Below are 55669 nucleotides of genomic sequence, written 5' to 3' on the forward strand. Positions count from 1 at the left end.
GAAACCGGCGAACAGCGGCGTCGCGAACATCAGCAGCATGATCGTGCCGTGCATCGTGAACGCCTGGTTGAACTGCTCGTTCGACATGAACTGCAAGCCCGGCCGGGCCAGCTCGGCGCGCATCAGCAGCGCCATCACGCCACCGATCAGGAAGAACGCGAACGCTGTGACCAGATACAGCGTGCCGATCGTCTTGTGATCGGTGCTGGTGAGCCACTGCACGGCTCTGGTGTTTCGGATCCTCTTCACGCCCCGCCTGTGTCCGCGCCCGGCCCGCGGGTCACACTCGGGGGACGCGAGGAACATCACGGAAGAAGGGTGTGACGATCCGGGCAGTGCCGGACACGAACCGAACATGAGCAACGACGAGATCTTCGCCGCTGCCTATCGCGAGCACTACTGGGCGGTCAGCCGTTATGTCGCCAGGCGGCTTCAGGGGCGGACCGACGAGGTGGAGGAAGTGGTGGCGGAGGTGTTCACGGTCGCCTGGCGACGCCGGGCCGACCTGCCGGCCGCGCCGCTGCCCTGGCTGTACGGGGTGGCCCGGAACTGCCTGGCCAACGCGGTACGCGGCTACGGGCGCCGGCGCCGGCTGGTGGACCGGCTGGGCAACGACGAGGCGGCGCACGGCCGGCACATCGAGGCGGGCCCCGACACGGAGGCGCCGGGCGCCTGGGTGCACGAGGCGCTGGACCGGCTGTCCCCGGCCGACCAGGAGATACTGCGCCTCGCCGCCTGGGAGGAACTCGGCGCCGAGGAGATCGCGGTCGCCCTCGGCTGCGGACGCCGCGCGGCAGCCATGCGCCTCCACCGCGCCCGCCGCCGCCTGCGCACGGAGATCGACCGCCTGAGCGCTGCGGCACCGCCGCCCGGGCCGCGCCCGAGCCCCGCGGCACCGTCGGTCGGGGCACCGGCCGAGGCGTCCTCCGGGGAACCGCCGCGCGAAGCGCTGCCAGCGGTGTGCCCCGGCGGACCGCTGCCCGACGGCGACGCCCGTCCCGGCCGGCGGGCCTCCCGTTCCGCGCCCACCACCGACGCGACGCTGCGCAAGGACCCCCGACATGCCTGACGAACTCGAACTCCTCCGACGCGCCAACCCCGTACCGGACGACGGGCCGTACTTCGGCGACGGGCCCCTGGACCAGCGCGCCGAGTGGCGGCTGGAGCGGCTGCTGGACCGGCCCCGCGTGCCGCGCCGCGCCCCCCGCGCCCGGCTGCTGTGGGGCCTCGCGGCCACGGGCGTCGTACTGGCGACCGCCCTCGCCGCGCTGGTCGGCGGGCCGAACACCCCGCCGGCCCTCGCCGCGCCCCGGCCGCTGGCCGTCCGCGCCGACTCGCCGCCCGTCCCGCTGACGCAGCTCGCCGACCTGGCCGCGACCGCCGCCGCCGACGGCTCGCCGCGCCTGCGCAAGGGCACGCACGTGCGGTCGTGGAGCCTGAGCATGGCCGACGGCAAGCCGCCCGTCACCCTGCCCGAGGAGAGGGTCGTGCGCTGGCGCGCGGACCACAGCCACACCGAGCTGGTCGTGGCGACCGACCCGCGCCGTCCGGGCCGCCCGGTCCTCACCGACGAGGGCGGGGACCCCCGCGTGGTGGCCGACGGCCACGTCCTCAGCCGGGCCACCTACCCGCCGAGCTGGAGCGACGCCCCGCCCGAGGCGCCACCGCCGCACACCCCGGCCGCCCTGCGCGCCTACCTCGCCGAGACCGTCCGTACCGACTCCCTGGACACCCCCCGGCTCCTCGACGCCGTCGCGACGCTGCTGGACCACTGGACGCTGGGCGCGCGCGAGTCCGCGGCACTGGTCAGGCTCCTCGCGGACGCCAAGGGGCTGCGGGCCGCGGGACAGGTGACCGACCGCCTCGGCCGCCCCGGGCAGGCCTACGTGTACGAGGGCGGGGGCGGCCGGCGGATGCTGATCCTCGACCCGCGCACCGGCACCGTCCTCGGCCTGGAGACCACCTTCACCCGCGACGCCCCCGAGTACGGCGTCAAGGCGGGGGACGTCATGGACTACAGCGCCTGGCTGCGCTGACCGGTGTCTGATACTGCCCGGCGATGCCCCACGGGCCACCGCCGGGCATCGCCGGACGATCCCGGGCGGCGGGTCGCCGGCAGGCCGCCGCGTCCGCCCGGTAGCGGAAGTCCGCCCCCGTGACCGTCACCGTGTGCCCGGAGGCCAGCGGCGGGGTCGCCTCCGCGCCCACCGACAGGGGCCGCACCTCCACCGAGGCCGTCCCGGTCCGGCCCGGGGTGTGCCGGACAGCCGGCGGGTCGGCGCCTGGCGCCTGCGGCCGCCCGGGTCGGCCCGGCCGTCTGGCGTGGGCGGGCGCCGGCTCTCGGTGGTCCTTGCCGTCCAGCGCGGCTCGGCCGCCGCCCGGTGCTGCTCGGCCCCGCCCACGGGCCGCCGCCGGGGCGTCGCCGGACGATCCCGGGGGGGCGGGTCGCTGGCAGGCGTTGCCGGGCAGCCGGCGGTGCCTCCTGCCGCCCGGGTCGGCCCGGCTGTCTGGCGTGGGCGGGCGCCGGCTCTCGGTGGTCCTTGCCGTCCAGCGCGGCTCGGCCGCCGCCCGGTGCTGCTCGGCCCCGCCCCCGGGCCACCGCCGGGCATCGCCGGACGACCCCGGGCGGTAGGTCACTGGCAGGCGTTGCCGGGCAGCCGGCGGTGCCTCCTGCCGCCCGGGTCGGCCCGGCCGTCTGGCGTCGGCGGGCGCCGCCTCTCGGTGGTCCCTGCCGTCCAGCGCGGCTCGGCCGCCGCCCGGTGCCGCCCCCCGGCAGGGATCCGTGCCGGCCCTACGCCCCCAGTTGCCGGGCGGCCGCCGTCACCGTTTGGTCCAGGAGCGTGGCGATCGTCATCGGGCCGACGCCGCCCGGTACCGGGGTGATCAGCGAGGCCCGTTCCACGGCCGAGTCGAAGTCGACGTCGCCGACGTTCCCCGGGTTGTAGCCCGCGTCGACGACGACCGCGCCCGGCTTGATGTCCTGCCCCCGGATCAGCCGCGGCCGGCCGACCGCGGCCACGACGATGTCGGCCTCGCGGACCACGGCCGAGAGCTCGCGGGTGCGCGAGTGGCAGTAGGTGACGGTCGCGTCCCGGGCGAGCAGCAGCATGCCCACCGGCTTGCCGAGGATCGCGCTGCGGCCGACCACCACGGCCCGCTTCCCGGCCGGGTCGACGCCGTACTCGTCGAGCAGCCGCAGGATGCCGCCCGGCGTGGCGGAGACGAAGCCCGGCAGCCCGAAGCTCATCGCGGCGAACGACGCGAAGGTGACACCGTCGACGTCCTTCTCGGGCGCGATCGCCTCGAACGCGGCCCGCTCGTCGACGTGGTCGCCCGCCGGGTGCTGGAGCAGGATGCCGTGCACCCCCGGATCGGCCGACAACTCCCGCAGCGTCGCGACGAGTTCACCGGTCGTGGTGGTCGCGGGCAGGGCGACGTGCCGGGACTCGATGCCGGCCTTGCGGCTGCGGTTCTGCTTCATCCGGACGTACGTCACGGACGCCGGGTCCTCGCCGACCAGTACGGTCGCCAGACACGGCCTGGTACCGGTGCGCTCGGTGAGAGCGGCGGCCCTCTGCGTGGTCTCCTCGACGATGCGGCGGGCGGGCGCGGTGCCGTCCATCAGACGGGCCTGGGTCATGCTGCACACTCCTGGGCTGGATCGGCTCTCCTCGCCCAGGCGCGCGGCAGCCAGTGCGGACCGCTCCCCGGTGGTACTCCACCTCAGCGCCAGTCACGGCCCGCGTACAGCGTAACCGAGGGTGCGTACGGCCTCCCGGCCCGCGACCCCGCTCGGCCTCCTTCCCGCTCCCGCCGTACCCGGCCGGGGCTACTCGTCCCAGGCCTGGATGATCAGCTGATCCGAGATCTTGCCGTCCCGCAGGGTGACCATCGACTCGGCGAGGACCCGGGTGCCGTCCCCATACTCGCAGGACTCGCAGTAGGCCGCGTGGTCGCCCTGGACGACGCACCGGTCCAGCCTGTGTGTCATGTCGCGGCTGTAGACGTCGTCCAGCAGTTCGGCGATCTGGCTTCGGCCGTGCAGGACCGTGGGGTGACTGGGCTGGTTGTTGCGGTCGACGATGCGGATCTCCGCGTCGTCCGCGTAGAGCGACAGAAGGTTGTTGCCGGTGTTGCCCTCGACGGCCCGGCGCAGTGTGTCGGTGTCGAAGGCGGACCCCGCCGAGGTACCCATGGTGACCTCCTTCACGTGCCCGTGTGGTCCAGGCGCCGTGCGGTCCGGCCAGGAGCGGGCCGCACGGGCCCACCTCCGAGACTCCTCCGCCCGGACGGCCCCGGCAAGCCCGGCCGCGCGCTCCACCTCACGGGTGAGCGCGGCCCGCCGCCCGTGTCCGCCCGGGGCCCGGCGCCGTTGCTGAGGGCATGATCTCAACACGACGTATCGCCGCCGCCGTCGGTCTGGCCGCCGGGATCGCCGGCCTCGCCGTACCCCAGGCGAACGCGGCAGGAACGGGCGCACCGCTCGTCGGGAAGCTCGGCGCGCTGAGCACGCTCGACTCGCTCGCCGTCAGTGACCTCCCGGCGGAGCAGCGGGGCCGGGTGCCGCGGGTCACCGAACAGGTGCAGGAGCTGAAGCACCTCCAGGAGCTGAACCAGCTCAGCCAGGTGGAGCAGGCCCTCGCGCCCGCCGCGCCGCTGCTCGGTCTGGCCGGCGCCATCCACTGATCCCGCCCGCCGGCACGAGGGCCGTCCCGCCGGGGCGGCCCTCGCCGCTGCCCGGGCCCGCCGGGCGATGCCCGCGCGCCGGTCCGGGAAGATCCAACAACCTCCTCGTGGTCCGCCCCGCTACCGGCCCGCTACCGATCGGTCCCGCGTAGTGTCGGTGGCGAAGGCAAACGAAGGAAGGAACCAGACCATGGCGCAGGAAGTCCGCGGCGTGATCGCACCGGGCAAGGACGAGGCCGTACGGGTCGAGACGATCGTGGTGCCGGACCCGGGGCCCGGCGAGGCCGTCGTACGCGTCCAGGCCTGCGGGGTCTGCCATACCGACCTGCACTACAAGCAGGGCGGCATCTCGGACGACTTCCCCTTCCTGCTCGGCCACGAGGCCGCCGGGGTCGTGGAGTCGGTCGGCGAGGGCGTCACCGACGTCGCCCCAGGCGACTTCGTGATCCTCAACTGGCGCGCGGTGTGCGGGCAGTGCCGGGCCTGTCTGCGCGGCCGGCCCTGGTACTGCTTCAACACCCACAACGCGCGGCAGAAGATGACCCTCGCGGCCACCGGCCAGGAGCTGTCCCCGGCCCTGGGGATCGGCGCCTTCGCCGAGAAGACACTCGTCGCGGCCGGCCAGTGCACCAAGGTCGACCCGGCCGTCTCCCCGGCGGTCGCGGGCCTCCTCGGCTGCGGGGTGATGGCCGGTATCGGCGCGGCGATCAACACCGGCAACGTCGGCCGGGGCGACTCGGTCGCCGTCATCGGCTGCGGCGGTGTCGGCGACGCGGCGATCGCCGGGTCGAACCTGGCCGGAGCGGCGAAGATCATCGCCGTGGACATCGACGACCGCAAGCTGGAGAAGGCCCGCACGCTGGGCGCCACCCACACGGTCAACTCCAGGGAGAGCGACCCGGTCGAGGCGATCCGCGAGCTGACCGGAGGCTTCGGCGCCGACGTCGTCATCGAGGCCGTCGGCCGCCCGGAGACGTACCGGCAGGCCTTCTACGCCCGTGACCTGGCCGGCACCGTCGTCCTCGTCGGCGTCCCCACCCCCGAGATGAAGCTCGAACTGCCCCTGCTGGACGTCTTCGGCCGCGGCGGCGCGCTGAAGTCCTCCTGGTACGGCGACTGCCTGCCCAGCCGGGACTTCCCCATGCTGATCGACCTCCACCTGCAGGGCCGCCTGCCGCTCGACGCGTTCGTCACCGAGACGATCCAACTGGACCAGGTGGAGCAGGCGTTCGAGCGGATGCACCACGGTGACGTGCTGCGTTCGGTGGTGGTGCTGTGATGGCCGCGCGCATCGAACGCCTCGTCACCTCCGGTCAGTTCACCCTCGACGGCGGCACCTGGGACGTGGAGAACAACGTCTGGATCGTCGGCGACGAGCGCGAGGTGATCGTCATCGACGCCGCCCACGACGCGGAGGCCATCGCCCGCGCCGTCGGCGACCGCCGGCTGACCGCGATCGTGTGCACGCACGCCCACAACGATCACGTCAACGCGGCGCCGGAACTCGCCGACCGCACCGGCGCGACGATCTGGCTGCACCCGGACGACCTGGCGCTGTGGAAGCAGACCCACCCGCACCGCGACCCCGACCGGCACCTCCTCGACGGCCAGGTCATCGAGGCCGCCGGCGCCGACCTCACCGTCCTGCACACCCCGGGGCACGCACCCGGCGCCGTCTGCCTGTACGACCCGGGCCTGGGCACCGTGTTCACGGGCGACACCCTCTTCAAGGGCGGCCCCGGGGCCACCGGGCGCTCCTACTCGCACTTCCCGACCATCATCGACTCCCTCCGCGACCGCCTCCTCACCCTCCCGCCGGAGACCAAGGTCCTCACCGGGCACGGGGACGGCACCACCATCGGCGACGAGGCCCCCCACCTGGAGGAGTGGATCGCCCGCGGCCACTGACCCCGGCCGCCACCGCGGCCCCGCCGCCGGATCCGGTGGCGGCACATCGCGGGGCTCGGCGTAAAAGCCGACAGAAGATGTCCGGCTTCCCGGCGACAGTGGGCGACGACAGCAGTCGCAGCGCAGTCGTACCGCACGGGAGGCCGGACATGTCAGGACCGCTGGAAGGCAAGGTGGCGCTGGTCGCCGGGGCGACCCGGGGCGCCGGGCGGGGCATCGCCGTCGAACTCGGCGCGGCCGGCGCCACCGTCTACGTCACCGGCCGCAGCACCCGCGCCCGCCGCTCGGAGTACGACCGCCCCGAGACCGTCGAGGACACCGCCGACCTCGTCACCGCGGCCGGCGGGCAGGGCATCGCCGTGGCCGTCGACCACCTCGACCAGACCGCCGTACGCGCCCTGGTGGACCGCGTCGCGGCCGAGCGGGGCCGCCTCGACGTCCTCGTCAACGACATCTGGGGCGGCGAGAACCTCTTCGAGTGGGACACCCCGGTGTGGGAGCACGACCTCGACCACGGGCTCCGCCTGCTCCGCCTCGCGGTCGAGACCCACGCCGTCACGAGCCACTACGCCCTGCCGCTGCTGCTGCGGCACCCCGGCGGCCTGGTCGTGGAGGTCACCGACGGCACCGCCGAGTACAACCGGGACACCTACCGGGTGAACTTCTTCTACGACCTCGCCAAGACCTCCGTCCTGCGCATGGCCTTCGCCCTCGGCCACGAACTCGGCCCGCGCGGCGCCACCGCCGTCGCCCTCACCCCGGGCTGGATGCGCTCCGAGATCATGCTCGACGCGTTCGGCGTCCGCGAGGAGAACTGGCGGGACGCCCTGGCGCGCGAACCCCACTTCGCCATCTCCGAGACCCCGCGGTTCACCGGCCGGGCCGTCGCGGCCCTGGCCGCCGATCCGGACGTGTCCCGGTTCAACGGGCGGTCGCTCTCCAGCGGCGGCCTCGCCCGGGTGTACGGCTTCACCGACCTCGACGGCAGCCGGCCGGACGCCTGGCGGTACCTGGTCGAGGTGCAGGACGCGGGCAAGCCGGCGGACGTCACCGGCTACCGGTGAAACCGGGTGCCGGACCGGTGAAAGCGCGCCCGGGTGGCCGTACCGTCGGCCCATGACTGATCCGACTCGCTTCGCAGGACACGGAGTTCTCGTCACGGGCGGCGCCCGGGGCATCGGTGCGGCCGTCGCCCGGCGGCTCGCCGAGGAGGGCGGCCGGGTGCTGGTCACCGACCGGGACCCGGCCGCGGCGGAAGGAACCGCCTCCGCGCTGCGCCGACAGGGCCTCGCCGCCGAGGCGTTCGCCTGTGACGTGGCCGACCGCGCCCGCGTCGAGGCGGCCGTCGCCCACGCCGTCGCCGCGTTCGGCTCGCTCGACGTGCTGGTCAACAGCGCCGCCCACTGCACCGCGGACACACCGCTGTTCGAGGACGGCCCCGACGAGGCGTGGGCGCGCGACCTCGACATCACCCTCACCGGCGCCTACCGCTGCTGCCGCGCCGCCCTGCCGCACCTCGCCGCCACCGGACGCGGCGCGATCGTCAGCATCGGCTCCGTCAACGGCGCGCAGGACTTCGGCAACCACGGCTACAGCGCCGCCAAGGCCGGCCTCGGCTCGCTCACCCGCACCCTCGCCGGGCACGCGGCGCCCCGGGGCGTGCGGGTCAACCTGGTCGTGCCGGGCACGGTCCGCACCTCGGCGTGGGAAGGCCGCGACGACGAACTCGACGCGGTCCGCCCCCTGTACCCGCTCGGCCGGGTCGGCGAGCCGGAGGACATCGCCGCCGCCGTCGCCTTCCTCGCCTCGCGCGACGCCGGCTGGATCACCGGGACCTCCCTCGTCGTCGACGGCGGGCTCACCGCCGTCAACACCGGCTTCCGCGCGGCCGTCCGGCACACCTCCTGACCCTCAGCCCGAGGCCGCGGCGAGCACCGAGAGCACCCGGTCCGTGTCGGCCTCGGTGGTCCGCCAGTTGCTGAACGCGGCGCGCAGCCCGGGCACCCTGCCATACACCGTCGGCGTCACGTACGCCTCCCCGGACGCGGCGACCGCCCGGGCCAGCGCCGCCACCCGTTCCGCGGACGGGTCCGTGGCGAGGGTGAAGCACACGACGTTGAGCCGGACCGGTGCCAGCAGGGTGAGGCCCGGCAGCGCGTCGACGCCCGCGCCGAGCCGGCGGGCCAGCGCCACGTTCCGCTCCACGACCTCCCGGTGCCCGTCCCGCCCGTACGCCACCAGCGAGAACCAGGCCGGCAGGGCGCGCAGCCGGCGCGAGTTCTCCGGCGTCAGGTGCAGGAAGTCGGGGTCGGTGCCGGGCAGGCCGAGGTACGGCGAGGCGTTGTGGAACACCGCCACCTGCAGATCGCGCCGCCGGGTGAACTGGACGGCCGCGTCATAGGGGACGTTCAGCCATTTGTGCAGGTCCACGCAGACCGAGTCGGCCGCGTCGAGCCCGTCGACCAGCGCGGCGTGTTCCGGGGACAGCGCGGCGAAGGCGCCGAACGCCGCGTCCACGTGCAGCCAGAAGTCGTACCGCTCCTTCAGCGCCGCGATGGCCCGCAGATCGTCGAAGTCGACGGTGTTCACGGTGCCCGCGTTCGCGACGACCAGCACCGGCCGGCCACCGGCCCCGGCCAGCGCCGTCCTGAGCGCGGACACGTCGACGGCCTCCCGGCCACCGGGCAGCAGCGGCACCGGCCGCAGCCGGTCCCGGCCCAGGCCCAGCACCGACATCGCCTTCCCGATGCTGGAGTGCGGGCTGCCGGAGAGCACGTCGAGCGGCCCCAGCGCGGCGGCGCCCGCCCGGGAGACGTCCACGCCCAGCCGCTCGCCGGCCCACTCCCGGCCGATCGCGAGACCGACCGTGTTCGCCATGGTCGCGCCCGTCACGAACGCCCCGCTGTGCGCCTCGCCGAGCCCGAACAGCTCGCGCAGCCACGCCACCGTCTCCCGCTCCAGCTCCTGCGCCCAGGAACCGCCCGCCCCCGACAGGTTCTGGTCGAGGGCGGAGGTCAGCCAGTCACCGGCGACCGCCGCGGGAGTGGCGCCGCCGGTGACGAAGCCGAGGTAGCGCGGACCGGCGGAACCGGAGAAACCGGGCGCCCACCGTTCGGCGAACCGGGCGAGGGCGCCGTCACCGCCCACGCCCGCGGCCGGGAGCGGGTCTAGCCCGGGTACCGGCCCGGGCGCGGCGACCGGCCGCCCGGCGAGCCCCGCCACCTCCCGGACGGCGAGATCACGGGCGGCCTGGAGCAGTTCGGGGAGCCGGGCGAGGTCGTCGGCGAGAACAGGGTCCATGCGGCGCAGCGTAGAGGGTCACCGCGCACCGGCCGGGGCGCCGTACGGCCGGAAGTTCACCGTTTCGTCACAGCCTGACCGGAACCACAACCATCCCCGGCCGGTCCGGGTCTAGTAGTCCGACATCGCGGGAATCGCGCTGGAGAGCACCGGGGGAGGCCCGGGCGAACGAAACGGGCAAAGGGGAAGGGGAGAGGCCGACATGGGGGTCATACGCAGACGAGGCGCGGTCGCGCTGGGCGTCACGGGACTGGTGGCGCCGCTGGCGCTCGCGTTCACAGCGACGCCGGCCCAGGCCGCGAGCTGCACCACGCGGACGGGGCCGTACCAGAAGCAGGTGGAGAAGTTCCTGGGCCGGCCGGTGGACGGCAAGCAGTCCGCCACCGACTGCAAGGCCGTCCAGGCCTTCCAGAACAAGCACGGCATCACGCCGAACATCGGCTACGCCGGTCCCGTCACCTGGGGCGTGATGGACCTGATGAACAAGCAGAAGGCCGTCGGGAACAAGCCGAACAAGGACGGCAAGTGCCCGGTGAACAAGGGCCGCATCGCCTGCGTGAACCTCACGCTCCAGCTCAGCTGGATCCAGGACGGCAACCGGCTCGTCTACGGCCCGGTGCCGGTGCGCACCGGGCGCGACGGCTACGAGACCCGCACCGGCCTGAAGAAGATCTACTGGCGGGACATCGACCACGTCTCCACCCTCTACAACGTGCCGATGCCCTACAGCCAGTTCTTCGACGGCGGCCAGGCCTTCCACTCGGTGGGTCTGAGCATGTGGAACCCGCCCGGTTCGCACGGCTGCGTCAACATGACCACCGCGACGGCCAAGAAGTACTGGTCGCTGCTGAAGAACGGTGACGACGTCTTCGTCTACGGCCGCAAGCCCGGCACCTGAGCCCGCCGGGACCGGTCACGCCTCCGGCGCGTCCCCGAAGTCGGGGATCTCCAGCCGGACACTGCCCTGCCGTGCCGATTCGTGCGCGATGACGCCCGGCAGGGTGTAGCGGGCTGCCACCCACGCGTTCACCGACGGCAGCGTCCGCGTGGTGACGGCGGTGACGAAGTCGTCCACGAGGAAGTGGTGGCTGCCCTCGTGCCCGTTGTGCAGGTGGTCGAACTCCCGGGGCAGCCGTGACCGGTCGTGCACCGGCGCCGAGCCGGAGGTGAAGGCCGCGCGCAGCTCCGGTGCGATGTGCGCCAGCGAGGGGTCGTCGGGGGCCAGGGTCGGCTTCGGCTCCAGCAGTTCGCTGATGTCCTCGACGCCCTTCTTGTCCTGCCACAGCGCCACCGTCGCCAGCTGTTCCATGCTGGCCTCCGTCCCGAAGAACCGGAACCGGGACTCGCGGATGTGCGAGGGGTAGCCGACCCGCCGGAACTCGTTCGTACGGAACGATCCGCCGCCCGCCACCTCGAACAGCGCGGTCGCGTTGGACACGTCGTTGTCGAACTGGCTGACCGAACGGTCGAAGACGCCGTCGCCGCGCTCGTCGCGCACCCCGATCGCGGACACGCTCACCGCGTGCGTCTGCCAGGCCCCGAGCACTCCGCCCACCGCGTGCGTCGGGTACAGCAGCGGGGGATAGCTGGCGGTCGCCTTCCAGTTCTCGCCGCCGCTGTACTGGTAGGCCTCGTAGAACCCGAGGTCCATGTCGTGGACGTAGTCGCCCTCGGCGTAGAACAGCCGGCCGAAGGCGCCCGCCGCGATCTGGTTGCGGGCGTGCACGGTCGCCGGGTGGTAGTGGCTGGTCTCGCCCATCATGTACGTCAGCCCGGTGGCCCGGACCGCGTCGATGATCGCGGCCATCTCCTCCACGCTGATCGCCATGGGGACGGCCGAGTAGACGTGCTTGCCCGCGGCCAGTCCCTGGAGGACCAGCGGTCCGTGGGTCCAGCGCTGAGTGAAGATCGCGACCGCGTCGACCGCCGGCGACTCCAGCATCGCCTCGTACGACGGGAACGTGCCCGCGAGCCCCTGTGCGGCGACGAGCCGCTCGGCCCGCTCGGGCAGCAGGTCGGTGACATAGACGTCACCGACTCCGGGATGGGCGTGGAAGAGGGTGGCGAACTGCCCGGAGAACTGTCCGGCGCCGACGATACCGAGGGAGAAGGTCATGGGGATTACTTTCGCCATGGAATAATTAGACCGTCAAGAGCCGGGTGACATCTGCTCGCATCCACTGTCCGGTGAGAGACGTCCGCGTATGCTGAGCCGGTTACTTCTGCATCGGAAGAAAACCAGAGAGGTTCGCTGTCATGACCAGCTGGCTGCCGCTGAGCCCCCCGGAGCGCTCCGTGGCCATCGAGGTGCTGGTGCACGGCCCGCTGTCCCGCACCGAGCTGGCCCGCAGGCTGCGCCTCTCCCAGGGCAGCCTCACCCGGCTCACGAAACCGCTCATCGAGTCCGGGCTGCTGGTGGAGGCCGCCGAGGCGGGCGGGGCGGGCGAGAACCGTCAGGGGCGGCCGTCACGGCCCCTCGACATCGTCGCCGAGTCCCGCTCCTTCCTCGGATTCAAGATCACCGCCGACCGGGTCTACGGCGTCGTCACCAGCCTGCGCAGTGAGGTGACCGGCCGGCTGGACCGGCCGCTGACCACGCACGACCCGGACGCCGTCGCCGCGCTGCTGGCGGAGATGGCCGCCGAACTGGCCGGACGCCACCCCGCCCCGGCGGGCATCGGCATCGGCGTGGGCGGACGGGTGCGGGAGCGTGCGGTGGTCGGCGAGTCGGCCTTCCTGGGCTGGCGGGACGTACCGCTCGGCACGCTCGTGCGGGAGCGCACCGGGCTGCCGGTCGTCGTGGAGAACGACGTCGCCGCCCTGGTGGAGGCCGAGACCTGGTTCGGCGCGGGCCGGGGACTCGACCGCTTCGCCGTGCTGACCATCGGCGCCGGCATCGGCTACGGGCTGGTGCTCGGCGGCAGCCGGGTGCCGTACGACGAGGAGGACCGCGGCTTCGGCCGGCACTGGATCATCGACCCGTACGGCCCGCTCACCCCCGAGGGCGCCCGCGGCAGCGCCACGTCGTTGCTCAGCATCCCCAGCATCCGCTACCAGGTGCGCGCCGCCACCGGCCGGGACGTCGGCTACGAGGAGATCCTCACCGCTGCCGCCACCGGTGAGCCCATGTGCTCCCGGGTGGTCGACGAGGCCGCCCGGGCCCTGGGCACCCTGATCGCGCAGATCGCCAACTTCGCGATGCCGCAGAAGATCCTGCTCGCCGGAGAGGGCGTCGGCCTGATGGACGTGGCGGGGAACACGGTCCGCGACACCATCCGCTCCCACCGGCACCCGCTGGCCGCCCCGGTCGACCTGGAGACGAAGGTGTCCGACTTCCACGACTGGGCGCGCGGCGCCGCCGTGCTGGCCATCCAGGTGCTGGTGCTGGGCCGGACCGGGGGCTGAGCCAAAAGAGCCGGGGGGACGGGGGAGCGGCACGGGCAGTGAATTCCCGCTTCCGGTTGACACATTGACGTGATGAGTAACACGGTCCGGAATGTCCGTATCGCGGGCACTTAATCACAGCGCCTTCACGTCGATCGGCATATGCTTCACAGCATGTCCACCACTGTTGAAGCCGTCTCCGAGCGATCGGCCGCGGAGGTCAACGAGGAGATCCGGGCCCTGTGGCGCCGGTCGGGCGGGACACTGACCACCGAGCAGCGCGCGGAGTACCAGCGGCTCGTGATGGAGTGGGCCGCCGCGGCCCCGCGACCGCACCGGGCTGCCTGACCGACCCCGCGCACACCGCGCCGAACCGTCCCGGGCACCCGTGAACACACGGGTGCCCTTCTCGTCGTTCTCCCCGGCCCCCTCTCAGCCCCACGTCGCCGAGTAGTACCGCTGATACGCCTTGCGGTCCTGCTCGGCCCGGATGTACCGGGTCGCCACCAGCGCGATCAGGCTGCCCGCGATGACCAGCAGCCCCGGCCCGACGTTCCGGGTGTCCGTCAGCCGCGCCAGCAGAGTGCCGCCCTGCGACGCGCCCGTGACCGGCGCCGAGGAGCCCGGCGAGGCCGCGTTCGGCGCCATCGCGCCCTGGGCCGCCGAAGCCGCGGGCGCGGGGGAGGAGGTGCCGCCCGGGGCGCCGCCCGCGTTCTGCGCCGACACCAGCAGCCGGACCCCGAGCGCCGTCAGCGCCTTGCTCACCGGCTGGAAGAACGTGGTCCCGCCCGCCGTGCAGTCGCCGTTCCCGCCCGAGGTGACGCCGAGCGCGATGCCCTCGGAGAACAACGGGCCGCCGCTGTCGCCCGGTTCGGCGCACACGGTGGTCTCGATGAGCCCGGTGACCGTGCCCTCCGGGTAGTTGACGGTCGCGTTCAGCGCCGTGACCTGGCCGTCGTGCAGACCGCTGGTGCTGCCGCTGCGGAACACCCGCTGCCCCACCGCCGGATCGGCGGCCCCCGTGATCCGCACCCCCTTGCCCCCGCCGATCGCGACGACGTCGGCGCCCGCGCCGGCCTTGCCGCCGGCGTACTGCACGAGCGAGAAGTCACTGCCCGGGAAGGAACTGCTGACCGTCCGGCCGAGCTGCCGGTCCCCCTGGTTGTCGGCGAACCAGGTGGACCCGGCGGGCCCGCAGTGGCCGGCGGTCAGGATGAAGTCCGACCGCCCATCGGTGACATTGAACCCGGCCGAGCAGCGCCCGCCCGTCGACAGGATCGGCTGCGCGCCGTTCAGCCGTGTGGTGAACGTGCCCTTCGTGCGCTCCATGTGCACGAAGCTGCCGATCCCCGTGGCGACCCGGGTCAGCCGCGACCAGTCCCCGGCCGACACGGTGCGGTCCGCCCGCACCACGACCCGGTTGGTCCGGTAGTCCACCGCCCACGCCGTGCCCGGCACGCGCGGAGCCGAACGCAGCGCCGCCGTCGCCGACTTGAGCTCGTTCATGCTGTGCGGCACGACCTTCGGCTCCGCCCCGGCCCGCAGCACCTCCCGCGCCGCGGCCTGGTCGGTCACCGCGACGACCGTACGCCCGTCGGCGCCGATCCAGTCGCCCGCCGTACGGGCCGTGCCGAGCCGTGCCACCAGTGCGGCGCCGGCGCCGCCCGTGGCGGCGAGCGGTCTGACGGCGGCGGGCGGTGTCTCGCTCGCCATGGCCGCCTGGGCGACCATCGCGCCCCCCAGGAGGAGTCCGCCGACCGCCGCCAGCCGTGTCACTCGCCGGACGACCCGTCGTCGTGCGTGCCGCATGCGTGGCTCCCGAAGCCGAACCTGAACGCGCGCTGCCCGTACCGGCACCGCGAGGCCCCCGGATCGTCGAGGGCCCGCTCCTCCATACGGGGGCCGGGGCCACGGCGTTCACCGGCGGCGGTGAACTGCCGTGCGCGGTCAGTTCTTGCGGGCCACCCCGCCGAACATGGCGACCTCCTCCGGCTCGGCCCCGTCGCCGCCCTCCGGGCGCCACCGCGAGCAGGACACCACTCCCGGCTCCAGCAACTCCAGGCCGTCGAAGAACCGGACCACGTCCTCGGGGGTGCGCTGCTTCAGCTTCGGGGTGCCGTGCTCGTTCCAGAACTTCACCGCCTCGTCCACGTCCGGCATCGACGGGCTGGTGATGGTGTGCGACAGCACCAGGTGGCTGCCCGCCGGGAGCCGGTCCGTCAACTGCCGTACCAGGCCGTACGGGTCCTCCTCGTCGCCGATGAAGATGACCACCCCGAGCAGCATCAGCGCCACCGGCTGACTGAAGTCCAGCGTCTTCGCCGCGTGTTCGAGGATCGTGTCGACGTTGCGCAGGTCCTCGTCCAGGTAGTCGGTGCGGCCCTGCGGAGTGCTGGTCAGCAGGGCGCGCGCGTGCGCGAGGACGAGCGGGTCGTTGTCGACGTACACGATCCGGGACTCCGGCGCGATCCGCTGCGCCACCTCGTGCGTGTTGTCGGCGGTGGGCAGCCCGGTGCCGATGTCCAGGAACTGCCGGATGCCCACCTCGCCGACCAGATGGCGCACCGCGCGGCCCAGGAAGAGCCGGTCGGCGCGCGCGTACTCCCCGATGCCCGGGTGCAGCCGGCGGATCTGGTCGCCGGCCGCGCGGTCGACCTCGTAGTTGTCCTTGCCGCCGAGCCAGTAGTTCCAGATCCGGGCGGTGTGCGGCTGGCCGGTGCTGATGCGGGAGCGCAGCGACGCGGCCACGTCGTTGGCGGCTGCCGGGTTGTCGGTCACGTGGGTCAGCTCCTGGGTGCCTGAAGGGATGCCTGAGGGGTGTCCGGCGAAGACGCCTGACGGGGACTGCACCGTGCAAGACGCAATCTAGACGCCCGAGTTGATCTCCGCCGCCCGGTCCGGGGTTCTCCGCCGGGAGCTGGCGGGCCTGCCCGCGTGCACCGGGCTTCGCGGGGCAGGGGCCGCTCTCCTACACTGCGGGCATGGACGACACGCGGCTCGACCGGCTCGGGTCCGGCACGTACCTGCTGGTGACCAGCTACCGGAAGAACGGCAGGCCCGTCGCGACCCCGGTCTGGGTGGTACGGGACGGCGACGCGCTCGGGGTGTGGACGGCGGCCGGCAGCGGGAAGGTCAAGCGGATCCGGCGCCGCCCGGACGTTCTCGTCGGCCCGTGCGACGTGCGCGGCAACCCGACCGGCGACCAGGTGCCGGCCACCGCCGAGATCGCCGATCCGGCCACCACCGCCCGTTACCGGGGCCTGATCGCCCGCAAGTACGGCCTCCTCGGCCGCCTCACCCTGCTGGGCAGCCGGCTGCGGCGCGGCCTGGACGGCACCGTCGGCCTCCGGGTCACCCTCGGGGACTGAGGGCCACCCGGGACCGGCGCCCTGCGACGCGTCCAGGCCGATGCCCACGCGCGGCAGCGCGTCCGTGAGGGACTTGACCGAGCGGAGGCCGAGCCCGGCGGACGTGATCCGGCCGGGCTTCGCCTTCCTGCCGGAGGCGGCGTGAAGGGGAGTCAGGTCCAGGCGCGGTACGGCTCGTCCACCAGCTGGAAGACCGGCTCCCCGCGCACCGGGTCCTTGGCGGTGGACAGCCGCACCCGGTCACCGCTGTGGATGCCGATCGGCGGGCCCATGACCCGGCCCCGGACGACGAACCCCTCGGCCATCTCTATCAGCGACACATTGCGCGCCGCCGGTGAGTTGCGGTGCACCACCGTGGAGTGGCGGACCGTGCCGACGCCCTCGCTGCGCTCCGTGCGCAGCTCACTGCCCTGGCAGACCGGACACAGCAGCCGGTGGTACATCGCGGTGCCGCACCAGGTGCAGCGCTGGAAGAGGATGGCGTCCTTGGAGTCCGTGGCGGCGGGATCGAGAACGCCCGCCGCGGCACCGGCCACCGGGTGCGAGGTGCTTGCTGAGGGGTGGTACACGCTGGTCAACTCCCTGCGCTCGGCCGGAATCCCGCGTGCCCAGGGCGGACCGGACACACGTGTGCGCGGTTGCCGTGCCACCGCGCACGCCGACAGGGTATGGCACTGAGTGTCACTCGTAAAGGCACTCGGTACCCCTAATGACCCCTGTTCCCGGTCAGTTCCGGCCGAGTGCCGCCTCCAGTTCCCGTACCACCCGCCACAGCGGCGCGTCCCTGCGGGACACCAGCACCACCACGTCGTCGGGCCGTTCCGCCCGCGCGCCGGCCGGCTCCGACCCCGGCCGGCCGAAGGTCCTCTGCACGTACCCCAGCGCGTGGTCCACCTCGGCCCCCGGGTCACCCTTCCCCTCCGCACGCAGCCAGGAGCGCAGGGCGTTGTTGTGCGCGGCGACGACCGCGGCCGCGATCACGTCGGCGCGCAGCGTGCCGTCGGGCCGGTCCGCGAAACGGGCGCGGAGGTACTCGGCGAGCGCGCGTTCGTAGCGCCACACCACCGACAGCTCGTACGCGCGCAGCCCCGGAACCTGCCGGGTGAGGCGGTAGCGCTGCACGGAGAAGGCCGGGTTCTCGGCGTACATCCGCAGCACCAGCCGGGCCGCGTCGCACACCCGCCGCACCGGCTCGTGTCCGGCGCCGCCGGCCGCGAGGAAGGCGGTCATGTCGGCCAGGCAGCGCTCGTGGTCGGGGAAGACCACGTCCTCCTTGGAGGGGAAGTAGCGGAAGAACGAACGCCGGCCGACCCCGGCCAGGGCCACGATGTCGTCCACGGTGGTCTGCTCGTACCCGCGTTCCAGGAAGAGCCGGAAGGCCGCCGCCACCAGGGCGTCCCGGATCGGCGGCTTCGCGGCCGGCACCGCGCTGCTGGAGCTCATGGACGGGAACGTAGCACCCGGAGCGCGTGCGTGACACTCAGTGCAGTGCGAGCGACCTGCCGGGGGAACTGAGTGCTTTCAGGGTCAGCTCCGGACGGCCCGGCCGGACCGCGGGGGCACTGGACCGGAGGGGGCGGTGACCGGGGGTGACCGAAAGCCGCCGTACCCTGCGGCGTAACCTTTCTCCGCCGTCGCCGCCGCCGTCCAGGACGCCGCCGGCACCGGCCCCGCACCGCGCCCGCACCACGCACCCGCACCACGACCGCGGCCCCGCGCCGCCCCGAGGAGCCCGCATGCCCGCCGCCCGCCCCCGCCTGCTCTACGTCACCGACCTGGCGTACCAGGCGCGCGGGCGCCGCTACTGCGAGGAGGACATCCACCTCACCTCCCGGCTGCGCGCCCACTTCGACCTGGCCCTGTGCCATCCGGTGGACGCGGCGGCCCTGATGGACGGCTTCGACGCCGTCGTCGTCCGCAACAGCGGGCCCGTCCTCGGCTACCGCAAGGAGTACGACGCCTTCCGCGCGCGGGCGCTCGCCGCCGGGACCCGGGTGTACAACCCGCTCACCGGGAAGGCCGACATGGCCGGGAAGCAGTACCTGCTCGACCTGACCGCCGCCGGGTTCCCCGTGATCCCGACCGTCGACCGCGCCGAGGACCTGGAGCGGCTGCCGGCCGCCGAGCGGTACGTGGTCAAACCGAAGCAGGGCGCCGACTCCCTCGGCCTGCGGATCGTCCCCGCGGACGGCGTCGCGGGACTCGCCGCCGCGGACGTCCTGATCCAGCCGTGCGTGGACTTCGCCTACGAGGTGTCCTTCTACTTCGTCGACGACGACTTCCAGTACGCCCTGCACGCCCCCGACCCCGAGCGCCGCTGGGAGCTGCGGCCGTACCAGGCCACCGCCGCCGACCTGGAGTTCGCCCGCCGGTTCATCGACTGGAACGACCTCGGCCACGGCATCCAGCGCGTCGACGCCTGCCGTGCCGCGGACGGAAGCCTGCTGCTGGTCGAACTGGAGGACCTCAACCCCTACTTGTCCCTCGACGCGCTCCCGGAGGAGGCCAGGGACGCCTTCGTCACCGCGTTCACCGCGTCCCTGAGCCGGTTCGCGCGGGGAGCGCTGGTCCCGGCCTGACGGTGATCGGCGCCGACCCCGGCACCTCGGCCCCCGACGTGCCCCTCAGGGCCGGGGGTTGGTGCGGTGCCACCGGGGCCGGGCGTCAGGGCCGCGGCGCCCGGCCACGGACGCGCAGCGCGGGCACACGCGCCGCACCCGGTCCGCCGCGCCCCCGGACTCCGGGAAGGTGTCCGCCCAGCCGACGTGCGGAAAGCGCGTCAGCCGGGAGCGGCTGAGGGAGAGTCCGCAGACGGTCTGGTTCAGACCCGGTTCCCACGCGTGGACCTCGCCGGCGGGCAGCCGGCGCCGGCCGTCCTCCTCGTCGGTCCACTGTCCGGAGGCGGCGACGGCGTACTGCTTCGGGCGTCCCACGGCGTGCTCCGGAGCCGGTCAGCCGGCCGTGACGGCGACGCGCGGCCGTGCGGTGCGGCCGGTGCGGCCGGTGCCGAGACCCGCGGCGGCCCCGCGTGCCGGGGGGCGAGCGGGCGGGACGGGGGAACGCGCGTACTCGGTCATCGTGGCACCGTCCTCCGATCGCTGGACCGCACTCCGCGTGCCCCGCCGGGCGCCCGCCACACCCGCGCGGCGCGGGCGGCCCCGCCGGCCTGGGGGGTCTCACCCCGCCGCCCGCGGACCGTCGTCGTAGACCAGCAGGCCGTCACCGCGGAGGCGGACACCGGGCGTCGGGCTGTGCGGCGTGAGGCGGCCGTCGTGCGTCAGGTGCAGGACGAGCGCCCCGCGGGCCAGGACGGCGAAGTCGGCGATCAGCCGCCGGTGGCATCTCCACCACACCGCCTCGCTGCACATCACCGCGGTACGCTCCCCGCCCGCCTGCCGCAGCACGCCGTCCATCGCGGTCAGGAACTCCGCGCTGCGGGTGTGAGCGGCGTAGCCCCGGAAGGACTCGTTGCGCCAGACGGTGTCCGGTGAGTCCGGCGGGGGCCTGCGCCAGCCGCCCAGCCGCCGCTCCCAGCGGTAGGCGATCCGCTCCTCGGGCAGCCACTCGGCCAGCCGCTGCCGCGACAGGTCCGGGTCGCGGCGACTGCCCGGTGCGGTCCTGACGTCCACGACGGCGGCGACGCCGGCTTCCCGCAGGAGCTCCGCCAGCGCCGTCCGGTCGGCCGTGCCGTGCCCGAAGGTGACCAGCTCCGGGCCCGAGCCGGGGATACCGCCCACGCGATCGGTCGGGACAGGGTTCATACACCGAGTGCACCACGTGCGGGCGCGCCGGGTGCGCGGGGCGGGGCTTACCTGCTCAGGGCGTGGGCACTCGAACACGGCACAAGCCGCCGCAGCCGCCCGGTGCCGGCCCGTGTGCGTCCGTGTTCCCCGAAGACGTCCGGGCGCCGGTCCGGCCCGCGTGCGCTGCGGCACGTCGGCGGTGGCAGTCGCCGCATCGGCGAGCCGCGCGACACGTTCTGTCGTCTACGGAAGGGAACGTCATGTATCGCAGTACCGCCCAGCTCCGCGCCGGAGGGGCGTCCGGAGCGCCGGACGGAGGCGGGGCGTCATGTGCGGTCTGAGCGGGGAGGTCCGCTTCGACGGACGGTCGCCCGATCTCGCGGCGGTCGAGCGCATGACGGAGCGCCTCGCCGACCGCGGACCCGACGGGCAGGGCACCTGGAGACGGGGCGCGGTGGCCCTGGGACACCGCCGCCTGAAGATCATCGACCTGTCGGACAGCGGCGCCCAGCCCATGACGGACGCCCGGGGCGAGGTCACCGGCGTCTTCAACGGTTGCATATACAACTACCCGGAGCTGCGGGAGGAGCTGCGCCGCCTCGGGCACCGCTTTCGGTCGACGTCGGACACCGAGGTGGTCCTCAACGCCTACCGGCAGTGGGGGACCGCCTGCGTGGAGCGCTTCCGCGGCATGTTCGCCTTCGCGCTCACCGAGCACCGGACCGGCCGCGTCGTCCTCGCCCGGGACCGGCTCGGGATCAAGCCCCTCTACCTGGCGCGGACGCCGGGCCGGCTCCGCTTCGCCTCCACGCTGCCCGCTCTCCTGGCCGCTGGTGACGTGGACACCTCACTCGACCCGGTGGCCCTGCACCAGTACCTGAGCTGGCACGCCACGGTCGCGGCCCCGCACACCGTCCTCAACGGGGTGCGCAAGCTCCCGCCGGCCACCGTGCGGGTCGTCGAACCGGACGGCACGTACCGGGACCACTGCTACTGGCAGCCGTCCTACACGCGCCGGCCCGAGCACGCCGGCATGACGGCCGACGAGTGGCGGGACGCGGTGCTGGACGCGCTGCGCCTGGCGGTGCGCCGGCGGACGGTGGCCGACGTGCCGGTCGGTGTCCTGCTCTCCGGCGGCCTCGACTCCAGCCTCATCGTCGCGCTGCTGGCCGACGAGGGCCGGCGCGACCTGATGACGTTCAGCGTCGGCTTCGAGGCGGAGGGCGGCGAGGAGGGCGACGAGTTCCGCTACTCCGATCTGGTGGCCCGGGAGTTCGGCACCGACCACCGCCGGCTGATGGTCCCCTCCGAACGGGTCTCGACGGCCCTGGACGGGGCGTTCGAGGCGATGAGCGAGCCGATGATCAGCCACGACGTGGTCGCCTTCCACCTGCTGTCCGAGCAGGTGTCCAAGGAGGTCAAGGTCGTGCAGAGCGGGCAGGGCGCCGACGAGGTCTTCGCCGGCTACCACTGGTACCCGCAGCTGGCGTCGGTCGCCCGCGAGGACGAGCCGGAGCGGTACGCCGCGACCTACTTCGACCGGTCGCACGCCGACCTCGCCCGGATCCTGCGGCCCGAGCTGCTGCCCCGCGAGGACGTCTCGGAACGCTTCGTACGGGAGCACATGGCGCGACCGGGCGCGGAGACGGCGCTGGACGCCGCTCTCCGGCTGGACACGCACGTCATGCTCGTCGACGACCCCGTCAAGCGGGTCGACAACATGACCATGGCCTGGGGCCTGGAGGCCCGGGTGCCGTTCCTGGACCACGAACTGGTCGAGCTGGCGGCGGCCTGCCCGCCGGAACTGAAACTGGCCGACGGCGGCAAGGGCGTGCTGAAGGAGGCGGGCCGCAAGCTGCTGCCCCACGAGGTCGTCGACCGGCCCAAGGGCTACTTCCCCGTTCCGGCCATCCGGCACATGGCGGGCCCCGTCCTGCGGCGCGTGCGGGAGGCCCTGGAGGCACCGGAGGCCAGGCGCCGCGGCGTGTACCAGGACGCGTACGTGGCGGAGCTCCTCAAGGCGCCCGACGAGCACCGGACCAGGCGGGGCGCGAACGCGCTCTGGCAGATCGCTGTGCTGGAGATATGGCTGCAGACCCACGGAATCACGTGACCGACGACCTGGGCGCGCGGGTGGCGCACGGCCCGGCACCCGCCGTCATCCGCTCCGGACCTCCGGGCCCGCCGGGTGCGGGCCCCGTCCGGTCCCCGGACCGCCGTACCGGGGACGTCCTCGACGCCGCCCGGGCCGCCGCCCCCGCGCCGGTGCCGCTGCCCGAGGCGGGCGGCCCGCGCGACGCGGTGACCCGGCTGCGCGCGCACGGCTGCTGGTACCCCTCCGCGAACGCCGACGGCAGCGAGACGGCGTTCATCTGCGACCGGGGAGGCGTGCCCCAGCTGTGGGCCGGGCCCGTCGACGGCGACGAGGTGCGGCTGCTGGACTCCTCACCGGACCCCGTCAAGGAGGTGTCCTGGTCACCGGACGGCCGGTGGATCGCGTACACCACGGCGCCGGGCGGCGGTGAGCACTCACGGGTGCTCTGCGTGCGGCCCGACGGCACCGGCCGCCGGGTCCTGGCGGGGGCCGACCCGGCCAGCTCCGCCTATCTGGGCTGCTGGGCGCACGACGGCTCGGCCGTCGCCGTCACCGTCGCGGCGCCGGCCGCCGCCGCGTACGGAACCCTCACCACACGGGGCCTGGCGGACTCCGGCCCGGCCGACGGCCTGCTCGCCGGGATGCGCCCGGCGGCCGACTGGGCGGACCGGGACGGTCACGCCACGCTCCTCGGCCCGGCCGCGTACGACGCCGCCTCGGGGGTGGCGCCGGACGGGACGCCGGCCGGCACCACGGCTCCGGCGGCCCGGCCCGACGGCGGCCTGTCGGTCTACCTGATCGATCCCGACGGCCTGGCCTCGCCCGTCCTGCTCACCACCGAGACCCACGCCGCCTCCCTGCGCGCCTGCGACCTCAGCCCCGACGGCGGCCTCGCGCTGCTGCGCCGGGGGCCGCGCGGACGGCGCGAGGCGGTCGTCCTGCGCACCGCCGACTCGGTGACCACCCTCGACATGCCGGTCGCCGACGGCGATCCGTGGATCGGCCGGTTCTCCCCGGACGCGCGGACACTGTGGCTGCGCAGCAACGACGACCGCGAGTACGCCGCCCTCCTCGCCGTCGCCCTCGACGCCGACGGCGCGCCGCACGCGGTGTCGGTCGCGGCGCAGCGCGCGGAAAGCGACCTGGAACTCTTCGCGCTGGCCCAGGACGGCCGCACCGCCGCGCTCGCGTGGAACGTGCGCGGCGCGAGCGAACTGGAACTCGTCGAGACCTTCCCGACGGGACGGACCCCGGACAGCACGGGCCCGGCACGGCCGTTGCCGCTGCCCCACGAGGTCGTCACCCGCGTGACCGCCGCCGGTGCCGGACGCCTGCTGCTCGCGCTGTCGGGGTCCCAGCGCCGCCCGGGCCTGTGGTGGGCCCACGAGGGCGTGTCCCTGCTGCGCACCCCGTGGTCCTCCCAGGACGAGGACGCCGTCCCGCCGGGCCGCCCACCGGTACGCCCCGTCCCCGTGCGGCTGACCGCGCGGGACGGGCTGCCCCTGAACGGCTGGTACTACCGGGCGCCGGGGCGGTCCCCCGACGAACCGGCACCCTGCGTGATCCACCTGCACGGTGGCCCGGAGGAGCAGGAACGCCCGGTGTTCAACCCGCTCTACCACGAGCTGGTCGGGCGCGGCCTGGACGTCTTCGCCCCGGACGTCCGGGGCTCCCTGGGGCACGGCCGCTCGTTCGTCGACGCCGACCTGGGCGCGGGCCGCTTCGCCGCCCTCGACGACGTCGCGGACTGCGCGGTCCACGCGGTCACCGCCGGCCCCGCCGATCCGACGCGGCTCGCGGTCATGGGCCGCTCGTACGGCGGCTACCTCACGTTCGCCTCCCTCGTCTGGCACCCGGACCTGTTCCGCACCGGGGTGGCCGTCTGCGGCATGTCCGACTTCCTCACCTTCTTCGCCGGTACGGAGCCGTGGATCGCGGAATCGGCGGCGCACAAGTACGGCCACCCGGAGCGCGACCGCGACCTGCTGCACGCCCTGTCGCCGATGAGCCGCATCGACGCGCTGCGCGTGCCGGTGCTGGCCGTGCACGGCGAACACGACACCAACGTGCCACCGGGGGAGTCCCAGCAGTTCGTCCGGGCCGCCCGGGAACGGGGCGTCCACGCGGAACTGCTGACCCTGCGCGACGAAGGGCACGACTTCCTGCGCGCGGACAACCGGCGCCTGTTCCGCCGGGCGGCGGCCGACTGGATGCAACGGCACCTCCATCCGTGAACCCCCGCGGGGCGCTGAACGGGGCCGCGGCGGGCGCCGTATCCGAGCACGCGGGGCGCAGGAGCCCCGCCCCCGCCGGAGGGACGGAAGGAGAGCCAGGTGCCGACACCGCCCGATCCCGGACAGCCGCCGCCCGGACCGGTCCCGGAGCCCGTCCGGGTGGTGCGCCCGCGCCGCTTCGACGGCCTCGCGGAACTCATGCGGGAGATCCGGCCGCCCGGCCCCGTACACCACGAGGACGACACCCGGGAACTCCCGCCCGTACCCGCTCCGGTCTCCCGTCCCCCGGGTGTGCCCGGCGCGGGCCCGCGCCGGGCCGCCGTGGCCGCGGCCGTCGCGGCGGCGGCCCTCGCCGGCTTCGGCTGCGCCCTGCTCCTGCCAGGCCGTCAGCAGGCCGCCGCGACCGCCCGCCCGGCGCCCGCGGTCACCACCGCACCGCCGGCCACGGCCCCCGCCACCGCGCCCGACCCCGACGGCCCCGGCACCCTCCGCCAGGGCGACGCCGGACCCGAGGTCGCCGACCTGCAGCGACGCCTGCTGCGCGTCCCGGACGTCTACCGCGACGGCTCCACCAGCGGCACCTACGACACCCGCCTCACCGAGGCCGTGGCCCGCTTCCAGCTCTGGTACGGCATCAGCGGCGACGAGACGGGCGTCTACGGGAACGACACGCGCCGCGTGCTGGAGTCCCGCACCGGCTCCGGTGACGATTCATGAGCGGCGCACCGGGCACACGAGGACCACCGACGGCCCGCGCTGGCCGACGGCGGACGACGGCGGACGGGAGTGGAGCGGGATGGCGGACGAGAGCGGCACGCGGGGCCGGCAGGCACGGCCGGACCTGGACGGCTTCTTCGACCGGCTGGACCCGGACATGTGCGTGGTGACCGCCACGGCGAGCGGCAGGCGCGCCGGCTGCCTGGTCGGCTTCGCCTCGCAGTGCTCCATCCGGCCGCCCCGGTTCACCGTGTGGCTGTCCAAGGTCAACCACACCTACCGGGTCGCCCGGGACGCGCGGTTCCTCGCCGTCCATCTGCTCACCCGCGACCAGCGCGACCTGGCGGAACTCCTCGGCGGCGAGACGGGCGACGAGGTCGACAAGTTCGCGCGGCTCGCCTGGCGGGAGGGGCCCGGCGGCACCCCCGTCCTGGAGGACACGGCGGCCTGGTTCGTCGGTGCCGTCCTGCGGCGCACCGACGGCGGCGACCACGTCGGCTTCCTGCTCGACCCCGTCGAGTGGGGCGAGGGCCGCGACGGATCTCTGCTGCGCCTCTCCGACGCCGTCACCATCGACGCCGGCCACCCCGCGGACTGAACGCCGCCACCGTGACGAGTGCGGCGTCGTCAGCCCACCGCCTCCTCCGCCGCGTCCTGCACGCCTTCCAGGGGCATCCGGATGTCGAGCACGCAGACGTCGTCGCGCCGCTCGTCCGCCAGCATCGTCGCGAGCAGCGCGTCCAGGGAGCCGGATTCGCCGCTGCCGTGGTCGCGCACCGCCTCGGCCAGCCGGGCGAAGCCCGCGTCCAGGCCCTCGCCTGGGCGTTCGACCAGGCCGTCGGTGTAGAGCAGCAGCCGGTCGCCGGGTTCCAGCCGCAGCTCCCGCGACTCGTAGGCGGGGGCGGCCGTCGCGCCGAGCAGCATGCCGCCGGGCCGTTCGAGGAAGCGGACCTCGCCCCGGCGCACCAGCAGCGGCGGCGGGTGCCCCGCCTGCGCCCAGGCGAGGACCTGCCGTTCGGGGTCGTAGCGGGCGAGGACCATGGTGGCGGTGATCTGGCTGTCGCGGGAGTGCAGCAGCAGCTGGTTGAGCCGCGCCAGCGCCCCGGTGAGCGAGGAGCCGGTGCTGACCATGCCCTTCGCGGTGAACCTGAGCTGGGCCATGGTGGCTACGGCGTCGATGCCGTGGCCCGCCACGTCGCCGACCACGAACAGCGCGTCGTAGTCGGGCAGTTCGATCGCGCTGAACCAGTCGCCGCCGACGTGGATGCCGGCCTGCGCGGGCAGGTAGGCGACCTCGACGCGCAGCCCGGCCAGCAGCACCGGCTTGCTGGGCAGCGGCAGCAGGGCGTGCTGGAGCCGGGCCGCCAGCGCCCGTTCGGCCTGGAGGATGCCGCGCTGGAGCAGCATCGCGCGCTCGCTCTCCACCAGCGCGAGTTCCGCGCTGCGCTGCGCGGTGAGGTTCTGGACGAAGCCGTGCACCTCGACCGGGGTGCCGTCGGGCGCCGTGACGGCCTCGGCGACCATCCGCAGATGCCGGACCCCCTCGGGCGTCTCGACGCGGAACGGCACGTCGAACGGCTGGCCGCGGGAGACGAGCTCGGCGATGGCGTGGGCCAACGGCCCGGTGTCCTCGGGCAGGACCAGGTCGGGCAGCTCCTCCAGGCGGACCGGCCGCTGCCCGGGGCGCAGACCGAGCACGGCGTACGTCTGCGTGGCCCAGGAGATCTCCTGGGTGACCAGGTTCCAGTTCGCCCAGCCCAGGTTGCCGAGCCGCTGCACGTCGGCAAGGCGCTGCTCCTGGCGCTCCACCGGGTCGTGCCGCAGCCAGGTCACCACCAGTCGCTCGCCCAGCGGAGCGGCCCGCACGGTGTAGGTGGCGGTCACGGGCACGTCGCCGACCACGTCCTGGTAGGCGAACGGCTCGCCCTCGAAGGGCACTTTGGTCTCCAGGGCCCGCAGGTAGCCCTGCCACAGCGGTTCGCCCGCGACCGAGGGGTAGCTCTCCAGGACACGGCTGCCGACCATGGCCCGGCCGGTGCGGCCGAACACGTCGACCGCCTCCGGGGTCGCGGCGTCGATGAGGTAGTCCTCCACCTCGCCGGAGGGAGCGCGCAGCGGGGTCAGCAGGATCGCCGCGCCCGGCAGCGCGTCGAAGACCGCCTGCACGGTCTGGGAGACGTCCGCGGGCGCGCCGGCGCGCGGGCTGTCGAAGGCCCGCAGCCGGCCCGCGCACAGCCGGGCCACGGCCCGCAGCAGTTCCCGCTCGCGGTCCGTGAACGGCTCGCCGTGCCGGCGCAGCACCCCGAGGGCGACGCAGGCGGCGTCCCCGGCCGGCACCGGCAGCCAGGCCCGGGTGGGCCACCGCTCCGGGGGATCCCCGATGAGCAGGTACCGGGCGCGGTCCCGGGCGACGTCCTCCAGCCAGCGCGGCTCCCCGGACCCCAGGGCGTCCAGCGCGGCCACCTTGGTCACCGGGGGGAGCTGGCGCCACTGGGCGGCCAGGGCGGGGTCGAGGCCGGCGTACCCGATCAGTCCGAGCCCGCCCTCGGGGAGCCGCTCGTACAGCATCACCGCGTCGGCGCCCGCCTCGGAGGCGAGGTGGTCCATGAGGCAGCCGGCCAGCTCGTGAGGTGAGCCGACCCGGAGCAGGTCGCGGCCGATGTGGCCCAGGACGTCGGTCAGGTCGGTGGTGCCGGCGGGCAGGCCCTCCCAGGAGCGCACGGCGGTGGCCGCGGCGGGGGGCGTGGCGGACTGCTGCCGGGACGGCAGGGCTCCTAGGGTGAGCCAGCACTGTTCGAGGAGGGTGCGGTTGCCGTCCTTGGCGCGCTGGACCAGCTCCTGGTGGGCGGCGTCTGGGGTGCAGGAAGTGATGGCCATCAGCGCGCCCTTGGCCCGCTCCAGGACCGCGGAGGTGGCGGCGAGGTCCCGCAGTCGTTCCATCTCGGCGCGCTGCCGAGCCACGATTTTGGCCAGCGCGGCGAGGTCGGCGCCGGTTCCGCGGTCCGCCGGGGGCAGGGGCTCGCTCGTCACGCGATGAGCATCGCACATCCGGGACCGCTCGATCACTCGTCTGCCGGGTCGGGATGCACACGACCGGTGGACAGCAGGGGGCGGCCCGGGAGGCGGCGCGGCGAGGCGGCGGGAGGAGCGGTGAGGGGCGTGGATGAGCGGGCCGGCCAGGTCAGCGGGCGGTGCCACGGGTGGCCAGGGCCTCGCTGACCGCGCGCACGCTGCGGGCGATGTGCTGCAACTGCAGCACTTCCGCCGCGTACAGCTTGATCGTGTGCTCGATCACCGATTCGGGCAGCCCGAGCACGGGCAGCTCGGCCCGCGCGGTCTGCAGGGCGGTGCGCGCGACCCGGATCTCCTGCTGCACCTGGATCTGCGCGTGCCGGGCCAGCAGGACCGGGTACCGGATGAGCGCCGGGTAGCTGGCGTAGCGCGCGGGGATCAGCTCCCGCAGCCACTTGGCGGCCGAGCGCTCCCAGTCGTACGAGCCCGGCGTCTTGACCTGACAGGGCCAGTCCCGACTGATGCGCGTGCTGGTCAGGGTCATGTCCATCGCTTCCGGTGGTGCGGTGTCGGAGGGTGGCCGACGGGTTCGGGGCGGCCCCGGTCCAGGGGATGACCGGGGCCGCCACGGGCGCGTCGCGCAGACGGCGCGCCCCGGTGCACCCCGGGCGCCGACGTGGGTAGGGACGGCGGCGCGGGGTGTCCGTGCGCGGGCCCCGGACGAGCGGGGGAGCCCGCCGAGCAGTATTTATATATGCCGACCGGTTTTCAAGACGTATGAAAACATTCATGCGCGTTATGCGGTGAATCATCCCCGTCCACGGCACGGACGACCGCAAGATCTTCACGGATGCCCGCAACGGGCGGAAGGATCGGCCTGACCGGCCCCGGCTCAGTCCCTCAGGAAGAACTGGTGCTGCTCGGAGAGCTGTTCGTACTTCTCCAGCCGGGCCTGGGTGCGCTCCGGATCGGCGTCGGTCATGGCCTGCAGCAGCGCCGCGGCCAGCACCCCGGGCGCCGCGTAGGAGTCGAACACCAGCCGGGAGCCGGTGCCGGTCGCGAAGGTGACGTCGGCCTCGTCGGCCAGCGGCCCCAGCGCCAGGTCCGTCACCAGGGCGACCTTCAGGCCTGCGCCGCGCGCCACCCGGACGGCGTGCAGCGTCTCCTGGGAGTGCCGGGGCATGGCGAAGGCCAGCACCCAGCCGCCGCCGGCCTCGCGGGCCTGCAGCAGCGCGTCGTAGGCCACGCTGCCGCCGCGGGTCACCAGCCGCACGTCCGGGTGGATACGGCGGGCCGCGTAGCCGAAGTACTCGGCGAGCGACACCGAGATGCGCAGGCCCAGCACGGTCAGCGGGGTGGAGCGGGACAGCTCGCGGCCGACGTGGATGACCCGGTCGGGGTCGGCGAAGTCCCGCCGCAGGTTCTCCAGGTTCTCGATCTCGGCGTCGACGGCCGCCTGCAGCTCGTTGGCCCGGTTCTCCTCGCCGGGCCCCCCGGCGAGGCTGCTCAGCGCGATCGACTGGAGCCTCTCGCGCAGCGCCGGATAGCCGCTGAAGCCGACGGCGGCGGCGAACCGGGTGACGGAGGGCTGGCTGACCCCGACCCGGTCCGCGAGCTCGGTGATCGACAGGAACGCGGCCTCGGTGATGTGCTCGATCAGGTACTGGGCGATGCGCCGCTGCCCCGGTGACAGACGCGGGCCGTCGAACAGCTCCCTGAGCCGGGAGGTCGGAGCGGCCTCGGCCGCGGGCACCGTCCTGCCCGACGTGATCGCTGATGCCTGTGCGCGTGCCTGCTGCGGCGAGGGCACCGGTCGGCCTCCTTTGTCTGCCACGAGGACTCAACATAGCTCACCGCCCGTAGCGACCAGGGGGTTGAGACACCGGGCTCACCGCACGTACAGGCCGATGGAATGGCCCACTTCGCCGACCGGCCGGCTGCTCGCCAGCAGCCGCGCGAGCCGGCCGCGCGCCTTGGCGGCGGCGGAGTCCGACACCACCAGCAGCCCGTGCACCCGCTCCGGCGGCACCGCGCGCGGATCGGCGGCTTCGATGCCGTAGTACGACGGGACGCCGCTGCCCTTGTACACCAGCCACACCCGCCGGCCCGGGTACCGCTCCCGCAGCCGGTCGGCGAGCCGTCCCAGGTCCTGGCCCCAGTCCACGTTCGAATCGTGCAGCAGCCGGTGGGTGCGCTCCGGACCGCCGAACGCCTCGTTGGCGTACGGCAGGTAGTACGGGAACGTCCGCAGCGAGCTCACCGCCACCCACAGCACCAGGGCGCCGGTCAGGAGCCCGCGCCACCGCCACCGCAGGGCCGGCACACAGGCCGCCGCCACCGCGAGGAACACCGGCACGCACAGCGCGTACCGGGTGCCGAAGTCCCGCGACCCCGTCATCGCCGCCGCGAGCAGCACCACGGGCGGCACCAGCAGGTACGGCGCGGCCGGACGCAGCCGCCGTACCGCCACGACCGCGACCGCACCGGCCGCGCCCAGCGCCAGCAGCCCGAGCGGGGTCTTCACCAGCAGTGCGGCCGGCAGGTAGTACCAGAGCGAGCCGGTGTACAGGTGCCCGAACAGGTACCCCTGCCAGGGCTGCTGCTCCAGCCCGAACTGCACCCGCATCCCCGCCCGGTACGCCGGCGGCACCGGCAGCAGCTCCACCAGCCGCGCCCGCGCCCCGTGCACACCCGGCACCGGCCCGGCCGGTGCGAACCCCAGCCGGGGGTCGACGACGAGGTACGCGGCCCACACGACGGCGAGGGCCACGACCGCGACGACGACGGCGGCCACCACCGCCGACACCGCCGGACGCCGCGCCCCGAGCCAGGCCAGGGGCCACCGCCGCGGGGCCGGGGCGGACCGGTGGGCGGCGAGGGCGGACACCGCCGCCAGCGCCATCAGCACCGGCACCGCGGGCAGGGCGCTCATCCTGGTCGCCGCGGCCGCGCCCAGCGCCGCCCCCGCGAGCGGCAGGTACAGGACGGGGCGGCGCCGGGCCCGCCACACCAGCCAGGCAGCGGTCAGGACGGCTCCGGCCGCCGGCAGGTCCAGCGTGGCCAGGGAACCGTGCGCGATCACGTCGGGCGAGAACGCGTACAGGGCGAGCGCGACCAGGCCGCCCGCCGTACCCGTCAGGTCCCGGGCGAAGGCGGCCACCACCAGCCCGCACAGCAGCGTCACCGCGATCACCGGCAGCCGCGCCCACAGCATCAGCCGCCAGGGGTCGTTGCCCGACGCGTACAGCAGGTGCCGGCCCGCCTGCCCCTGGTCGCCGGGGTACGACGGGTCGTAGCGCGGGTCCGCCACCGCCACCCCGGCCGCGATCAGCAGCTTTCCGAGCGGCGGGTGCTCGGGGTTGTAGCGCAGCCGGTGCTCGCGCAGATAGTCGGTGGCCGTGGCGACGTACACCGGCTCGTCGATGGTGGGGGTCTGCCGCACCGCCGTGGTGACCATCGCCGCGGCCATCTGCCCGAGGAGCAGGACGACCAGCACCGGCGGCAGCCACCGCCGGTGCCGGCGCGGCCGGGCCCACCGCCCCGACGGGTCCTGTCGTGCCGGGACCGCGGCGGGGGCGGCGGGGGTGAGGACCGGGTGCCGTTCGCGCGCCATCATCCGTCCCGCGGCGGAAGGGGCCGGGCGGCGGCGGGCGGGCCGCCGGGCCCGATCACCGCCCCGCCGTCGCCCCGCCGCCCCCGCGGCCCTCACCGCCGTACGCGTCACACCGGCAGACCTTCTGCCGTGCACACGGATACGGCCCGCAGCCGCTCGGGGTTCACCCCGGCCAGTCACATCGCTGTGCCTGCCGGAACCGGCCTGCGGGAGCGGCCCCGCCGACGAGCGCGGCAACCGGCGCCCGTTCGTGTCCGGTCGGCACGGCGCCGCAGGCCGGTGCCGGGACGTCAGCTCACGGCGAGCAGCACACCGGCCGGCACCACCAGGTCCGCCCACTGCCGCGTCGTCGCCACCAGCTCGGCGTTGCGCTGGTCCGATCCGCGCACCCAGGCCACGGCCGCCTCGTGCTCCTTGCCGAACTCCTCGTGGCGGGCGACCAGCCGGCGGATCCGCTCCTCCTCGGCGATCTCGCAGAACCACACCTCGTCCAGGCACGGACCCACCCGCGCCCACGAACCCTCCCGCAGCAGCAGGTAGTTGCCCTCGGTCACCACCAGCCGGGCCCCCGGCGGCACCGGGATCGCGCCCGCGAGCGGCTGCTCCAGCACCCGCTCGAACCCCGGCGCATACACCACCTCGCCGGTCTCCTCGCGCAGCCGCCGCAGCAGCGCCGCGTACCCGGCCGCGTCGAAGGTGTCCGGAGCGCCCTTGCGGTCCCGGCGGCCCAGCCGGTCCAGTTCGGCGTCCGCGAGGTGGAAACCGTCCATCGGCACGTGCGCCGCCCACGGCGGGCCGTCGCCGTTCAGCGCGCCCACCAGGCGCTCGGCCAGTGTCGTCTTGCCCGAACCGGGACTGCCCGCGATGCCGAGCAGGGCACGCCGGCCGTCCCGGGGCAGGGCGCGGGCACGGGCGATGAGGTCGTCGAAGGTCAGCGGCACACGGAGAGTGTGGCATCCCCCGCCTGCCGGGAGTGTGGCGTGCGCCACTCACTGGACGGCCGCTTCGCGGGGAACAGTCCGGATATGACTCAGCTCGGTCTGCCCGACACCATCCAGGCCTGCCTCTTCGACCTCGACGGGGTCGTCACCAAGACCGCCGTCGTGCACGCGGCGGCCTGGAAGGAGACGTTCGACGCCTTCCTGCGCGACTACGAGGGGGAACAGGGGCGGCCGTTCGACGCCGCCTCCGACTACGACGAGTACGTCGACGGCCGCCCGCGTGCCGACGGCGTCCGCGCCTTCCTCGCCTCACGCGGCATCCACCTCCCCGAAGGCGGCCCGGACGATCCGCCGGACGCCCGCACCGTGCACGGCCTCGGCAACCGCAAGAACGACCTGCTGCTGGAGAAGATCCGCACCGGCGGGGTCGAGGCCTACGAGGGCACCCTGCGGTATCTGGAGGCGGTGCGCGCCGCGGGGCTGCGCACCGCGATCGTCTCCTCCAGCGCCAACTGCCGGGACGTGCTGCGCGCGGTCGGCGCCGAGCACTTCTTCGACGTCCGGATCGACGGCGTGGTCGCGGCCGAGCGGAACCTGCCGGGCAAGCCGCACCCCGACACCTTCCTCGCCGCCGCCCGGGACCTCGGCGTCGAGGCGTCCCGCGCTGCCGTCTTCGAGGACGCGCTGGCCGGCATGGACGCCGGGCGCGCGGGCGGCTTCGGCCACGTCGTGGGCGTCGACCGGGTGGGCCAGACCGACGCGCTGTACGCGCACGGCGCCGACATCGTCGTCAAGGACCTGGCCGAACTGGGAGGCAAGCAGTGATCACCGACCGCTCCTACGGCGTCGAACCGTGGACCGTCCGGGAGACCGCCCTCGACCTCGACGTCCTCGCCCAGAGCGAGTCGGTGTTCGCCCTGTCCAACGGGCACGTCGGCTGGCGCGGCAACCTCGACGAGGGCGAACCGCACGGCCTGCCCGGCAGCTACCTCAACGGCGTCCACGAGGTGCATCCGCTGCCGTACGCGGAGGCCGGCTACGGCTACCCGGAGTCCGGGCAGACCGTCATCAACGTGACCAACGGCAAGGTCATCCGGCTGCTGGTGGACGACGAGCCGTTCGACCTGCGCTACGGCCGGCTCGTCGCCCACGAACGCGTCCTGGACCTGCGCCGCGGGGTGCTGGAGCGGACCTGCGAGTGGACCTCTCCGGCCGGTTCCACGGTACGGGTGCGCTCCACCCGGCTGGTCTCGCTCACCCAGCGGGCCGTGGCCGCCGTGGCGTACGAGGTGGAGGCCGTCGGCAGCCGCAGCCGGGTGGTGATCCAGTCCGAGCTGGTCGCCAACGAGAGCCTGCCCGACCCCGACGGCGACCCGCGCGCGGCGAAGGCGCTGAAGTCCCCGCTGGAGCAGGAGGACGGCTTCGCCTCCGGCAACCGGCTGCGGCTGGTGCACCGCACCCGGCGCAGCGGTCTCAGGGTGGCCGTGGCCGCCGACCACGTCGTCACCGGACCCGAACGCACCACCAGCCGCAGCGAGAGCGGCATCGACGTGGCGCGGCTGACCGTCACCTCGGTGCTGGAGCCCGGACAGACCCTGCGGGTGGAGAAGCTGGTCGCCCACGGCTGGTCCGGCACCCGGTCGCTGCCCGCGATGGCCGACCAGGTCGACGCCGCGCTCGCCGCCGCCGGGCACGACGGCTGGCAGGGCCTGCTCGAGGACCAGCGGGCCTGGCTGGACGACTTCTGGGCCCGCGCCGACGTCGAGGTGGAGGGCGACGAGGAGATCCAGCAGGCCGTCCGGTTCGCGCTGTTCCACGTCCTCCAGGCCGGCGCCCGCGCCGAGCAGCGCGCCATCCCCGCCAAGGGGCTCACCGGCTCCGGCTACGACGGGCACGCCTTCTGGGACACCGAGATGTTCGTGCTGCCCGTGCTCACCCACACCGCGCCCGGCGCCGTCGCCGAGGCGCTGCGCTGGCGGTACAACACCCTGGACGAGGCCCGCGAACGCGCGGCCCAACTCGGGCTCGCCGGCGCCGCGTTCCCCTGGCGGACCATCGCCGGGCCGGAGGGCTCCGCGTACTGGCCGGCCGGCACCGCCGCCTTCCACGTCAACGCCGGCATAGCCGACGCCGTCGTCCGGCACGTCCAGGCCACCGGCGACACCGCCTTCGAGCGGGAGACCGGCGTGGAACTGCTGGTGGAGACGGCCCGGCTGTGGCGCTCGCTCGGCCACCACGACATCCACGGCGTCTTCCACCTCGACGGCGTCACCGGCCCCGACGAGTACAGCGCGGTCGCCGACGACAACACCTACACCAACCTGATGGCCCGCCAGAACCTGCTCGCAGCCGCCGACGCCGCCGAACGCCATCCCGACCAGGCGCGGCGGCTCGGGGTGGACGAGGAGGAGAGCGCGGCCTGGCGGGACGCGGCCGACTCCATGCACGTCCCCTACAACCACGAACTCGGGGTCCACGAGCAGCACGCCGGCTTCACCCGCTACCAGCGCTGGGACTTCGAGGGCACCCGCCCCGACCAGTACCCGCTGCTGCTCCACTTCCCCTACTTCGACCTCTACCGCAAGCAGGTCGTCAAACAGGCCGACCTGGTGCTGGCCATGTACACCTGCGGCGACTGGTTCGAGCAGGGGCACGACGAGGAGCAGATCGCCCGGAACTTCGCCTACTACGAGCCGCTGACCGTCCGCGACTCCTCCCTGTCCGCCTGCTGCCAGGCCGTCATCGCCGCCCAGACCGGCCACCTGGACCTCGCCTACGCCTACACCGCCGAGGCAGCGCTGATGGACCTCCAGGACCTGGAGCACAACACGCGGGACGGACTGCACATCGCCTCCCTCGCCGGCACGTGGATGGCCCTGGTCGCGGGCTTCGGCGGCATGCGGCACGACGGCGACCGGCTGCGGTTCGCCCCCCGCCTGCCCGAGCGGCTGCGCCGCCTGGCCTTCAACATCCAGTTCCGCGGGCGCAGGCTGCGCGTGGACATCGGCGCGGACAAGGTGACGTACGCGCTCCTCGACGGCCCGCCGCTGACGCTCCGCCACCACGGCGAACCGCTCACGGTCAGCACCGACGGCCCGGCCGTCCGCGCGGTACCGCCGGCACCCCGGCGCCCCACGCCGCGACAGCCGCCGCACCGGGGACCGGGCGGCGGGGAAGGCGGCGCGTTCGGGGGGTGAGCGGCTGCCGGACCGGGCGGGACGGGGTGTCCGTGCGGCGGCCCGGTGGACGGGTCCGGGTGCCGGTGGTGGCCCGGCCCCGTCACCGGCCGGCGACCGAGTGCCGCCGCGCAGACGAAGCGCCATGGTGCTCGCGCCCCGGTCGCCGACGGCACCGGCGGTGAGCAGGCCGGGGTGCCGGGTGCCGGGTGCTGCCGCGCGGGGTTCGTGGCCGTCAGCCGAGCGTGCCGGGGAGGAGGGCCGGGAAGGTGCCGGCGGCGGGGGGTGCCGCCGTGCGGGGCTCGTGACCCTCAGTGGAGCGCGCCGGGCCGCGGGTGCAGCGGGTGGGGGAGGAGGGCGGGGAAGGCGGGGCTCGCGGCCTTGAGTTGAGCGTGCCGGGCCGCGGGTGCAGCGGGCCGGGAAGGTGCCGGCGGCGGGGGGTGCTGCCGTGCGGGGTTCGTGGCCGTCAGTCGAGCGCGCCGGACAGCAGGTGCAGCAGGTCGCCGGTGGCGTCCGCGGCGAGGAGGGCCGGGAGGGTGCCGAGGGCGAGGACGGCCAGGGCCGCGGACGCCAGACGCGGGGGCGGGCTCGTCTGGAGGGCCGCGATCCGGCGGGTGACGGCCCGGTCGGTGAACTGCAGGGCGCACCCCACACGCGACCGGCCCGCGCTGAGGGCGGCGCGGGCCAGTGCCCGCGCGGTCACCCGCCGGTCCCCGACGACGGTTGCCGCCCGCTCGTCGGCCCACCGCTCCACCAGGAAGGCGACCGCCGCGCGCACCGGTTCCAGCAGCGGATCGGCCGCCGCCGCGAGCGTGACCGCCGACACCAGCAGCCCGTGCCGGTGCCTGAGGTGGGCCCGTTCATGGGCGAGGAGCACCTGTCGCTCGGCGGGGCCCAGCGCGCTCAGCATCGCGGAGGTGACCAGGATCCGGCCCGGCCGCCCCGGGATCGCGAACGCGCGCGGCACCTCCGAGGCGGCGACGATCAGCTCGGTGTCCGCCGGCTGCCCCGCGCCGAGCCGCCGTAGCGCGCGCCGCGTGCACCGCTCGGCGCGCACGGCCCGGTGGACGCGCACGGCGACGGTCGCCAGTGCCAGGCAGGCGGCCAGCCCGATCACCATGGGAACCGGGTCGGTCAGCGGACGCCCGTCCTCGCGGGCCTCGCGGATCACCGGCGGCGCGTCCCCGAGCAGCGCGGCGGCCAGCAGGAGCAGCGACCACGTGGTGGCGGCCGCCGTCAGCACGGCGGCCGAGGCCAGCACGCGCGCGGCCAGCGCCGGCGCGGCCCGCCGGGCGAGCACGGGGGCGACGGCCGACAGCAGCAGCGACAGCACCAGCGGGGCGTACACGTCGAACGTCATGCGCCGCACCTCATGAGCCCGGCCTCACGCGCCGTCCCCGGCGAGCAGGTCACGCAGCGCCCGCTCCTCCTCGGCGCTCAGCCCCGTCACGAACTGCTGGAGCGCGGCGATCGGGTCCGGCCCCCGGTCCAGTGCCTCGTGCATCGCCTGGGCGGTCAGCTCGGCCGCGTTCTTGGCCGGCCGGTACGCGCCGCGCCGCCCGTCGGCGTCCCGCAGCACCAGACCCTTGTCGTACAGCCGTTTGAGGATCGTGTGGACCGTGTTGTACGCGAGCCCGCCACCGATCTCGTGCTGGATCTCCGCCGGGGTCAGCGGTCGCTCGGTGGCCCAGAGGGCGGCCAGCACCTCGCTCTCCAGCGCCCCGGCGCTGCGCCGCTCCGCTCTGCCGCGGGACCTCGTGCCAGCCATGTCCCAACCTTACAGCGCGTAGGGCCGTCGGCCGGATGGCCCTGCCTGCGGGCACGGACAGGGCGTTCGGGTTAGTTTGTCCGTGTTTTCCCCTACTCCCGTCTCCGGCCCTACAGGCCGTAGGGTGGCTGCGGGCCCTACGGGCTGTAGGGGACGGGGACGGAGGGGTGGAGATGGCCGGCAGTGCGCACGCGACAGTCGACGCGGCGAACCGCGAGCGCGCGCGCCGCGCGTCCGCCGGCTCCGGGCGCGCGGTCTGGCCGACGGCGGCCGTCGCCGGGGCCTTCACCCTGGCCCAGCTGGTCCTCGTGCGCCCCGGTCTGGGGCTCGGCTGGGACGAGACGGTGTACGTCAGCCAGGTCAGCGGACACGCTCCCGCCTCCTTCTTCAGCGCACCCCGCGCCCGGGGCGTCTCCCTGCTGGTCGCCCCGGTGGCGGCGTGGTCGTCGTCGACGGCCCTGCTGCGGACCTACCTCGCCCTCCTCTCCGGCCTCGCCCTGTTCCTGGCCCTGCGCGCCTGGCGCGGACTGTTCCCCGTCCGGGTCCTCGCCTTCGGCGGCGCCCTGTTCGCGTCCCTCTGGGTCACCCTGTTCTACGGCCCGCAGGCCATGCCCAACTACTGGGTCGCCGTCGCCGCCCTGGCCGCCGTCGCCTGCTTCCTGCGCGCCCCCACCGACCGGGGCGCGCTGTGGGGGCTGGCGGGGAGCGCGGCGCTGATGGCGGGGATGCGGCCGGTGGACGCGGTCTGGGCGGCCGTGCCGCTGCTCGCGCTCGGCCTGGCCCGCCGCGACCGGCGGGCCCTGCTCGTCCTCCTCGCCGGGCTCGCCGCCGGCGCCGCCGAGTGGGTGGTCGAGGCGTACACGAGCTACGGCGGTCTGGCGCGCCGGCTGTCCGACGGCTCGGCGATCCAGGGCGGCCTGGGCTGGCACCTCGCCGTCGTGGACCAGCTGCGCGCCCTGGGCGGGCGCACGCTGTGCCGGCCGTGCACCGGTGCCCTGCCGCACCCGCTGGTCACGCTCTGGTGGTGCGCGCTGCCCGTGCTGGCCGCCCTCGCACTGGCCGTCGCCCGGCGCGGACGGCGCCCTGCGGCCACGGTGCTGCCGCTGGCCTGTGCGGCGACCGCCGCGTTCCCCTACCTGTTCCTGATCGGCTACGCGGCACCCCGCTTCCTGCTGCCCGCCTACGCCCTCCTCGCGATCCCGGTAGCCGACGCACTGGCGCACCTGGCCACGGGCCCCCGCCGGGCCCGGCCCCCGGACCACCGACCCGCCTCGGGCGCCGGCGGCCGGCTCCCGCTCCTGCGCCCGACCGCGCGCCCGGACCCGGCTCCTCACCCGACCTCCGACCACCTCCCCGCACTCCGCCCGGCCCGGCGGCCCCTGGCCCTCGTGGCGGTCGGTGCCTGCCTCGCCACCCATCTCGCCGTACAGCTCGTCGTCCTCCTGCACGTGGTGGGCGCCGCCACCGCCGCGCATGACGCCTGGGGGCGCACCGCGGCCGAGATGCGACGCCGCGGGGTGCGACCGCCCTGCCTGGTCACCGGGCAGGAGGCCATCCCCGTCGGCTTCGCGGCCGGCTGCGCCTCCGCCGCGACCAGCGGCCCCAACGCCAACACCACCGAGGACGGCATCGCCCGGACCGCGCGGCGGGCGCCGGTCGCCACCCTCGTGCCGGCCGGGTCGGCGCCGCCCCGGTACGCCCGCCACTGGCCCTCCGTACCCGTCGGCGCGGTCCGGCTCTACTACGTCGTACCGGGCGCCGCCTCATGACCTCACCGGCCGGGCTCACCGCCTCCCTCGGCCGCCGGCGCGCCCGCTGGCAGGCGGGCGCCTGTCTCGCCGTACTGCTCACCGCGCTGTACCTGGTCCACCGGCACTGGCCCGCGGTCGAGAGCGGCGCCGGCCGGCTGGCCGTCGCCGATCACGGCTGGCTGCTGGTCGGGGCCGTCGCGGCCATCGGCACCTGGGCGGCCTCCGCGCTCGCCCAGCAGGGAGCCGTCGTACCGCGGCTGCCCGGACCCCGGCTGGTCGCCGCCCAGTTCGCCGCGTCGGCCGCGAACCACCTGCTGCCCGCCGGGCTCGGCGCGGGCACGGTGAACCTGCGGTTCCTCACGCGCTGCGGGCTCCCGGCCGGCCGCTCGGCCGGCGCGCTCGCCGTCAAGGCCGCCGCGGGCGCCGCCGTCCGCCTGGCGCTGATCGCGCTGCTCGCCCCGGCCTGCCCCGGACTGCTGCGCCTCCCGCACCTCTCCCCGGCGGCGGTCGCCGTGGCCCTGGGCGTCGTCGCCCTCGCCGCGGCCCCGCTCGCCACCCCGTGGTGGCCGCGCTGCCGACGGGCGCTCGCCGGCGTGGTGGCCGACCTGCGGGCGCTGCACGCCTGCCCGGCCCGCGCCGCCGCCCTGTGGGGCGGATCGCTGGCCTTCGCCGGGCTGCACGCGCTGGTGCTGATCGCCGTCACCCGCGCCGTCGGCCTGCCGCTCGCGCCGCTCCAGGTGGCCCTGCTGTACCTCGCGGCCAGCAGTGCCGCCGCCCTGCTGCCCTCCCCGGGCGGCCTCGGCTCGCTGGACGCCGCCCTCGGCCTCGCCCTCACCGCCGCCGGGACCCCGGGAGCCGCCGCCGCGTCCGCCGTCCTCGGCTACCGGCTGCTGACCGTCTGGCTGCCGCTGCTCCCCGGCCTGCTGGTGCTCGGGGTGCTGGTGCGCCGCAAGGCCCTGTGAGCACGGGGGAGTTTCCCGCGCGCCGGCCCCAGGTAGGACTCGGGTACCGCCGTGCGGCACTGGAGGGGGAGTCATGCCGGGCAACGACAGCGCGGGCCTGCCGAGCGAGGCCTTCTTCACACCGGGGACGTCGTCCTTCACCGAGTTCCTGAGCGCACACCGCCCGGGGCTGCTGCCCACGGCGCCCCCGCTCCCGCCCGGGGTCCGGGTACCGGCGGACCGGTTCCCGCACGGCACCACCGTGCTCGCGCTCACCTACCGCGACGGCGTGCTGATCGCCGGGGACCGCCGGGCCACGATGGGCAACCTCATCGCGCAGCGCGACCTGGAGAAGGTGCACCCCGCCGACGACCACACGGCCGTCGCCTTCGCCGGCACCGTCGGCCTCGCCCTCGACATGGTGCGGCTCTACCAGGTCGAGCTGACCCACTTCGAGAAGGTCGAGGGCGTCCCGATGACGCTCGGCGCGAAGGCGACCCGTCTCGCGGCCATGATCCGGCGGAACCTCGCCCAGGCCATGCAGGGGCTCGTCGTCGTCCCGCTGCTCGTCGGCTACGACCTCACCGCGCCCGGGGGCGGACGCGGCCGGATCTTCGGCTTCGACGCGGCCGGCGGGCTCTACGAGAAGCGGCACTTCCACGCCGAGGGCAGCGGCTCCCCGTACGCGCGGGGCGCCCTGAAGAAGCTGTACCGTCCGGACCTCTCCCGCCGGGAGGCGGCCCTCGCCGCGCTCCAGGCGCTCACCGACGCGGCGGACGACGACTCGGCCACCGGCGGCCCGGACCTGAGCCGCCGGATCTTCCCGGTCGTCTCGGTCATCACCGAGGACGGCTTCGAGCGGCTGCCGCAGACGGAGACGGAGGAGCTGAGCCGCGAGACGGTCCGGCAGAGGACGGGCCGTCCGGACGGCCCGCACGCCTCCCCCTGACGGGCCCCGGGCCGTCAGAGGCGGACGGCCGGCCCGGCCGGACACTCCGCCGGCCGATCCGCCCGGGCGCCGGCGGGGTTAATGATCCGGTCACGGGAAACGCGGACCAGGACCGCCCGCGAACCCGGAGGAGGCGACCATGAGCGACCAGCAGTCCGAGCAGACCCCCATGGCGGACGACGTCTACCAGCCCACGGGCAGCAACGAGGAACAGGAGGACGCCGGCCCCCTGGACCTCCAGGACGCGGTCGGCGAGCGCTCCTACGACGACATGCTCGACGAGGGCTACTCCCCGCCCGAGCGGCCCCTCGCCGTCACCAAGCACGGCACCACCGCCGCCGAGCAGCACGAGGGGGAGACCCTGGACGAACGGCTCGGCCAGGAGGTCCCCGACGTGACCCCGCCGGCCGGCGACGAGATCGGCGACCTGCCCGGCGGGGAGGGCGAACCGGTCGACCCCGAGGCCGGCGCGGCCCGCGCGGGCCGGCTGGTCGCGCCGGACGAGGGCGCCCACGCCGACACCACCAAGGAGGAGATCGCCGAGGACGTCGGCATCGACGCCGGAGCGGCCGGTGCGGAGGAGGCGGCGATGCACGTCGTACCGGACGAGACGCGACTGCCGGAGTGACCGCCGGCGGCGGCCCGCCGCGGTGGCCCCGCCGCCCTCCGCGCGGCACCCCGTACACAGGACACCGGCCGGGCGCGCGCCCGGCCGGTTCCCCGTTCGTGTCCCTGCGCTCCCCGGATCGCCTAGGGCAGCAGCTTCTCGATGGCCGCCGTGCCCTCCGACTCCAGCTTGCGACGCGCCCAGTCGAGGGTCTTCGGTGTGACGTCCCTGCCCGCCGCCATCACCAGGTCCTCAGGGGTGACGTCCCTGGCGGGCGCGGAGTGGAGCAGGGCGTCCGGGGTGCAGACGTCGTCCGGCGAACGGGACTCTTCGGGTGTGGATGTCGACATGATGCCTCCTCCTCGGTCCGGATGACCGCATCCGTGCCGGTGCCTCTCGAACGGGGCACACTCTCACCATTGCCCTCCCCGGCGCACCCTGCATCCGGAAAGCGCCCCGGGGGCGGGTGTGGACCGCCTGCCCACCCCACGGCGAATCACTCGCCTAAGCTGGAAAACACTCGCAACAGGCATATACCGCCCGTACCGCCCCGCTCACCGGGAGGCCGCCGATGGCCGAATCGCCGTTCCACGGGAACGGACCCCGCGACCACCGCTACCTGCCCATCGCCGAGCACGGACTCATCGGCGACCTGCGCACGGTGGCCCTCGTCGGCAGCAACGGCACGATCGACTGGTACTGCTGCCCGGCCTTCGACTCCCCGAGCGTCTTCGCGGCGGTCCTCGACGCCGAGCGCGGCGGCCGCTTCGAGCTGGCCGCCGCCGTCCCGGCCCGCACCAAGCAGTTCTACTTCCCCGACACCAACGTGCTGATCACCCGGTTCTTCACCGAGGACGGCGTCGGCGAGGTGCAGGACTTCATGCCGATCGCCGGCGAGGAGCCCGGGGACGCGGGCCGGCACCGGCTGATCCGGCGCGTGGTGTGCGTCCGCGGCACCGTCCCCTTCCGGGTGCTGGTCGCCCCCCGCTTCGACTACGGCGCCGCCGCGCACACCGTGCGCCCCCTGGACGGCATGGTGGTGTTCGAGTCGGCCGTCCAGTCGCTGTCGCTCACCTCGACCGTCGCCCTGGAGTGCGACGGCCGGGACGCGCGCGCCGACTTCAAGCTCGGCGAGGGCGAGTCCGCCGTGTTCGCCCTCGACCAGGTCGACGGCGCGGTGTCCCCGCGCGGCTGCGCCCACGAGGAGGCGGAGCACCAGTTCAACGCCACGGTCGCCTACTGGCGGCGCTGGCTGCACCAGTCCCGCTACCGGGGCCGCTGGCGCGAGATGGTGCACCGCTCCGCGCTCACCCTGAAGCTCCTCACCTACGCCCCCACCGGCGCCATCCTCGCCGCGCCCACCACCAGCCTGCCCGAACAGCTCGGCGGCGAGCGCAACTGGGACTACCGGTACGTGTGGGTGCGCGACGCCGCCTTCGCCGTCTACGCGCTGCTGCGGCTCGGCTTCGCCGGCGAGGCCGAGGCGTTCATGCGGTTCCTGACCACGCACATCAGCCCCGGCTGCGGCGACGGCTCCGGCCCGCTGCAGATCATGTACGGCATCGACGGCCGCACCGAGCTGCCCGAACGCGAACTGCCGCACCTCGAAGGTCACCTGGGCTCGGCCCCGGTCCGGGTCGGCAACGCCGCCGCCGGCCAGCTCCAGCTCGACATCTACGGCGCCCTGATCGACTCCATCTACCTCTACGACAAGTGGGCCCAGCCCATCTCCAGCGGCCAGTGGGACGACGTGTGCAGCCTGGTCGACTGGGTGTGCGACCACTGGGACCAGCCCGACGAGGGCGTGTGGGAGACCCGCGGCGGGCGCAAGGACTTCACGTACTCTCGGCTGATGTGCTGGGTCGCCATCGAGCGGGCCATCCGCCTGGCCACCCACCGCGGGCTGCCCGCCGACCACCGCCGCTGGCGCCAGGCCCGCGACACCATCTACCGGCGGATCATGGAACGCGGCTGGTCGCGGCGCCGGAACGCCTTCGTGCAGTACGAGGGCGGCGACGTGCTGGACGCGTCCCTGCTGATGATGCCCCTCGCCAAGTTCATCGCCCCCACCGATCCCAAGTGGCTGTCCACCCTGGACGCCCTCACCGAGGACCTCGTCTCCGACTCGCTCGTCTACCGCTACGACCCGCAGGCCAGCCCCGACGGACTGCGTGGCGACGAAGGCACCTTCTCCATCTGCTCGTTCTGGTACGTCGAGGCCCTCGTCCGGGCCGGCCGGCTCGACGAGGCCCGGCTGGCCTTCGAGAAGATGCTCACCTACGCCAACCACCTCGGCCTGTACGCCGAGGAGATCGGCCGCACCGGCGAGCAACAGGGCAACTTCCCGCAGGCCTTCACCCACCTGTCCCTCATCAGCGCCGCGTTCAACCTGGACCGCGCCCTCGGCTGAGGCCCGTCACCGGCACGTCACAGCCCGTACACGCGCCAGGCGAGCAGGGACGGCCCGATCCGGCGGTGTGCCCGCGGGGCGCACGGGTACCCGGCGTGCCGGCAAGCGGAATCGGCACAGGGTCGACAGAAGGAGGAGACCCGGGATGACCAGCACCAGCGAGACCGGCGACGTCACCGGCACCCGCGACAAGGACTACAACCTCATCTGGTACGTCGAGGCGTGCCTGAGCAACGCCCTGCGCCTGGAGCAGTACATCCAGGACGCGGAGCGCGACAAGGACAACGAGGTCGTGGAGCTCTTCCGCAAGGCACAGTCCGACAGCCGCAAGGGCGCCGAGCTGGGCAAGCAGCTGCTGCGCTCGCGGCTCGACGGCGGCTGAGCGCCGCTCGCCTCAGGCGAACCGGGAACTAGGGACCGGCCCGGCGGACCGCACACGCACCCGTTCGCCGCGCAGCCACGTGCCCTTCACGGCCGTGGCGAACGCGGCGAACTCCGTGTCGCCGTCCGCCGGGCCGTCGCCGTCCCCGGGGTCGGGCGACGGGTCCGCCGCGGTGATCCCGGCGGCGACCTCCGCCTCCGGCCGGTCGTCCGCCGGCCCCTGCTCGACCCCGCCGCCCGCCGACGGGCGCAGCTGCGGACCCCACGGCGCCACCACCGACTGGTACAGCAGGCCCGCGCTGTCCGGGGTGATGGCGGGCGGGTCCGTCCAGCAGCACGCGTGCGCGTGCAGCACCTGCCCCGGGGCGCGCTCGAACAGCTTCCCGATCAGCTCCGGCCCGCCGTCGTGCGCCGCGAGCCCGTCGAGGTCGTACGCCACGACCACCGTGTCCGCCCGGCCCGGCGCGAACGGCTCCGCCGGCAGGTCCAGCACCTGTGCCGCGGCCAGCCCGAGGATCCGCGAGTCCCGGTCCGGCAGCAGCGACACCGACCGGGGCCGCACCCCGGTGGCCGCCAGCAGGTCCCGCAGCCGCAGCAGACCGCGCAGACACTGGTCCGGGGTGTCCTGGAGCCAGGCATAGCGGCCGTTCATGCCCGCGTCGAAGCCGTAGGGGGACAGCGTGCCCAGGACCGTGCCGCCGAGCACGTACTGCCAGCCCCGCAGATCGGCCCCGTCGAGCCGGCCCGCCCGCTCGGCGTCGGCGGCCCGCGCCAGCATCCGGTTCTGCCGGTCCCGCGCCGGCCGCCACCGCTCGTCCTCCGGGTCGCCCAGCAGCGCGTGCTGACGCCGGGCCAGCTCCAGGTCGCCCCCGAAGACGGCGTTGAACACCAGCAGATACCGGTCCGGCCAGTCCTCCAGACGGTCCTCGTGGCGGGTCAGTTCGGCCACCGCCTCCCGGTGCCGGCCCCCGGCTTCGTACGCCGACACCAGCTCCCGCAGCACCCGCGGCGACCCGCCGCTGAGGCGAAGTGCCGCACGCAGCGCGGGAACCGCCAGATCCGGCACCTCGCGTTCGACACACGCGTACCCGAAGCGGTAGAGCGCCCGGGGGTCCTCCGGGGCGGCGGCCAGCGCGGCCGAGGCGTCGGCGAGGTCGTCGAACCCCGCCGCACCCGCCGCCCGCCCCACCACCAGGGCCACCTCGGCGAGCGGCTGGTCCTCCCCGGCCTGCCGTACCTGCCGCAGCGCACCGGGTACGTCCCCGGCGTCCAGGGTTTCCCAGGCGGTGCGGAGGGCGGGTGACGTGAACCGGTCGGTGCGGCGATTCCTGCGCGAGAACATGCCGAAGATCATCACCCGCGGGAACATGGGTTCTCAAACCGTTTGCCCGCACCCCGCACCCTCAGGGAAGCGGCTGCTCGGCCCAGATCACCTTGCCGTTCGGGGTGTACCGGGTGCCCCACCGCCCGGCGAGCTGGGCGACCAGGAACAGACCCCGGCCGCCCTCGTCGGTGCTCGCCGCGTACCGCAGGTGCGGCGAGGTCGTGCTGCGGTCGGACACCTCGCAGATCAGCGTGCGCTCGCGCAGCAGGCGTACCCCGATCGGGGGGCGCCCGTAGCGGATGGCGTTGGTGACCAGCTCGCTCAGGATCAGCTCCGTCGTGAACGCCAGCTCGTTCAGGCCCCAGTCGGCCAGCCGCCGGGTCACCGAGTCCCGCACCTCGGACACGGCCGCCGGGTCGGACGGCACCTGCCACTGCGCGACCCGGTCGTCGCCCAGCACCCGGGTGCGGGCGACGATCAGCGCCACGTCGTCGCTCGGCCGGGCCGGCAGCCGGTCCAGCACGGTACGGCAGGTGTCCTCCGGGGAGGCGCCCGGCGTCCGCAGCAGCGCGTCACGCAGCAGGCCCAGCCCCTCGTCGATGTCCCGCTCCCGGTCCTCCACCAGACCGTCGGTGTACAGCACCAGCCGGCTGTCCTCCGGCAGTTCCAGCTCGGCCGTCTCGAACGGCAGCCCGCCCAGGCCCAGCGGCGGTCCCGCGGGCACGTCAAGGAACTCCACACCGCCGTCCGGCCGCACCAGCGCGGGCGGCGGATGACCGGCCCGGGCCATCGTGCACAGCCGGGACACCGGATCGTAGATCGCGTACAGACAGGTCGCGCCCGTCACCACGGACGCGCCCGTCACCGATGTCTCGTCGTCCTGGTCGAGCCGGCCGACCAGCTCGTCCAGCAGGCTCAGCAGTTCGTCCGGCGGCAGGTCCAGCGAGGAGAAGTTGTGCACGGCCGTACGCAGCCGGCCCATCGTCGCCGCCGCGTGCAGCCCGTGCCCCACGACGTCCCCGACGACCAGGGCCACCCGGGCACCGGACAGCGGCAGCACGTCGAACCAGTCGCCGCCCACCCCCGACTGGGCCGGCAGATAGCGGTAGGCGAGGTCCAGGGCACCCTGCTCGGGCAGGGTGCGCGGCAGCAGGCTGCGCTGGAGGGTGACCGCCATGCTGTGCTCACGGGTGTACCGGCGGGCGTTGTCGATCGACACCGCCGCCCGCGCCGCCAGCTCCTCCGCGAGGGCCAGCTCCTCGGCGTCGAACGGCTGCGGCTTCTCCGCACGCCAGAAGGTCGCCACGCCCAGCACCAGGGCGCCCGCCCGCAGCGGCACCGTGATCAGCGAGTGGATGCCGAACGCCAGCACCTGGTCGGTGCGCTCCAGGTCCTGCGCCCGCCAGCCCGGTTCGTCGCGCAGCCGCGGCACCACGACCGACTGCCCGGTCGTCAGGGCGCGCGCCTGCGGCGAGGTGGTCACGAACCGGATCCGCTCGCCGAGCGGATACAGCGGGGTCTCCTTGCGGATGCCCACGCAGGCCGTGCGGCGCAGTGCCGTCCCCGGACGCGGCTCCTCCCCGCCCAGCACCGCGTCGAACAGGTCCACCGTCGCGAAGTCCGCGAGCCGGGGCACCGCCAGCTCCGCAAGCTCCGCCGCGGTCCGGGTCACGTCCAGGCTGGTGCCGATGCCCACACCGGCCTCGTACAGCATGTTCAGCCGCTCCCGCGCCACCTCCGCGCGGCCCGACAGGGCGCGCAGCTCGGTGGAGTCGCGCAGCGTGGTGACGCTGCCCGGCGGGCCGCCGCGCAGGTCCGTGGGCCGCTGGTTGACCGCCAGCAGCCGGTCCTTGACCAGGTGCACCTCGTCCGTGGCGACCCGCCCCGAGGCCAGCAGTCCCGCCGTCTCGTCGTCCAGGCCCAGCTCCAGCACGTGCCGCTGCTCGGCGTCCGCCGGCAGGTCCAGCAGGCGGTGTGCCTCGTCGTTGGCGAGCAGCAGCCTGCCGTCACCGCCGACGATCAGCACACCCTCCCGGACCGCGTGCAGCACCGCGTCGTGGTGCTCGTACATCCTCGTCATCTCGTACGGCCCGAGGCCGTGCGTCTGGCGCAGCAGCCGTCTGCTCACCAGGGCCGTGCCCGCGGTCGCCAGCGCGAGCGCGGCGGCCGCGGCGGCCAGCAGCAGCGGAAGCTGCTGGTCGGCGGCCCCGCCCACGTGCGCGGTGGTGATCCCGGCCGCCACCAGGCCCACCACCTGGCCACCGGTGTCCTTCACCGGCACCACGACCTGCACCAGCGGCCCGATGGTGCCGGTGATGTGCTCGGTGACCGTGCCGCCGGCCACGGCCGGGGCGATCGTGCCGACGAACTTCTGGCCTATGCGGCCGGGCTGCGGATGGGTGTAGCGGACGCCGTGGGTGTTCATCACGACGATGAAGTCCACGCCGGTCGCCTTGCGGGCCGCCTCCGCGCGCGGCTGGAGCACGGCCGTGGGGTCCGCGGAGCGCAGGGCGGCGGCCGTGCCGGGCGCGTTGGCGAACGTCTGGGCCACCGCGAGGGAACGGTTGCTCGCCTCGGTGTCGCTGTCGTGCCGCACCTGGAGCACCTGGGCGACCACCGCCGAGACGACCAGGAGCAGCACGATCACCACTTGCAGGACGAAGACCTGCCCGGCCACGCTGCGCCCGGTCACGGCCGCCCGGAGCACCCCCGGCCGGCTGCCGTCCGCGCCGCGGTCCCCCGGTGGCGGGCTGTGCGGTGCGCGCGGGTACCCGAAAGGTCGGGGCGGCCGGGTCACGGGCCGGCCGGGCAGTCGCACCATGTGCCCATGTCTACACTGCCCGGCGCCGTCAGGCGAGACCATCACCCGGGGCGACGGCAGCCGGGCGCCGGACCGGGCCCGGGGGAGCGCGGCGCCCGGTCACCGGCCGGCGCCGGGCGGCGGGCGGCCAGCAGGAGGGCCACGTCGTCGGGGCGGGCGGTGGCGTGCCGGGCGGCGGCCGTCAGCCGGTCGGCGACCCCGGACAGGGACCGCCCGCCGCCCCGGCCGGCCCCCGCACCGGCCTGGGCGAGCGCCAGCCGCAGCGCCGCGATGCCGTCGTCGATGTCGGCGCCGGGCCGCTCCACCAGGCCGTCGGTGTACAGGGCGAGGATCGCGTCCGGTTCCAGCCACAGCTGGGTCACCGGGTACCGGGCGTGCGGATCCACCCCGAGGACGACATCCCCGGCGATGTCCAGCAGCCGGGTCCGGCCGTCCGGGCAGCGCAGCAGCGGCGGCGGATGGCCCGCCCGGGCGATCCGGGCCAGGCCGGTGGCGGGGTCCAGGCGCAGGTAGCAGCAGCTGGCGAACTGGCCGGGGTCCAGGTCGATCAGCAGGTGGTTGGTGCCGCTGAGCACCTCGTCCGGCGGCCGGTCGCCCAGCGCGAACGCGCGCACCGCGCTGCGGAGCTGGCCCATCGTGGCGGCCGCCTGCACCCCGTGCCCCTGCACGTCACCGATGACCAGGGCGAGCCCGTCCCCGGCCTCCACCACGTCGTACCAGTCGCCGCCCACGTCCATGCCCTGCGTTCCCGGCAGGTACCGGCCCACGGTCTCCACCCGCGGATGCGTCGACAGCCGCCGGGGCAGCAGGGCCTGCTGGAGGCCGCGGGCGAGGGCCGCCTCGTCGTCGTAGCGCCGTGCCCGCTCCATCGCGTGCGCGATCAGCCCGGCGAGCGCGGTGAGGACCGCGCGTTCCTCCGTGCTGAACCCGCGCTCGTGGTCGAAGCCGAGGATGCAGGAGCCCACCCGCCGGCCGGAGGCGATCAGCGGCAGGAAGGCACGCGAACCCACCCGCGCGTCGAGGGCGAGCCCCGGATAGGCCGCCGCGAGCTGCCCCATGGACTCGAAGAACAGCGGCCGGCCGGTGGTCAGCGTCTCCACGCCGGGCACGTGCGCGTCGAGGCCGATGCCCTCGAACGGCGCGAGGAACCCCTGCGGGAACCCCGTCTCCCAGGCCAGGTACAGATGCCGGTCCTGGAGCAGGTAGATGGCCAGCCGCCGGCCGCCGAACGCGGGCAGCAGCTCCTGCATCACCACCGCCGACACCTGCCGGGCGGTCACCGCGTCCGTCAGCGCGATGGCCAGCGCGATCGGCCGGTACAGCGGCGCCATCGCGTGGGCGCCCGCCACCGTGTGCTCCGCGTGCTGGACCTCGGGCACCGGCCCGCTCGCGGCGTCCACCCGGCTGGCCGGGACGAGCACGCAGGTCAGCAGGTCCGTGCCGGGGTGCACCGACACCGCCAGCCAGGCGCCCTCGCCGGGCCCGTCCCGGTCGCCGGCCGGCCGCCGGGCGTGGAAGTGCACCGGTTCGGGGCAGAGCAGGGCCCCGCGCAGGTGGTCGTCGTACGGCGGCCCGGTCAGCCAGGGCAGCGCGTCCCACAGGGGCTGCCCCAGCAGGCGCTCCCGCGCCCGGCCCGTGAGCCGGGCCGCCGCCGGGTTGGCGTACACGATCAGCCCCAGCCGGTCCACGCACAGCACGCCCTCCGGCAGCAGGTCGGCCGCACCGTCGGCGGAGGCGGCCGTACCGGGTTCGAACACCACCCCGTTGACCGCCGTCCCGGCCGCCGTCCCGGCCCGGTCCGCGGGGTCCGGCCACAGGTCCAGCAGGCGCGGTGTGCCGTCGCGGGCCCGCACGCTCAGCGGTGCGCCCGGCGGTTTCCCGGCGGCCGTGTCGCGCAGCGCCGCCAGCACCCGGTGCGCGTCGGCGGGGGCCACGGCGTTCGCGAACTCCGTCGTCGTCCCCGCGAACTCGCCGGGGCGCAGCCCGAGCAGCGCGTGCAGCCGGTCGTCCGCACGGACCAGGGAGGTCGACGGGTCCCAGCTGAAGCGTCCTATGGCGGCCCGGGCGGGCCGGCCCGCGGGCGGCCTTACGCACAGCGGCTCGCCGTCCCAGGTGATCGCGCTCTCGTCCCCGTCGGCCAGGCCGAGCAGCTCGGTGCCCAGGCCCTCGGCCAGCCGGCCGAGCAGTTCCCGGTCCAGCAGGTCGTCCACGGTGTCCGTCACCGCCGGGTACAGGACCGTGAGCACCCCGAGCGGCCCGGTCCCGCCCGGTACCGGCACGTGCACCGACCCGAACGGGAAAGGCAGGCCGGCCGCGAACTGCGGATACCGGCGCATGGTCTCCGTGGCGTTCGGCAGGACCACGTGGACGCCGAGCCGGTAGGCGTCGGCGACCGGGAACGGCCGGCCCACGTGCAGCCGCCACCAGGATCTGAACAGCGGACCGGGCAGCCCCGTGAGCACCGCGAGGCGCAGCAGGCCCGGCGCGCGGGAGCGCAGGTACACGCCCGCCACCCGGCCGCCGGCCGAGGTGAGGGCGCCGGTCGAGACGTCCGCCAGCAGCGCGGTCAGCCGGGCCCGCGTACGGACCGCCTGCTCGTCGCTCCCGGCCATCGGTCCCACCTCGTCCCGTGCGGCTTCGGGTGGATGACACAGCAAGAATGCGCCACGAGACGCGCGGAACGCACCTGGGCGGGGCGGGGCGAGCGGGGGGGCGCCGGGTCAGGCTCACGGCGCCGGGAGCGGGGAGGCTCACACCAGTGCCCCGTCCGAGTGGCGGGCTCCCGTGCCCGCTCCTAGTAATGGACTGCGTGACGCGGCGACCGCAGACGGGGCGCGGGTGCGGTCGCACTCTTCTCCTGGAGCCGAGATGACGACCTGTTCCTCATCCCCTCGTCCCGACGACTCGGTGATACCCACGGCACCGGCTGCCTCCGGCGTCCCCACCTCCTCCCCGGACCCGCTCACGCCGCAGGTACGGCCGCTTCCCCCGGAGGGACCCCTGCACGGCGACCCCCTGCGCGGCCTTCTCCACGCGGCCGTCGCCGACCGCCCGGTGGAGGACGTGGTCCGGCTCATCACGCTGCTGGAGAGCGCGCCCGAGCCGGTCCGGATGACGTCCGACGTGCTGCGCGCGGTCGCGGTCGAACGGTCGGTGGAGGACGTCACCCGTCTGGTGACGCTGCTGACCGAACCGCCCCGGGACAGCGACAGCGCCGACGAGGCGATCCGGGCCGCCGCACAGCGCCGCCCCCTGGAGGACGTCTCCCGGCTCGTGCAGTTGCTGCACCGCGGCCCGGCGGAGTCGTCCCACTGCGCGGAAGCCGCCGTGCGGGCGGTGGCGCTGCACCGGCCCGTGGAGGAACTCGCCGAGCTGATCGGCCGGCTGGCGGCGGAACGGGAGGCAGGGGAGGCCGAGGAGCGCCCGGTGCCCGCCGCCGCGGCACCGGCGGTCGTGTGGGAGGTGGGGTGGTCGGCCCCGGAGGAACCGGCGGGGGCGGGGTGGTCCGCGGCGGGGGAGCCGGCGCCGGCGGCCCGGCCGGCCGACGCGGGGACGGTGAAGACGCGGCGCATCGTGGTCGATGGGCGCCCGAGGGCGCCGTGGTCCGGTACGGAAGGACGGGCGGGAGGACGACAGGCCGCCGCGGACCGGGCCGGGGACGACCGGTCGCCGACGGCAAGCGTGCGGGCCGCCCGGTGTGCCGCGTCGCTGGTGTTCCTGTGCGGGACGGCACACGCCCCGCGCTACTGGACCGGGCTGTCCCACGGCGCCCTCGGGGCCACCCTGCTCGCCTCCGCGCTGTGCGGTCTGCTGGCGCTCGCCCTCACCGCGCGGGCGGCGCCGGCCCGGCTCGTGGCGGCGACGGCCGCGGTCGGCGTCACGGCGGTGCTCGCCGCCGGACACGTGCTCGGCGGGCGGTTCGACCTGCCGGACCCGGCCCGGCTGCGCGCGGCGACCCTTGCACCGTCATGGCTGGCCGGCCCGACGGCCGCGGCAGCGGCACTCGGCGCACTGGCGGTCCTGCTCACGGCCCTGACGACGGGCAGGGCCCAGCCCGCCGACCCCGGCTGAGTCCGGCCCGGGGGCCGGGCGCCCAGGGGCGCAGCACCAGGTGGCCGTCCTCCCGGGTGGCCGCCATCGCCGAGGGGAACGTGTCCCTCTCCAGGCACAGGGCCACGTCCTCGGGGTCGACACCGGCCCACCCGCGCCGCGCACCGTCGGCCAGCCGGGCGGCGGCGGCGGAGCGCCGGGCCCGCGTCAGGTAGGGGCCCGCGTCGGCGCCGTCCGTCCGCACGCGTTCCGCGATGTACTGCGCGCAGGCCAGATCCTCCTCGGCCCGTCCGCCGTCCCCGGTGACCACGAAGGTCACCGCGTCCGCCCGTACCCGGCGCAGCGCCCCGGCGGTCGCCCCCGCCACCGCGAAACTCGCGCACAGCAGCAGTCCGGCGTCCGCCACGGCCAGGGCCCCGGCCGTCCCGGCGGTGGTCTTCTGGACGACCGTACGGCCCCGCAGGTCCAGCGCACGCAGCCGGGCGGGCGAGTTGACCAGGTCGAACCCCGGTGACGGCGCCCCGTCCTGACAGGCCGGCCAGGCGGGGTGACGGGCCTTCAGAGTCAGCGCCTCCCGCCGCGTGCGGGCGAAGACGATCCGCTCGGCGCCGCGCCGGAACGCCCAGGCGGCCACGGTGAACGCGCGCATCACGTCGACGACCACGGCCACGCCGGGAGCCGTCGGGGCACCGGGTATGCCGGTGAACACGGGTCGCATCGCCCCATGGTGCGGCAGCGCCCGGGGTGCGGTACACCGCGCCCGGCCGTTTTCAGAGCTCGGTCGTCCCGGGCGGCAGCGGCCGGGCGGCGCGCAGGCTGCGCAGGGCGAGGAGCAGGACGCCGATGTCGTCCAGGTAGACCGGGTCGGGCAGCAGATCGGTGGGCAGCACCAGATACGCGACCGCGCCCCAGAACACCCACCGGGGCCCCGTCGGCAGCCCCGCCCGCCGCAGCGTCCGCCGCGCCCGCACCAGCCGCACCAGCAGACCGACCGCGACGGCGAGCAGCACCACCGCTACGACGGCGGCGAGTACCAGCAGGGTCGTGGTCGTGTCCATCTCGGCTCCTTGCGGGGGTGGGGCGCCCTGTGCACCGTATGACCGTCCGTGTACCCCGGCGAACGCCTACGATGAACGGCCGTCCGCGTCACCGCCGGTGCCCGTGGTCCCGGCGCTGTCGTCCGCCGGCGCCGTGCCGTTCACGGCAGGATCCGCGGCGGACCCCTGCTGCTTGCCCTTGGCCGTCAGCTTCAGCCGCTCGAACGTCCGCGTCAGCTGTTGCAGGGCGCCCGGTGCCCGAGAGGCGGGCCGCTGCTGGGGGAGGACGGGCACGGGGACGTCGCGGTACGCCGCCAGGGCCTCCAGCGCCTGCTCGGCCGCTTGCTTGTACAGGTCCCGGGACTTCGTCATCGCCTCCAGCGCCTCGGCGTACATGGCGACCAGCCGCCGCTCGCGCTCCAGCTCCTCCTGGAGGGTCAACAGGGTCCAGTTCTCGCGCAGATCGGTCAGCGCCTCCTCGGCGTCCGCGGGCAGCGGCCGGGGCAGGGCCACGAAGTGCCGCAGCGCCGCGATGAGTCCGGCCGGCTGCGAACCGTCCAGGAAGACGGTGCGCACGCTGTGCTCCCGGCCGTCGTACGCCTCCGGCGCCGGATCCGGCGGCAGCAGCACCGCCCCGCCGCGTGGCACCTCCACGCCGAGGTCCTTCAACGCCCAGTTGACGGCGCGCAGTTGCTGCGGTGCGGCCCGGTGCTCGATTACGCGGTGCCGCAGACCGGGCGGCAGCAGCCGCGCCAGCGGCAGCCGGCCCCGCTCGTCGGGTGTCATGGCCTCGTGCACGACGACATGGACGCACCACGCCTCCCGGGCCGCGTCCCGCAGCCGCCGCCGCATGTCCTTGTCGTCCTCGGGCAGCGCGTTGACGTGCCGGAGGCGCAGGCCCGCGACCGTGGCGTGGTGGTCCCAGGAGCCGTCGTCGTCCTCGCCCGGGCCGCCCTCGGGCCAGAAGAAGGTCGCGGGCGACGGCCAGGCGTCGTCCCACGGGCGCTCCGCCTCCGCGACCAGCCGCCACTCGTGGCCGGGCAGCCGGCCCTCCCGCGGTTCGAGGGTGAGCCGGGCCCGCACGGTCACCGCCCCGTCCGCTCGCCAGCGGGCCTCGAAGACCCGCCGGTCCGGGTCCCCGGCCGCGGGCGGCTCGGCGAAGTCGTCGATGTCACCGCTCTCCTTGTGCCGTCGCAGGGTGCGGCGGACGGCGTTCTCGGGGGCGGGACCGGTGTGGCGGCCCCGGGCCGCCCAGAGGGTCTGCGGGGTGGTGGCGCGGTCGCCGGCGGAGTTCGACATGAGCCAATCTGCTGATGGGGGCGGGTGGGCCTCCCAGTATCACCGTTCGGCGGGGCGACACGGCGCTGGGGGCCCGGCCCCGCGCGTCGCCCCGGGGTGCGCACGGAGCGCGGGGCGGGCGCCGTACGCCCGGGGTGTGCGCGGTGCGCGTCGG

The 55669-nt window shown here is 75.0% G+C and carries 49 protein-coding genes, 1 pseudogene and 1 riboswitch; of the genes and pseudogenes, 25 read left to right on the plus strand and 25 right to left on the minus strand.

The features are described from left to right. Positions 1-249 (minus strand): cbb3-type cytochrome c oxidase subunit I (locus ACZ5DC_RS19380; protein ID WP_468654199.1); only part of this gene is annotated, 249 nt, incomplete at its 3' end. A 106-nt stretch (positions 250-355) separates the two neighbouring features. Here ACZ5DC_RS19380 and ACZ5DC_RS19385 point away from each other — a divergent pair. Both ACZ5DC_RS19385 and ACZ5DC_RS19390 read left to right on the plus strand, forming a co-directional pair. Next, positions 356-853, plus strand: a pseudogene (locus ACZ5DC_RS19385) (RNA polymerase sigma factor); the annotation flags it as partial. Between the two features lie 208 nt (positions 854-1061). Next, positions 1062-2036, plus strand: a complete 975-nt coding sequence (locus ACZ5DC_RS19390) for a CU044_5270 family protein (protein WP_468654201.1) — start codon at positions 1062-1064, stop codon at positions 2034-2036. A gap of 755 nt (positions 2037-2791) precedes the next feature. Here ACZ5DC_RS19390 and ACZ5DC_RS19395 read toward each other — a convergent pair. Then, a complete protein-coding gene (locus ACZ5DC_RS19395) occupies positions 2792-3640 on the minus strand; it encodes a bifunctional 5,10-methylenetetrahydrofolate dehydrogenase/5,10-methenyltetrahydrofolate cyclohydrolase (protein ID WP_468654203.1) in 849 nt (282 codons plus the stop codon). Positions 3641-3666: 26 nt separating this feature from the next. Next, a riboswitch (ZMP/ZTP riboswitch) is annotated at positions 3667-3747 on the minus strand. 82 nt (positions 3748-3829) lie between these two features. Next, a complete protein-coding gene (locus ACZ5DC_RS19400) occupies positions 3830-4195 on the minus strand; it encodes a nuclear transport factor 2 family protein (RefSeq protein WP_468654205.1) in 366 nt (121 codons plus the stop codon). Positions 4196-4383: 188 nt separating this feature from the next. Between ACZ5DC_RS19400 and ACZ5DC_RS19405 the strand changes: the two genes are divergently transcribed. The 5 genes from ACZ5DC_RS19405 to ACZ5DC_RS19425 all read left to right on the plus strand — a co-directional run bounded on the left by ACZ5DC_RS19405 (position 4384) and on the right by ACZ5DC_RS19425 (position 8502). Next, positions 4384-4686, plus strand: a complete 303-nt coding sequence (locus tag ACZ5DC_RS19405; protein ID WP_468654207.1) for a hypothetical protein — start codon at positions 4384-4386, stop codon at positions 4684-4686. A gap of 190 nt (positions 4687-4876) precedes the next feature. Continuing rightward, positions 4877-5965, plus strand: coding sequence for an S-(hydroxymethyl)mycothiol dehydrogenase (locus ACZ5DC_RS19410; RefSeq protein WP_468654209.1), 1089 nt, complete (start codon positions 4877-4879; stop codon positions 5963-5965). Beyond that, complete coding sequence (locus tag ACZ5DC_RS19415) at positions 5965-6594, plus strand: MBL fold metallo-hydrolase (RefSeq protein WP_468654211.1); 630 nt, start codon at positions 5965-5967, stop codon at positions 6592-6594. The genes ACZ5DC_RS19410 and ACZ5DC_RS19415 overlap by 1 nt, the downstream gene beginning before the upstream one ends. A gap of 149 nt (positions 6595-6743) precedes the next feature. Next, a complete protein-coding gene (locus ACZ5DC_RS19420) occupies positions 6744-7658 on the plus strand; it encodes an SDR family oxidoreductase (RefSeq protein WP_468654213.1) in 915 nt (304 codons plus the stop codon). Positions 7659-7710: 52 nt separating this feature from the next. Then, on the plus strand, positions 7711-8502 hold the full coding sequence (locus tag ACZ5DC_RS19425; protein WP_468654215.1) for an SDR family NAD(P)-dependent oxidoreductase: 792 nt from the start codon (positions 7711-7713) through the stop codon (positions 8500-8502). 3 nt (positions 8503-8505) lie between these two features. Here the strand turns inward: ACZ5DC_RS19425 and ACZ5DC_RS19430 are convergent, their stop codons facing one another. Next, the gene (locus ACZ5DC_RS19430; RefSeq protein ID WP_468654217.1) at positions 8506-9894 is read right to left on the minus strand and encodes a pyridoxal phosphate-dependent decarboxylase family protein; all 1389 of its coding nucleotides are present in this window, start codon (positions 9892-9894) and stop codon (positions 8506-8508) included. 202 nt (positions 9895-10096) lie between these two features. Here ACZ5DC_RS19430 and ACZ5DC_RS19435 point away from each other — a divergent pair, with 202 nt between their 5' ends. Then, entirely contained in the window at positions 10097-10792 is a 696-nt protein-coding gene (locus ACZ5DC_RS19435; protein WP_366750941.1) for a L,D-transpeptidase family protein, read from the plus strand. A 15-nt stretch (positions 10793-10807) separates the two neighbouring features. Here ACZ5DC_RS19435 and ACZ5DC_RS19440 read toward each other — a convergent pair whose 3' ends face one another. Continuing rightward, positions 10808-12010, minus strand: coding sequence for a Gfo/Idh/MocA family protein (locus tag ACZ5DC_RS19440; protein ID WP_468654859.1), 1203 nt, complete (start codon positions 12008-12010; stop codon positions 10808-10810). A gap of 140 nt (positions 12011-12150) precedes the next feature. On the opposite strand from ACZ5DC_RS19440, the gene ACZ5DC_RS19445 reads away from it, so the two are divergent. Together ACZ5DC_RS19445 and ACZ5DC_RS19450 are read left to right on the plus strand one after the other, a co-directional pair. Then, positions 12151-13299, plus strand: coding sequence for an ROK family protein (locus ACZ5DC_RS19445; protein WP_468654219.1), 1149 nt, complete (start codon positions 12151-12153; stop codon positions 13297-13299). 141 nt (positions 13300-13440) lie between these two features. Beyond that, positions 13441-13626 carry a hypothetical protein gene (locus tag ACZ5DC_RS19450; protein ID WP_171150422.1) on the plus strand — a complete coding sequence of 62 codons (186 nt, stop codon included), beginning with the start codon at positions 13441-13443 and terminating at the stop codon, positions 13624-13626. A gap of 84 nt (positions 13627-13710) precedes the next feature. Here the strand turns inward: ACZ5DC_RS19450 and ACZ5DC_RS19455 are convergent, their stop codons facing one another. Both ACZ5DC_RS19455 and ACZ5DC_RS19460 read right to left on the minus strand, forming a co-directional pair. Continuing rightward, the gene (locus ACZ5DC_RS19455) at positions 13711-15087 is read right to left on the minus strand and encodes a S1 family peptidase (protein ID WP_468654222.1); all 1377 of its coding nucleotides are present in this window, start codon (positions 15085-15087) and stop codon (positions 13711-13713) included. 138 nt (positions 15088-15225) lie between these two features. Continuing rightward, positions 15226-16056, minus strand: a complete 831-nt coding sequence (locus tag ACZ5DC_RS19460) for an SAM-dependent methyltransferase (protein WP_468654224.1) — start codon at positions 16054-16056, stop codon at positions 15226-15228. Between the two features lie 203 nt (positions 16057-16259). Here ACZ5DC_RS19460 and ACZ5DC_RS19465 point away from each other — a divergent pair, with 203 nt between their 5' ends. Continuing rightward, entirely contained in the window at positions 16260-16646 is a 387-nt protein-coding gene (locus tag ACZ5DC_RS19465; RefSeq protein WP_366750946.1) for a PPOX class F420-dependent oxidoreductase, read from the plus strand. 152 nt (positions 16647-16798) lie between these two features. Here ACZ5DC_RS19465 and ACZ5DC_RS19470 read toward each other — a convergent pair whose 3' ends face one another. Then, the gene (locus ACZ5DC_RS19470; RefSeq protein ID WP_366750947.1) at positions 16799-17215 is read right to left on the minus strand and encodes a Zn-ribbon domain-containing OB-fold protein; all 417 of its coding nucleotides are present in this window, start codon (positions 17213-17215) and stop codon (positions 16799-16801) included. A gap of 157 nt (positions 17216-17372) precedes the next feature. Continuing rightward, positions 17373-18089 (minus strand): TetR family transcriptional regulator, encoded by a 717-nt coding sequence (locus ACZ5DC_RS19475; RefSeq protein ID WP_468654227.1) that lies wholly within the window; start codon positions 18087-18089, stop codon positions 17373-17375. Positions 18090-18382: 293 nt separating this feature from the next. Between ACZ5DC_RS19475 and ACZ5DC_RS19480 the strand changes: the two genes are divergently transcribed. Beyond that, positions 18383-19225 (plus strand): ATP-grasp domain-containing protein, encoded by an 843-nt coding sequence (locus ACZ5DC_RS19480; protein ID WP_468654229.1) that lies wholly within the window; start codon positions 18383-18385, stop codon positions 19223-19225. A gap of 45 nt (positions 19226-19270) precedes the next feature. Here the strand turns inward: ACZ5DC_RS19480 and ACZ5DC_RS19485 are convergent, their stop codons facing one another. Beyond that, a complete protein-coding gene (locus ACZ5DC_RS19485; RefSeq protein WP_468654231.1) occupies positions 19271-19579 on the minus strand; it encodes a hypothetical protein in 309 nt (102 codons plus the stop codon). A gap of 243 nt (positions 19580-19822) precedes the next feature. Next, a complete protein-coding gene (locus tag ACZ5DC_RS19490) occupies positions 19823-20407 on the minus strand; it encodes a DUF488 domain-containing protein (RefSeq protein WP_468654233.1) in 585 nt (194 codons plus the stop codon). 310 nt (positions 20408-20717) lie between these two features. Between ACZ5DC_RS19490 and ACZ5DC_RS19495 the strand changes: the two genes are divergently transcribed. The 4 genes from ACZ5DC_RS19495 (at position 20718) to ACZ5DC_RS19510 (ending at position 26033) form a co-directional block, all read left to right on the plus strand. Further along, a complete protein-coding gene (locus ACZ5DC_RS19495; protein ID WP_468654235.1) occupies positions 20718-22502 on the plus strand; it encodes an N-acetylglutaminylglutamine amidotransferase in 1785 nt (594 codons plus the stop codon). Continuing rightward, on the plus strand, positions 22499-24718 hold the full coding sequence (locus ACZ5DC_RS19500) for a S9 family peptidase (protein ID WP_468654237.1): 2220 nt from the start codon (positions 22499-22501) through the stop codon (positions 24716-24718). The genes ACZ5DC_RS19495 and ACZ5DC_RS19500 overlap by 4 nt, the downstream gene beginning before the upstream one ends. Positions 24719-24817: 99 nt before the next feature. Further along, positions 24818-25435 (plus strand): peptidoglycan-binding protein, encoded by a 618-nt coding sequence (locus ACZ5DC_RS19505; RefSeq protein ID WP_468654239.1) that lies wholly within the window; start codon positions 24818-24820, stop codon positions 25433-25435. Between the two features lie 79 nt (positions 25436-25514). Then, positions 25515-26033 (plus strand): flavin reductase family protein, encoded by a 519-nt coding sequence (locus ACZ5DC_RS19510; RefSeq protein ID WP_468654861.1) that lies wholly within the window; start codon positions 25515-25517, stop codon positions 26031-26033. A gap of 29 nt (positions 26034-26062) precedes the next feature. Here ACZ5DC_RS19510 and ACZ5DC_RS19515 read toward each other — a convergent pair whose 3' ends face one another. The 5 genes from ACZ5DC_RS19515 to ACZ5DC_RS19535 form a co-directional block, all read right to left on the minus strand. Next, positions 26063-28483, minus strand: a complete 2421-nt coding sequence (locus tag ACZ5DC_RS19515) for a SpoIIE family protein phosphatase (RefSeq protein WP_468654241.1) — start codon at positions 28481-28483, stop codon at positions 26063-26065. A gap of 133 nt (positions 28484-28616) precedes the next feature. Next, on the minus strand, positions 28617-28997 hold the full coding sequence (locus ACZ5DC_RS19520; RefSeq protein WP_366750957.1) for a hypothetical protein: 381 nt from the start codon (positions 28995-28997) through the stop codon (positions 28617-28619). Between the two features lie 342 nt (positions 28998-29339). Further along, positions 29340-30257 (minus strand): MurR/RpiR family transcriptional regulator, encoded by a 918-nt coding sequence (locus ACZ5DC_RS19525; protein WP_468654243.1) that lies wholly within the window; start codon positions 30255-30257, stop codon positions 29340-29342. Between the two features lie 78 nt (positions 30258-30335). Next, positions 30336-32063, minus strand: a complete 1728-nt coding sequence (locus tag ACZ5DC_RS19530; RefSeq protein ID WP_468654245.1) for an ArnT family glycosyltransferase — start codon at positions 32061-32063, stop codon at positions 30336-30338. A 287-nt stretch (positions 32064-32350) separates the two neighbouring features. Continuing rightward, the gene (locus ACZ5DC_RS19535; RefSeq protein ID WP_468654247.1) at positions 32351-33001 is read right to left on the minus strand and encodes a nucleoside/nucleotide kinase family protein; all 651 of its coding nucleotides are present in this window, start codon (positions 32999-33001) and stop codon (positions 32351-32353) included. 84 nt (positions 33002-33085) lie between these two features. On the opposite strand from ACZ5DC_RS19535, the gene ACZ5DC_RS19540 reads away from it, so the two are divergent. Both ACZ5DC_RS19540 and ACZ5DC_RS19545 read left to right on the plus strand, forming a co-directional pair. Continuing rightward, positions 33086-33826, plus strand: coding sequence for an HAD family hydrolase (locus ACZ5DC_RS19540; RefSeq protein WP_366750961.1), 741 nt, complete (start codon positions 33086-33088; stop codon positions 33824-33826). Continuing rightward, the gene (locus ACZ5DC_RS19545; RefSeq protein WP_468654249.1) at positions 33823-36198 is read left to right on the plus strand and encodes a glycoside hydrolase family 65 protein; all 2376 of its coding nucleotides are present in this window, start codon (positions 33823-33825) and stop codon (positions 36196-36198) included. The genes ACZ5DC_RS19540 and ACZ5DC_RS19545 overlap by 4 nt, the downstream gene beginning before the upstream one ends. A 445-nt stretch (positions 36199-36643) precedes the next feature. Here the strand turns inward: ACZ5DC_RS19545 and ACZ5DC_RS19550 are convergent, their stop codons facing one another. After that, positions 36644-37537, minus strand: a complete 894-nt coding sequence (locus ACZ5DC_RS19550; RefSeq protein ID WP_468654251.1) for a M56 family metallopeptidase — start codon at positions 37535-37537, stop codon at positions 36644-36646. A gap of 24 nt (positions 37538-37561) precedes the next feature. Further along, positions 37562-37945, minus strand: coding sequence for a BlaI/MecI/CopY family transcriptional regulator (locus ACZ5DC_RS19555; protein ID WP_366750964.1), 384 nt, complete (start codon positions 37943-37945; stop codon positions 37562-37564). A 173-nt stretch (positions 37946-38118) separates the two neighbouring features. On the opposite strand from ACZ5DC_RS19555, the gene ACZ5DC_RS19560 reads away from it, so the two are divergent. The 4 genes from ACZ5DC_RS19560 to ACZ5DC_RS19575 all read left to right on the plus strand — a co-directional run bounded on the left by ACZ5DC_RS19560 (position 38119) and on the right by ACZ5DC_RS19575 (position 42214). Next, on the plus strand, positions 38119-39714 hold the full coding sequence (locus ACZ5DC_RS19560; RefSeq protein WP_468654254.1) for a hypothetical protein: 1596 nt from the start codon (positions 38119-38121) through the stop codon (positions 39712-39714). After that, a complete protein-coding gene (locus tag ACZ5DC_RS19565) occupies positions 39711-40658 on the plus strand; it encodes a lysylphosphatidylglycerol synthase domain-containing protein (RefSeq protein WP_468654256.1) in 948 nt (315 codons plus the stop codon). Before ACZ5DC_RS19560 ends, ACZ5DC_RS19565 begins: the two co-directional genes overlap by 4 nt. A gap of 73 nt (positions 40659-40731) precedes the next feature. Further along, on the plus strand, positions 40732-41586 hold the full coding sequence (gene prcB / locus ACZ5DC_RS19570; RefSeq protein WP_468654258.1) for a proteasome subunit beta: 855 nt from the start codon (positions 40732-40734) through the stop codon (positions 41584-41586). 139 nt (positions 41587-41725) lie between these two features. After that, positions 41726-42214, plus strand: coding sequence for a DUF5709 domain-containing protein (locus ACZ5DC_RS19575; protein ID WP_468654260.1), 489 nt, complete (start codon positions 41726-41728; stop codon positions 42212-42214). A gap of 122 nt (positions 42215-42336) precedes the next feature. Here the strand turns inward: ACZ5DC_RS19575 and ACZ5DC_RS19580 are convergent, their stop codons facing one another. After that, on the minus strand, positions 42337-42543 hold the full coding sequence (locus ACZ5DC_RS19580) for a hypothetical protein (RefSeq protein ID WP_468654262.1): 207 nt from the start codon (positions 42541-42543) through the stop codon (positions 42337-42339). 221 nt (positions 42544-42764) lie between these two features. Between ACZ5DC_RS19580 and ACZ5DC_RS19585 the strand changes: the two genes are divergently transcribed. Beyond that, positions 42765-44603, plus strand: coding sequence for a glycoside hydrolase family 15 protein (locus ACZ5DC_RS19585; RefSeq protein ID WP_468654264.1), 1839 nt, complete (start codon positions 42765-42767; stop codon positions 44601-44603). A 145-nt stretch (positions 44604-44748) separates the two neighbouring features. Then, positions 44749-44985, plus strand: a complete 237-nt coding sequence (locus tag ACZ5DC_RS19590; protein WP_014676749.1) for a hypothetical protein — start codon at positions 44749-44751, stop codon at positions 44983-44985. A gap of 12 nt (positions 44986-44997) precedes the next feature. On the opposite strand, the gene ACZ5DC_RS19595 is transcribed toward ACZ5DC_RS19590, so the two are convergent. The 3 genes from ACZ5DC_RS19595 to ACZ5DC_RS19605 form a co-directional block, all read right to left on the minus strand. Beyond that, positions 44998-46326, minus strand: coding sequence for a tetratricopeptide repeat protein (locus ACZ5DC_RS19595; RefSeq protein WP_468654267.1), 1329 nt, complete (start codon positions 46324-46326; stop codon positions 44998-45000). A 61-nt stretch (positions 46327-46387) separates the two neighbouring features. After that, on the minus strand, positions 46388-49129 hold the full coding sequence (locus tag ACZ5DC_RS19600; protein ID WP_468654269.1) for a SpoIIE family protein phosphatase: 2742 nt from the start codon (positions 49127-49129) through the stop codon (positions 46388-46390). Positions 49130-49170: 41 nt separating this feature from the next. Next, entirely contained in the window at positions 49171-51741 is a 2571-nt protein-coding gene (locus tag ACZ5DC_RS19605; RefSeq protein ID WP_468654271.1) for a SpoIIE family protein phosphatase, read from the minus strand. A 256-nt stretch (positions 51742-51997) separates the two neighbouring features. Between ACZ5DC_RS19605 and ACZ5DC_RS19610 the strand changes: the two genes are divergently transcribed. After that, positions 51998-53200 carry a hypothetical protein gene (locus ACZ5DC_RS19610; protein ID WP_468654273.1) on the plus strand — a complete coding sequence of 401 codons (1203 nt, stop codon included), beginning with the start codon at positions 51998-52000 and terminating at the stop codon, positions 53198-53200. On the opposite strand, the gene ACZ5DC_RS19615 is transcribed toward ACZ5DC_RS19610, so the two are convergent. The 3 genes from ACZ5DC_RS19615 to ACZ5DC_RS19625 form a co-directional block, all read right to left on the minus strand. Beyond that, the gene (locus tag ACZ5DC_RS19615) at positions 53154-53897 is read right to left on the minus strand and encodes a 2-phosphosulfolactate phosphatase (RefSeq protein WP_468654275.1); all 744 of its coding nucleotides are present in this window, start codon (positions 53895-53897) and stop codon (positions 53154-53156) included. The genes ACZ5DC_RS19610 and ACZ5DC_RS19615 overlap by 47 nt on opposite strands. 52 nt (positions 53898-53949) lie before the next feature. Then, positions 53950-54237, minus strand: coding sequence for a YkvA family protein (locus tag ACZ5DC_RS19620; protein ID WP_366750975.1), 288 nt, complete (start codon positions 54235-54237; stop codon positions 53950-53952). Between the two features lie 66 nt (positions 54238-54303). Then, positions 54304-55515, minus strand: a complete 1212-nt coding sequence (locus ACZ5DC_RS19625; RefSeq protein WP_468654277.1) for a hypothetical protein — start codon at positions 55513-55515, stop codon at positions 54304-54306. Between the last annotated feature and the right edge of the window lie 154 nt (positions 55516-55669).

This window comes from Streptomyces sp. NPDC031445, assembly GCF_055581365.1.

What these genes read in the sequence shown, in the direction of transcription:
- ACZ5DC_RS19405 (WP_468654207.1), top strand. Translation starts at nt 4,384, where the DNA reads ATGATCTCAACACGACGTATCGCCGCCGCCGTCGGTCTGGCCGCCGGG.
- ACZ5DC_RS19420 (WP_468654213.1), top strand. Translation starts at nt 6,744, where the DNA reads ATGTCAGGACCGCTGGAAGGCAAGGTGGCGCTGGTCGCCGGGGCGACC.
- ACZ5DC_RS19490 (WP_468654233.1), bottom strand. Translation starts at nt 20,407, where the DNA reads ATGAACCCTGTCCCGACCGATCGCGTGGGCGGTATCCCCGGCTCGGGC.
- ACZ5DC_RS19450 (WP_171150422.1), top strand. Translation starts at nt 13,441, where the DNA reads ATGCTTCACAGCATGTCCACCACTGTTGAAGCCGTCTCCGAGCGATCG.
- ACZ5DC_RS19440 (WP_468654859.1), bottom strand. Translation starts at nt 12,010, where the DNA reads ATGACCTTCTCCCTCGGTATCGTCGGCGCCGGACAGTTCTCCGGGCAG.
- ACZ5DC_RS19610 (WP_468654273.1), top strand. Translation starts at nt 51,998, where the DNA reads ATGACGACCTGTTCCTCATCCCCTCGTCCCGACGACTCGGTGATACCC.
- ACZ5DC_RS19620 (WP_366750975.1), bottom strand. Translation starts at nt 54,237, where the DNA reads ATGGACACGACCACGACCCTGCTGGTACTCGCCGCCGTCGTAGCGGTG.
- ACZ5DC_RS19565 (WP_468654256.1), top strand. Translation starts at nt 39,711, where the DNA reads ATGACCTCACCGGCCGGGCTCACCGCCTCCCTCGGCCGCCGGCGCGCC.
- ACZ5DC_RS19625 (WP_468654277.1), bottom strand. Translation starts at nt 55,515, where the DNA reads ATGTCGAACTCCGCCGGCGACCGCGCCACCACCCCGCAGACCCTCTGG.
- ACZ5DC_RS19430 (WP_468654217.1), bottom strand. Translation starts at nt 9,894, where the DNA reads ATGGACCCTGTTCTCGCCGACGACCTCGCCCGGCTCCCCGAACTGCTC.
- prcB (WP_468654258.1), top strand. Translation starts at nt 40,732, where the DNA reads ATGCCGGGCAACGACAGCGCGGGCCTGCCGAGCGAGGCCTTCTTCACA.
- ACZ5DC_RS19425 (WP_468654215.1), top strand. Translation starts at nt 7,711, where the DNA reads ATGACTGATCCGACTCGCTTCGCAGGACACGGAGTTCTCGTCACGGGC.
- ACZ5DC_RS19480 (WP_468654229.1), top strand. Translation starts at nt 18,383, where the DNA reads ATGCCCGCCGCCCGCCCCCGCCTGCTCTACGTCACCGACCTGGCGTAC.
- ACZ5DC_RS19400 (WP_468654205.1), bottom strand. Translation starts at nt 4,195, where the DNA reads ATGGGTACCTCGGCGGGGTCCGCCTTCGACACCGACACACTGCGCCGG.
- ACZ5DC_RS19540 (WP_366750961.1), top strand. Translation starts at nt 33,086, where the DNA reads ATGACTCAGCTCGGTCTGCCCGACACCATCCAGGCCTGCCTCTTCGAC.
- ACZ5DC_RS19560 (WP_468654254.1), top strand. Translation starts at nt 38,119, where the DNA reads ATGGCCGGCAGTGCGCACGCGACAGTCGACGCGGCGAACCGCGAGCGC.
- ACZ5DC_RS19495 (WP_468654235.1), top strand. Translation starts at nt 20,718, where the DNA reads ATGTGCGGTCTGAGCGGGGAGGTCCGCTTCGACGGACGGTCGCCCGAT.
- ACZ5DC_RS19580 (WP_468654262.1), bottom strand. Translation starts at nt 42,543, where the DNA reads ATGTCGACATCCACACCCGAAGAGTCCCGTTCGCCGGACGACGTCTGC.
- ACZ5DC_RS19590 (WP_014676749.1), top strand. Translation starts at nt 44,749, where the DNA reads ATGACCAGCACCAGCGAGACCGGCGACGTCACCGGCACCCGCGACAAG.
- ACZ5DC_RS19550 (WP_468654251.1), bottom strand. Translation starts at nt 37,537, where the DNA reads ATGACGTTCGACGTGTACGCCCCGCTGGTGCTGTCGCTGCTGCTGTCG.
- ACZ5DC_RS19415 (WP_468654211.1), top strand. Translation starts at nt 5,965, where the DNA reads ATGGCCGCGCGCATCGAACGCCTCGTCACCTCCGGTCAGTTCACCCTC.
- ACZ5DC_RS19410 (WP_468654209.1), top strand. Translation starts at nt 4,877, where the DNA reads ATGGCGCAGGAAGTCCGCGGCGTGATCGCACCGGGCAAGGACGAGGCC.
- ACZ5DC_RS19615 (WP_468654275.1), bottom strand. Translation starts at nt 53,897, where the DNA reads ATGCGACCCGTGTTCACCGGCATACCCGGTGCCCCGACGGCTCCCGGC.
- ACZ5DC_RS19390 (WP_468654201.1), top strand. Translation starts at nt 1,062, where the DNA reads ATGCCTGACGAACTCGAACTCCTCCGACGCGCCAACCCCGTACCGGAC.
- ACZ5DC_RS19455 (WP_468654222.1), bottom strand. Translation starts at nt 15,087, where the DNA reads ATGCGGCACGCACGACGACGGGTCGTCCGGCGAGTGACACGGCTGGCG.
- ACZ5DC_RS19605 (WP_468654271.1), bottom strand. Translation starts at nt 51,741, where the DNA reads ATGGCCGGGAGCGACGAGCAGGCGGTCCGTACGCGGGCCCGGCTGACC.
- ACZ5DC_RS19515 (WP_468654241.1), bottom strand. Translation starts at nt 28,483, where the DNA reads ATGTGCGATGCTCATCGCGTGACGAGCGAGCCCCTGCCCCCGGCGGAC.
- ACZ5DC_RS19555 (WP_366750964.1), bottom strand. Translation starts at nt 37,945, where the DNA reads ATGGCTGGCACGAGGTCCCGCGGCAGAGCGGAGCGGCGCAGCGCCGGG.
- ACZ5DC_RS19445 (WP_468654219.1), top strand. Translation starts at nt 12,151, where the DNA reads ATGACCAGCTGGCTGCCGCTGAGCCCCCCGGAGCGCTCCGTGGCCATC.
- ACZ5DC_RS19510 (WP_468654861.1), top strand. Translation starts at nt 25,515, where the DNA reads ATGGCGGACGAGAGCGGCACGCGGGGCCGGCAGGCACGGCCGGACCTG.
- ACZ5DC_RS19585 (WP_468654264.1), top strand. Translation starts at nt 42,765, where the DNA reads ATGGCCGAATCGCCGTTCCACGGGAACGGACCCCGCGACCACCGCTAC.
- ACZ5DC_RS19575 (WP_468654260.1), top strand. Translation starts at nt 41,726, where the DNA reads ATGAGCGACCAGCAGTCCGAGCAGACCCCCATGGCGGACGACGTCTAC.
- ACZ5DC_RS19520 (WP_366750957.1), bottom strand. Translation starts at nt 28,997, where the DNA reads ATGGACATGACCCTGACCAGCACGCGCATCAGTCGGGACTGGCCCTGT.
- ACZ5DC_RS19475 (WP_468654227.1), bottom strand. Translation starts at nt 18,089, where the DNA reads ATGAGCTCCAGCAGCGCGGTGCCGGCCGCGAAGCCGCCGATCCGGGAC.
- ACZ5DC_RS19395 (WP_468654203.1), bottom strand. Translation starts at nt 3,640, where the DNA reads ATGACCCAGGCCCGTCTGATGGACGGCACCGCGCCCGCCCGCCGCATC.
- ACZ5DC_RS19600 (WP_468654269.1), bottom strand. Translation starts at nt 49,129, where the DNA reads ATGGTGCGACTGCCCGGCCGGCCCGTGACCCGGCCGCCCCGACCTTTC.
- ACZ5DC_RS19530 (WP_468654245.1), bottom strand. Translation starts at nt 32,063, where the DNA reads ATGATGGCGCGCGAACGGCACCCGGTCCTCACCCCCGCCGCCCCCGCC.
- ACZ5DC_RS19595 (WP_468654267.1), bottom strand. Translation starts at nt 46,326, where the DNA reads ATGTTCTCGCGCAGGAATCGCCGCACCGACCGGTTCACGTCACCCGCC.
- ACZ5DC_RS19435 (WP_366750941.1), top strand. Translation starts at nt 10,097, where the DNA reads ATGGGGGTCATACGCAGACGAGGCGCGGTCGCGCTGGGCGTCACGGGA.
- ACZ5DC_RS19465 (WP_366750946.1), top strand. Translation starts at nt 16,260, where the DNA reads ATGGACGACACGCGGCTCGACCGGCTCGGGTCCGGCACGTACCTGCTG.